Origin of the sequence: Amycolatopsis sp. NPDC051373, assembly GCF_040689465.1 — a bacterium.
Lineage (GTDB): Bacteria > Actinomycetota > Actinomycetes > Mycobacteriales > Pseudonocardiaceae > Amycolatopsis.
The window spans coordinates 176,399-232,357 of the sequence record NZ_JBFBAE010000002.1 but is presented as its reverse complement, the minus strand read 5'-3'; the positions used below and the strand labels follow the sequence as shown (position 1 = coordinate 232,357).

Here is a 55,959-nt window from a genome sequence, read left to right as displayed (position 1 = left end):
GCTTCGCTGCCCGCCGCACCGCGGTGCCCTGGCGCAGGCGAGCTCGTGGCCCGTGTCGCGGACGTCGCGGTCCCGACCCTGGAGCGTCCACTGTGGAAACGACCGATCCGCCGGCGATGCGCGACGCCATGCTCCGGGCGGTGCGCAATCGTGCGTCCGACGACGCGTTCGACCCGCACGCCGAGCTGTGCGAAGTGCTGGCGCCACTGGGTTTCACGTCCGAGGACAGCGGCGGCGCCGTCACCTTCCTCAAACGCGACCCGCTGCTGCCCAGCTCGATCCGCATCGGCGGGGCGGCGGCTGTCGCGCTGACCCAGCAGTCGGTGCTCGCCGCGAAGCTGTGGCGCATGCGCACGGGGCTGGGTCAGGACATCACCGTCGACCTGGGCCAGGCCATTCGCCGGCTCGCCCCCGCGTCGGAGCTGCGGTGGGAGACGCTCAACGGCTACCCCGCCGACATGGCCGACCGGCTCGTCGGCTCCTACCTCGCTTCTACCCGACGCCCGTCGAACGGCCCGATCCGCCCCCACCGTCAGAACCAGTGCAGGCAGTGCGGCTCTCGCTCCGCGCGGAACAGCGCGTCGGCGACACCGGCGGCTTCGGCGTGGTGCGCGTGGACGTGGCCGGCGCGCACGAGCGTGCTCGGGGTGGTGCCGCCGAGGTAGAGGGAGCCGAGGTCGCGCACGTCGAGGGACAGGTCGGGCGCGCGGTCCGTGGGGACGCACTCGGCCTTGCCGTCGCGGACGGTGAGGAGGTGGCGGCCGCGCTCGTCGAGAAAGGGGTCGGTGACGTCGAGGACCAGCTCGCCGTCGGTGAACCAGCCGCGGGCGGTCAACGCGCGCGGGACGTCCAGCAGCCGCACCCACAGCCAGTCGTCGTCGCTCGCCTCGCCGGCGCGGAAGTCCTCGAGCTGCCAGCGCAGCGGGTGCCACGGCGGGACGTGCTTGAACACCACGCGCGTCACCAGGTCGTGGCCGAGCACGAACCGGGCCAGGGCGGTGAAAACGGCGTCGTCGGTGGCGATGGTTTCGTCGACGGTCAGCGTGCCGGGCTCACCGAGCGAGTAACTGGCGTACCCGTCCGGGGTCCCGTCGGCGTCGCGGTGCACGGCGATGTACCGCGGCGCCGCGGTGATCGGCGGCTGGCCCGCGCGTAACGCCCACCACCGGTACGGCCGCGACAACGCGCCGGGCTGCGCGCGGCGGTAGCGGTCGTAGACGTCTTCCATCAGCTCGACGCACTCGTCTCGCTTCAGCACCTCGACCGAGCCGGTGTCGGCCGGCGCGTGAGCCCGCGGCGCGGCGAGCGCGCCCTGGCGCCGCGGAACCGTCAGCTGCCCGGTGTAGGTCGCCGGCCCGTAGCCGAAGCGGCCGTAGATCGTGGCCTCCGAAGCCAGCAGCACGGACAGGAACTCCCCGCGCGACCGCAGTTCGGCCAGCTGGTGCCGCATCATCGCGCTCAGCACCCCCTGGCGCCGATGCGGAGGCAGCACCCCGACGGACGTGATGCCGGCCGCCGGCACCACGACCGCTCCGGGCAGCGTGAGCTCGAACGAGTAGGCCGCCGCGGTCCCGATGGGCCGCCCGTCCGCCACGGCCAGCACCCCGCGGTCCATCTCGAGCGCCGACCACCACAACCCGCCGCCGCCCTCGGCCGGCGTCTCGGGGAACCGCGCGAACGCGGCGTGGACGGTGTCGACGAAGACGTCGAAGTCTTGCTCGGTCGTGGCGCGGATTTCCACTGCGGCGGTCTCCCCGGGGTGTCGTGGCTGTCGCGCCACAGTGCAGCGGCGCCGCGGGACCGGGTCAACCGAATTACCACCCGGCCTGCGCGGTCAGCCTTACCCCGCCTCGTGCGATGCGCGAGCAACTCCGGCGAGGGCCACCAGGGCGCCGGGTTCGAAACGGACGAGGTGCTCTGCGGCCGGCGTCCGCGGTTCACCGAGCCTCGGGTCGCGCCGATCGCTTCGGCCGGCCCGTGCAGGCCGCCGCGCAGGACGACCCGGACACGCTCAACTGGACGGCCGGCCGTGGTCACGAGCCGATCGCGCGTCGGGCGGGACGTAGCATGGGCGCGGACGTGTTCTCTCGCGTGGAAGGAACTTCGGGTTGTCGCCGCCTACGAGCCAGCTGTCGAGCGCGGGCGAGGCGACCCCGGCGGACCCGGCGCCGGCCCAGTCCCCGCCGGGCCGGTTCGAGTGGCTGCGCCGGCACCGGCGATGGGCGTTCGCACTCGTCGGGTTCGCGTTGCTCGCGCAGATGGCGTTCGCGATGGTCACCACGGCCGTCGAGCAGACCCCGACGATCGACGAGCCGGTGTACGTCGGCACGGCCGTCGTCTACCTCGACCAGCACAGCCTGCGGTACAACCCGGAGCACCCGCCGCTGGGCAAGCTGATCATCGCGTCCGGCCTGGCCTTCGCCGACGTGCACCTCGACCCCGCCTTCGCCGGTGACGAAACGCAGCTCGGCCGGCGCGTGCTGTACGAGTCGGGCAGCGATCCGGGACACCTGATGTTCTTGGCGCGGCTGCCGATGATCGTGCTGACGCTGCTGTTCGGGCTGGTCGTCTTCGCGTTCGCGCGTGATCTCGCCGGTCCGGTCGGCGGGCTTATGGCGCTCGCGCTCTACGCCTTCTCGCCCGACGTCATCGCGTACGGCTCACTGGCCACGCTCGACGTGCCGATGGCCGGGTTCCTGCTGACGTCGGCCTGGCTGGTGTGGCGGGCCCGGCGCCGGCCCGTGCGGTATCTCCCCCTCGCCGGACTCGCCCTGGGTGCGGCGATCGCGACGAAGATGAGTGCTCTGCCCGCGGTTCCGGTGGTGCTGTTCCTGGCGGCGTTGTCCGTGTGGCACTTCCGCCGTGAGGGTGGCCTGGGTCCGAAACGGACGGCGGTCGAACTAGTCACGACGGTCCTCGGCGTCGGTCTGATCGCCGTTGCCGTCCTCTGGGCCGCCTACCTCGCCGTCGATCCGCGCTTGCGCTGGCAGGCACCGCCTGGCCTGCCGACCCTCCACGGCCTGCGCGCGCTCGCCGACTGGCTGCCGGTGCCCGCGCCGTACCGCGACGGCATGCACCTCCAGTTCGGCTTCGAAGACCAGGTGTGGAGCGGCTTCCTGTTCGGCCGCCTCTACTTCGGCGCCCTCTGGTACTACCTCCCGGCCGCGATCCTCGTGAAGACCCCGCTCGGCACGCTGGCGCTGTGGCTGGCCGGCATCGCCGTGCTGCTCGCGATTCCCCGGCTGCGCCCCGCGGCGCCGTACCTTCTCGTCCCGTCCGCGGTGCTGCTGGCGGGCGCCATGACCGGCAGCCGCGACTTCGGCGTCCGGTACACGGTTTTCCTCCCGATGTTCCTCGCCGTCGCGGCCGCCTGCCTCGTCCTCCTGCACCGCCGCCGAGCCCACCTCGCGGCGGCGGCCCTGGTCGTGTTCACGGCCGTCAGCTCGCTGCTGACGTTCCCGTACTACCTGCCCTACTCCAACGAGGCCTTCGGCGGCCCGTCCGAGACCCACCTGCGCCTGCACGACTCGAACGTCGACTGGGGCCAGGACCTCGGCCGCCTGGCCGACCGGTTGAAAACGCGCTACCCGGGCGAACGCCCGTGGCTCGTCTACAAGGGCAGCGGCGTGCCGGCCTTCTACGGCATCGCCGCCGCCGACCCCCTCCGCGTGCCCCCGGACCAGGTCCACGGCCTGCTCGCGGTCTCCGACTCCTCCATCGCCAAGGCGGACGCCCACCTGAAGGCCTTGCTGGCCACCAGCACCCCGATCGACGAGGTCGGGCACTCGATCACGATCTTCCGCCGGCCCTAGGTCACGGCCCGGGCTGCACCGACAGCGTGAACGTGGTCGGCGCCGCGGCCGGGTTGGGAATCGGCGAGGGCGTGGTGACCGGTTCGTCCGAGGGACCGGTGTCGCCCGTTTTCGTCCCGAGCACGGGCCCGAGGCCGGGCACCTGACCCGAAGGGCGAGCGTTGATGGGCTGTTTGTAGACATCGGCGTCGCTCCGGGAGCTGCCGGATTTGCCGCTGGCGTACTGCGGTGACTGAATTGCCCCGGGCTCGTGTGCCTTGTGGACGGCCACGGCGTCGGCGCGCGCCGGCTCACCGGACACGGTCGCTGCCGGCGAAAGTGGCTGCGGTGCAGGGGAAACGGGTTTCGGTGCGGCCGGAGCCGAGCCCACCGGGGGCGCTGCCGGGGTCACCGGGGCCGGCTCTCCGCCGGTCGCCAGGCCGGCCGTCACGGCGACCGCCGCACCACCGAGCAGGAGCGCGGCCGCCGTCGCCATGACGAGCTTTCTTCGGGGAACGACACGGGATCCAACAGCGCGGCCGTGGGGGTGTCAAGGTTCGAATCGTGATGTGGCAGCCAGGCGCTCGCCCCGCCTGGCTGCCACGGACTCGCCCGTCCGAAGCATGGAGGTCTACAGTAGACGGACGAAAGCCACTAAGCCGTGCCGCGTCGTTTCGTCCAGATGTCGTACGCGACCGCCGCGAGCAGGACCACGCCCTTGACCAGCATCACGCGCTCGCTCGGAGCACCGATCAGGGACATGCCGTTGTTGATCACCGCCATGATCAGCCCGCCGGTGATCGCGCCGACGACCTTCCCCACGCCGCCCTGCACGGCGGCGCCGCCGATGAACGCCGCGGCGATCGCGTCGAGCTCGAAGTTCACGCCGGCGGTCGGGCCGGCCTGGTTGAGCCGGCCGGCGAAGATGATCCCGGCGAGCGCGGCCAGCACGCCCATGTTCACGAAGATCCAGAACGCCACCGACTTGACCTTGACGCCCGACAGCGTCGCGGCCTGGAGATTGCCGCCGACCGCGTAGATGTGGCGGCCGAACACCGAGCGCCCGGCGACGAGCGAGTAGCCGACCACAAGCACGGCCAGCAGGATCAGCACCCACGGCAGGTTCTTGAACCGCGCGAGCTGCACGACCACGGCGAGCACCAGGATCGCGGCGCCGGCGACCTTCGCGACGAACACCGGGTACGGGTCCACGTCCTGCCCGTACCCGAGCCGCGCGGAGCGCTTGCGCTGCTGGGTGATCGCGATGGCGGCGACGGTGAGCACGCCGACGATCAGGCTGACCAGGTCGGCGCCGCCGAGCGGGCCGAGGCCGATGTTGCCGAGGTAGCCGTCGGTGAAGCCGTTGGACAGCGTGCGGATCGCGTCGGGGAACGGGCCGATGCCCTGATTGCCCAGCACGGTCAGCGTCAGCGCGCGGAACGCCAGCATCCCCGCCAGCGTCACGATGAAGGCCGGGATGCCGAAGTAGGCGACCCAGTACCCCTGCCACGCGCCGATCACCGCGCCCGTCACCAGGGTGATGAGCACCGCGAGCGGCCAGGGCACATGCAGGTTCACCATGAGCACCGCGGAGACGGCGCCGGTCATCGCGACCACCGAGCCGGCCGAGAGGTCGATGTGGCCGGAGATGATCACCAGGATCATGCCGATCGCGAGGATCAGCACGTAGGAGTTCTGCACGATGATGTTCGAGATGTTCTGGGGCTCGAGCAGCGCGCCGCCGGTGAGCACCTCGAACAGCACCACGATGAGGGCGAAGGCGACGTAGATCCCGCTCTGGCGCGGGTTGATCGAGATCCGCCTGCCCGGGGTGGCGGCCGGGGGCGCGGCGGGCCGGGCCGTGTCCGTTGTGGTCATGGGCGTTCCTTCGTCATGTACTGCATGAGCAGCTCCTGGGTGGCGTCCTCGCGGGCGACCTCACCGGTCACCCGGCCCGCGGACAGCGCGTAGATCCGGTCGCACAGACCGAGCAGCTCCGGCAGCTCGGAGCTGATGACCAGCACCGCCTTCCCTTGTGCGGCAAGGGAGTTGATGATCGAGTAGATCTCGAACTTCGCGCCGACGTCGATGCCGCGGGTCGGTTCGTCGAGGATCAGCACGTCCGGGTCGGTGAAGATCCACTTGGCCAGCACGACTTTCTGCTGGTTGCCGCCCGAGAGCTTCCCGGTCACGCTGCGCACGGTCGGGGCCTTGATCCGCAGGTCCTGCCGGAACCGCGCGGCGGTGTCGTGTTCGGCGTGCTCGTTGACCCAGCCGCGGCGTGCCAGCTTCCCGAGCCCCGCGGCCGAGACGTTGCGCTGCACGTCTTCGATGAGGTTGAGCCCGTAGCGCTTGCGGTCCTCGGTGGCGTAAGCGATGCCGTGGCGCACGGCGTCGCGGACCGACCGGACGTCGATCGGCACGCCGTCCTTGATCAGCCGCCCGGAGATGCCGGTGCCGTAGGAACGCCCGAACACGCTCATCGCCAGCTCGGTGCGACCCGCGCCCATCAGCCCGGCCAGGCCGACCACCTCCCCGCGTCGCAGCGTGAGGTTGGCGCCCTCGACCACGACCCGGCCCGGCTGGGTGGGGCTGTGCACGGTCCAGTCCTCGATCCGCAGCACCTCCTCGCCGATGTCGGGCTCCCGTGGCGGGAAACGGTGCTCCAGGTCGCGCCCGACCATGCCGGTGATCAGCCGCTCCTCGGTGAGCCCGGCCGCGTCGAGGGTCTCGATCGTCCGGCCGTCGCGCAGGATCGTGACGGTGTCGGCGATCGCGATCACCTCGCCGAGCTTGTGGGAGATGATCACCGACGTCACGCCCTCGTCGCGCAGCCCGCGCAGCAGGTCGAGCAGGTGCGCCGAGTCGTCGTCATTGAGCGCGGCGGTCGGCTCGTCGAGGATGAGCAGCTTCACCTGCTTCGACAGCGCCTTGGCGATCTCCACGAGCTGCTGCTTGCCGACGCCGAGGTCGCGCACCGGCGTGACCGGGTTCTCCGCGAGGCCGACGCGCCGCAGCAACTCGCCGGCCTCGTGGTTGGTGCGGTTCCAGTCGATGAACCCGCGCCGCGCCCGCTCGTTGCCGAGGAAGATGTTCTCCGCGATCGAGAGCTGCCCGCACAACGCCAGCTCCTGGTGGATGATCACGATTCCCCGGCGTTCGCTGTCGCGCACCGAACCGAACTCGCACGCCTCGCCGTCGAACCGGATCTCCCCGGCGTAGCTGCCGTGCGGGTGCACCCCGGAGAGCACCTTCATCAGGGTCGACTTCCCGGCGCCGTTCTCGCCGCAGATCGCGTGGATCTCCCCGCGGCGCACGGAAAGGGTGACGTCGGCGAGCGCGGTGACCCCGGGGAAGGTCTTCGTGATCCCGCGCATGCCGAGCAGTTCCGTCATTTCAGCTGCCCCGCCGTGTAGTAGCCGGAGTCGAGGAGTTCCTTCTGGTAGTTGGTCTTGTCCACGACCACGGGCTGCAGCAGGTAGGAGGGCACGACCTTCTTGCCGTTGTTGTAATCCGTGGTGTTGTTGACCTCCGCCTTGCCGCCCTTGAGGACGGAGTCGGCCATCTTCACGGTGACGTCGGCGAGCTTGCGGGTGTCCTTGAACACCGTCGAGTACTGCTCGCCGGCGATGATGGACTTGACCGACGCGACCTCGGCGTCCTGGCCGGTGACCACCGGGTAGGGCTGGCCGGCGGTGCCGTAGCCGTTGCTCTTGAGCGCCGAGAGGATGCCGATGGACAGGCCGTCGTACGGCGAGAGGACGCCGTCGACCTTCGCGCCGCCGCCGTAGGTCTTGGTGAGCAGGTCCTCCATGCGCCGCTGGGCGGTGGCCGGGTCCCAGCGCAGGATCGCGGTCGGCGCGAACGTCGTCTGGCCGCTCTTCACCACGAGCTTGCCGCTGTCCATGAGCGGCTTGAGCACGGACATGGCGCCGTTGAAGAAGTACGTCGAGTTGTTGTCGTCGGGCGAGCCGCCGAACAGCTCGATGTTGAACGGCCCCGGGCCCGTGCCGAGGCCCTTCAGCAGCGAGTTCGCCTGCTGGACCCCGACCTTGTAGTTGTCGAATGTCGCGTAGTAGTCGACGTTCGGGCTGTTGAGCAGCAGCCGGTCGTAGGCGATCACCGGGATCTTGTGGTCGGCCGCTTCCTGCAGCTGCGTGGTGATCGCGGTGCCGTCGATGGAGGCGATCACGAGCAGCTTCGCGCCCTTGGTGATCTGGTTCTCGATCTGGTTGACCTGCGTGGGGATGTCGTTCTCGGCGTACTGCAGATCGACCTTGTACCCCAGCTTCTCCAGCGCCGACTTGATGTTGTCGCCGTCGTGGATCCAGCGTTCCGACGACTTCGTCGGCATCGTGACCCCGACGAGCGCGCCGGCGGACGAGCCCGCGGCGGGCGCCTGGTCGGCCGTCTTGACGCTCGAACCGCAGGCGGCCAGCGTCAGGGCCAGCGCGGCGACGGTGACCCCTCGGATTCCTCGGCTGAACTTCATTGTTCGTGCTCCTTTCAGAAGCCCTGGGCGAGCCGGTGGTAGGCCTGGTTCCAGCGGATCCGGTCGGCGAACCCGGAGGTGGTGGTGCCGGCGTCGATGGTCAGGAGCTCGACGCCGAGCAGGTCGGCGAAATCGCGGAGGGTCTCGACCGGCACGGCTTGCGTCAGCACGGTGTGGTGCGGCGCGCCGGCGGTGATCCACGACTCGGCCGACGTGGCGAGCGACGGCGCGGGCCGCCAGACCGCGCGCGCGACGGGCAGGCTGGGCAGCGGCTCGTCGGGTGGGACGACCTCGATCTCGTTGGCCACCAAGCGGAACCGGTCGCCGAGGTCGGCCAGGCCGAGCACCACGCCGGGACCGGGGGCGGCGTCGAACACGAGCCGCACCGGGTCCTCGCGGCCGCCGATGCCGAGCGGGTGGATCTCGCACGACGGGCGCGCGGCGGCGATGCTCGGGCAGACTTCGAGCATGTGCGCGCCGAGGATCTTCGGCTCGCCCGGCCCGAAGTGGTAGGTGTAGTCCTCCATGAACGACGTGCCGCGGCCGGTGCCGGCCCCCATCGCCTTCACCGCGGCGAGCAGGGCCGAGGTCTTCCAGTCGCCTTCGCCGCCGAAGCCGTAGCCCTCGGCCATCAGCCGCTGCACGGCCAGCCCCGGCAGCTGCCGCAGGCCGCCGAGGTCCTCGAAGTTCGTGGTGAACGCGCCGAAACCGCCCTCGGTGAGGAACAGCCGCAGCCCCAGCTCGACTTTCGCCGCGTAGCGCAGGGCCTCGTGACGGGCGCCGTCTTCGGCGAGCTCCGGCGCCAGGTCGTAGGCCGACGCGTATTCGGCGACCAGCTCGCCGGTGTCCTTTTCGGACACGTTGTCGACGAGCTCGACGAGGTCGTTCACACCGTACGTGTTGACGGAGACACCGAAGCGCAGCTCGGCCTCGACCTTGTCGCCTTCGGTCACGGCGACGTCGCGCATGTTGTCGCCGAAGCGAGCCAGCCGCAGCTCGCGCAGGTGGTCCGCGCCGATCGCGGCCCGGGCCCACGCGTCGATCCGGTCGACGACCACCGGGTCGCCCGCGTGCCCGGCGACGGTCTTGCGCGGCACGGAAAGGCGCGTCAGCACGTGGCCGAACTCCCGGTCGCCGTGCGCGGCCTGGTTGAGGTTCATGAAGTCCATGTCGATGCTGTGCCACGGCAGGGCTTCGTTGAGCTGGGTGTGCAGGTGCAGCAACGGTTTGCGCAGCGCGTCGAGCCCGCCGATCCACATCTTCGCCGGCGAGAAGGTGTGCATCCACGCGATCACCCCGACGCAGGAGGTGTCGGCGTTGGCCTCGAGCAGCAGCCGGCGGATCGCGGAGGCCTCCGTCAGCACCGGTTTCCCGACGAGCTCGGCCGAAAGCCGTCCCGTCGAGGCGAGCAGCCGCTGGATCTGCAGCGACTGGCCCGCGACCTGCGCCAGCGTGTCCTCGCCGTAGAGCGCCTGGCTCCCGGTGAGGAACCAGACCTGGGGTTTGTTCTGCGAAGCCATTTGTCTCCTCGTCGTGTGCGCCGGCCGGGCTCAGCGCTGGCCGTAGACGTTCTGGTAGCGCGTGTAGAGCCGGTCGACGTCCTCGGCCGGCAACGGTTTGGGCGCGCCGAGCTCGAATGCCTTGTGGACGGTCCGGGCCACGTCCTCCACCAGCACCGCCGCCTTCACCGCGTCGCGGGCGGTGCGCCCGACGGTGAACGGGCCGTGGTTGCGCATGAGAACGGCGGGCGAGCGGCTGGCCCGCAGCGTCTCGACGATGCCGCGGCCGATGGAATCGTCGCCGATCAGCGCGAACGGCCCGACCGGGATCTCCCCGCCGAACTCGTCGGCGATCATCGTGAGCACGCACGGGATGGGCTCGCCGCGCGCGGCCCACGCGGTGGCGTAGGTGGAGTGCGTGTGCACGACGCCGCCGACGTCGGGCAGGTGCCGGTAGACGTAGGCGTGGGCGGCTGTGTCCGACGAGGGCGCGAGGTCGCCGTGGCGCAGCCGCCCGCGCAGGTCGGTGACGACCATGGTGTCGGCGGACAGGTCGTCATAGGAGACCCCGGACGGCTTGATCACCATCAGCTCGCGCCCGGGCACCCGCGCCGAGACGTTACCCGCGGTCCAGGCGACCAGCTCGTTGCGCGTGAGCTCGCCGTGCAGGTCCGCGACGGTGCGGCGCAGTTCGGCGACGGTGCCGAGCAGCTCGTCGGTCAGCGACATGTCAGGACTGTCCTTTCGCCGGCGGTGGCGGTGGCGTGGCGGCGGGCCGCGAGGCGGTGCAGCACGTCGCTGCCGCCGCGGCCGAAGTGGTCGTGCAGCTCGCGGTAGTCGGCGTAGAGCTCGTCGTAGGCACGGGCGTTTTCCGGGATCGGCCGATACCCGTCGCGGTGGAGCGAGCCCATTGCGCGAGAAGCCGCGGTGATGTCCGGGTGAGCGCCGGCCGCCACAGCGGCGTGGAGGGCCGAGCCGAGCGCCGGCCCCTGCGCGGACCCGATCACCGACAGGGGCACGTTCACCACGTCCGCGTAAAGCTGCATCAGGAAGGCGTTGCGGACGAGCCCGCCGGCCACGACCAGCTCGGTGACCGGTACGCCCGAGTCCCGGAAGGCTTCGATGATCGTGCGGGTGCCGAACGCCGTGGCCTCCAGCAGCGCCCGGTAGGTGTCCTCGGCGCGGGTGGCCAGCGTCTGGCCGACGACGACGCCGGACAGGTCGTGGTCCACCAGCACCGAGCGGTTGCCGCTGTGCCAGTCGAGCGCGACCAGCCCGTGCGCGCCGATTTCCTGCGCCGACGCCAACGCCGTGAGGTGCTCGTGGAGCGAGACGCCCGCTCGCCGCGCGTCCTCGTGGTAGGCGGCCGGCACGCCGTGCTCGACGAACCAGCCGAAGATGTCGCCGACGCCGCTCTGCCCGGCCTCGTAGCCCCACAGCCCGGGCACGATCCCGCCGTCGACGACGCCGCACATGCCGGGGACCTCACGCAGCTCTTCGGCGTTGAGCACGTGACACGTCGAGGTGCCCATGATCGCGACCATCCGGCCGGGTTCGACGGCCTGCGCGGCGGGCGCGGTCACGTGCGCGTCGACGTTGCCGACCGCGACGGCGATGCCTTCCGGCAGACCGGTCCACGCCGCCGCTTCGGCGGTGAGCGAACCGGCCCGGTCGCCGAGGCGCCCGAGCGGCCGGTCGAGCTTGTCCGCCACGAAGTCCGCGAACCCGGGGTTCAGCTCGCGCAGGAAATCGGCGCCCGGGTACTCGCCGTCCTGCAGGATGCCCTTGTATCCGGCAGTGCAGGCGTTGCGGACATAGTGGCCGGTCAGCCGCCAGACGATCCAGTCGGCCAGCTCGACCCAGTGCGCCGTCGCCGCGTAGACGGCGGGCGCCTCTTCCAGGACCTGCAGCGCCTTGGCGAACTCCCATTCCGACGAGATCCGCCCGCCGTAGCGGGGCAGCCACTTCTCGTCGCGGGCGCGGGCGAGCTCGGTGATCCGGTCGGCCTGCGGCTGGGCGGCGTGGTGGCGCCACAGCTTCACGTAGGCGTGCAGCTCGCGCTCGAACTCCGGCAGCTCGCACAGCGGCGTTCCGTCCACAGTGGTCGGAACCACCGTGCACGCGGTGAAGTCGGTGCCGAGGCCCACGACATCGGCGGGATCGGCGCCGGCTTCGCGGAGCGCGGCGGGGACGGCGGTGCGCAGCACCCCGACGTAGTCCGAGGGGACCTGCAGCGCCCAGTCCGGCGGCAACGGCTCGCCGGTCACGGGCAGCGTCCGGTCGACGACGCCGTGCGGGTACTCGTACACGGCGGTGCCCAGCTCGGCGCCGTCGGAGACCCGCACCACGACGGCGCGGCCCGAGAGCGTGCCGAAGTCGACGCCGACCACGAGGGGCTCGTGAATGTTAGCGTTAACATTCGGAGAGTGCGGGGACACGTGGTTCTCCTTCGGTGGGGACCGCGCTCAGCGTGGTCCGGTGCTCTCCCGGACGATCAGCTCGGGCTCGACCAGATGGCGCACGTGCTGGTCGCCGCCGCCCATCCGTTCGGTCAGCAGCCCGAAGGTGCGCCGGCCGACCTCGATGAAGTCCTGGCGCACCGTGGTCAGCGGCGGCGTGAAGTACGCCGCCTCGGGGACGTCGTCGAAGCCGGCCACGTGCACGTCCGCCGGCACGCCGATGCCGGCTTCGGTGAACGCGCGCAGCAGCCCCAGCGCCATCTGGTCGTTGGCCGCGAACACCGCGTCCAGCCCGCCGTCGGCGGCGGACACTTTCCTGGCCAGCGCCCGGCCGGCGGCGTAGCCCGACGCCGGGCTCCAGTCGCCGCGGATGACGGGCGGCACTTCGGCGCCGTGGCGCTCCAGCGTCTCGCGCCAGCCGCGCTCGCGCTCGAGCGCCTCCAGCCAGTCCTCCGGCCCGGCGACGTGCCACACCGTGCGGTGCCCGAGCGCGAGCAGGTGCTCGGTCGCGCGGCGGGCTCCGTCGTACTGGTCCACGGAGATCACCGGAACCGGCGCGCCCTCTCCGCCGCCGACGGCGACCACCGGGACCGCCGAGGGCACTCCCGCCAGTGCTTGCCCGGCCGTGACGTGCGGGGCGATCACGACGATCCCCTCCACGGCTTGGCGCCGCAGGCTCTCCACCGCGTCCGCGATGGACGAGCGGCCCGGGCGGCTCACGCTCGAGATCGTGATGGCGTAGCCGGCTTCCCGGGCGGCGTTCTCGATGCCGTGCAGGGTGCTCGCGGGTCCGTACAGATTGGACTCCAGTGCGACGACCCCGAGCGTGCCGGAACGGCCCGTGACGAGCGCGCGGGCCGCGGAGTTGGGCCGGTAACCCAGCTCCTCCACCGCGGCCATCACCCGCGCGCGGGTCTCGGGGCGGACCGGGCCGGTGCCGTTGATGACCCGCGAGACAGTCATGTGGGACACGCCCGCGAGCCCGGCCACGTCCGTCAGGCTCGCCTGCCGATCTCCCGCCGCTCCTGCTGACACTACGTCACCGCCTTCCTCGTCCGGGTGGTCCGCGTCACTCTTTCCGGCGCATAGTGTTAGCGATAACAGTCACCCGGTCAAGACTCGGCTCGGTTACGACCTGGCCTCCTGATCGGCGAGCCACGCCGCACCCCGGCGGGCCGAAGCGCGCGACAGCCATGCCTCCTGGACCACTTCCGCCAGCTCGGCCCGGCTGATCTCGCCGAGCCGGCAGGCCCGCACGAGCACCGACAGGTGGCCGCGGAAGTGCGGCGTCGTGAAAAACGGTGAGTTCTCGTCCTGGACGAGTGCTGCCTTGTCGCCTTCGGACGGCACCCAGAACACGATCACGTCCGGGTAGCGCTCGCCCGTCTCCGGGTCGACCGCGTCCGGGCGGGGGTTGCGGAAGAAGACGAACGACTTGCCCCCGACCTGGTACACCGGCTTGTGCTCGGTTCCGGGCCAGACGGTGACGTGCGGCATCCCGAGAGCGAGCTCGTGGACGTCTTCGACACACGCGGGGCGGCTGTCGTCCGGCACGGGGTCAGTGTAAAGCGCAATCGCGCCCGCCTGGTGGGTTCAACTGCTCCGCCGGTGCCCCGAGGGTCCACATCGGACACCACTCGCCGGAGATCGCCGGTGCCGCGTGGGACTCGCCGGTCGGCGGGATCGTCCACGCGGCCCGGCCGTGGTTCAGCGGCGCCGCCGGCTGACGCGGCGCGCGGTCCGCCGCGACGTGCGGCGAGCGACCCTGCGGGATCCGAACATGGTGGTCCCTCCTGATTCAGGTACGGCTGGGGGTGGCGGTCTCGAAGGCGTGCAGTTGCTGCGCTTCCTCCGCCGTGACCAGGCCGATGGCGACGAGGTCGAGCGGGCTGATGAAGCCGTCGGAGATGCGGAACCCGCCCGCTTCCGCGATGGCGTCGCGCAGGGGGATGGCCCAGCGGTGTTCCAGCAGCACGAGGGCGGCCGCCGAACCGTCCGGGATTTCCTCCAGGACGTCCCAGGCGTCTTCGTCGGAGAACACCTCGACGCCGTCCGCGGCCGCCTCGGCACCCGCGACCGCGCCGGCCTCCATGCCTTCCTCACCTTCGATTCCGAGCCCGATCAGCGCCCCGACCTTGCTGCCGAGCTCGACGGCCTCTTCGTCGCTGAGGTTGCTCAGGTGGGCGACCTCGATCCCGCCGTCGGAATCCTTGTGCACGGCCAGCGCGTCGACCACGTTGACGGTGCCACTTTCCCTCAGGCGCTCGAGTTCGGTGATGATCGCGCCGTGGAAGTCCGGGTCCGGAAATCCCAGTACGACGAGCTGGATGGGTCCGATCGTCATTATCCTGCCTCCGTTCTGCGTCGCGTCCCTCATGGCGAGCATCTGGGGGCGGGTCGGGAACGGCCTCATCTGCGGGAGGTGAGCTTGCGTCAGACTACGAGCGCTCGCCGGACGAAGAGGATCGTCGGGGTGAAGCCGGCCTTCGCGAAGATCCCGGACGCCCCCGCCGGACTCGGCGCGTCGACTTTCACGCTGGCCTGGTCGAAACCGTGCTCGGCCGCAGCCCGCAGCGCGTGCCCGAGCAGCGCTCCGGCGACACCGCGGTTGCGGTAGGCCGGGATCGTCCCGAGGACCATGAAGTGCGCGTCGCGGATGCCGGTCGCCGCGACGTCGCCCTCCCATTGGTTGGCCACGAGCACCCCCGCGACAGCTTCTTCGGCGCGCAGCAGGAAACTCGCCTCGGGTCGCAGGGTGTGGTTGGCGATCTTGTTCCGCCAGCTGTCGGCGGGAACCGGCGCCGGCACCCAGGAGTCCGCGTACGCCTTGTTACGGGTCAACCGGAACTCCTCGTCGTTGTCCGCCGACCACGGCTCGATCCGCAGCCCTGGCGGGATCGCGGGTTCGGGAAGCGCGGCGCCGAGCGGGTGCTCCAGGTGCTGGAAGTACCGAACGGGCACGAAGCCTCGCGGGCCCACGAGTTCGGCCACACCGGGGATGTGCGCGGCCTTGTGGACGTCGATCGCCAGCTTCAGCGCCGGGTGGCGCAGCGCGTGCAGCGTTTTCGCCGCCGCCACCCCGGCTTCGACGAGCTCGGTGCCGATACCGCGGCGCCGGAAGTCCGGGTGCACGCCACCGTCGAGGTACACGCGGTGGGTTTCTTCCGCGAACCGCTTGTAGCGGATCTTCATGTACCCGACCATCATGTCCCCGTCGAACGCCGCGAGGCTCGCGCGCTCCAGGTCCGCGTAGGGGTCAATGAGCTCCTGGAACGTGTCCTGCGCCGTGTACGTCTCGCCGATCCGGTCGACGGTCTCCATCGCGTTGAGCAGGTCGGCCGCCGCCTGCGCGTCGTCGCGGGTGAGAGGGCGCCAGGTGAGCGACGTGGTGTCCACGCGCCCGAAGGTATTCACCCACGGCCGGGCTGTCGCGTCGTTTTCCGCCAAAACCGATCGCTGACGGCCGTATGCGCTCAGTACGCTCACGCGGCTGAAAAAGCACCAGATGGGGGAGTGAGCCGATGAGTCAATACTTCGAGGTCGGCGACAAGACGTTGTGGAATCCGTCCAACGGCGTCGGTTTGCTGTTCCGCTCCGCCGAGGCCGTGGCCCCGATCGTCGAGCTGCCCACGGGGATCGGCCCTGCGGCCGCCGACGAGTGGGCGGTCGACCTGCCGGTCTTCACCGCCTTCGTCGATGCCCTCGTCGACCGCTATCAGCGCTCGAACCACCTGATCCTGCGGTCGATGGTGGAAGGCTTCCTCGCCACGGCGATGGTTCTGCTCGACTGCGCAGGTGCCGAAATCCCGGCGCTCGGCCGCGAGCCGGGCCCCGACGTCCGCGACATCTCGATGGTCGGAACCCAGCCGCCGGCCGGGAAGCTCGCCGAGCTCCGCGCCGCTCACGCACGCGCGATGCCCACCTGATCACCGGAAACGCCCACGGCGGCACCAAAGCCGTAACCGGTGCCGCCGTGCCCGCGAGGATCAAGCGGACTTCTCCGCCTCGTGCCGGGCTTTCGCCTCCTCCAGGGCCTGGCCCTGCCGGCTGTGCAGCTCGGCCCGCAGCTTCTTCGCCTGAGCCTCGGTCGCGGCGAGGCGGTCGAGCCGCTGCTGGAAGTGCGGGGCGACGGCTTCGGCGAACAGCTCGTAGTGCCGCGCCGTGGCGGCCGGGGTCGCCCACTCGTGCGCCATCATCAGGTACGAGCCGAAGCCGCCCTTCGACTGCGCCTCGAGGTTGCCGATCTGGCGGATCGCGTCCTGCGGGGTGCCGATCACGCCGATGCCGCTGGCGTTGATCCAGTCGACGCGCTCGGTGAAGGTCGCGCCGCCGGGTTCGAAGTGGGGGACGGCGGCGACGTGCTGCAGGTAGTCGCACCAGTCGTCCAGGCCGTGCTCGACTTCGGCGTAGGCCTGTTCCTTCGTCTCGGCCAGGTGCATCGGCCCGACGAGGCGCCAGCCGTCGCGGTTCATCGTGGTGCCGAACTGCGTGGCGCGTTCCTCGGCGACGTCCCAGTGCTGGGCCAGCAGGTCGAGGTCGCCGGTCAGGGTCGCGCCGATCGACAGGAGGCTGAGCCCGTGCTTGCCGGCGATGCGCGGCCCCGACGGCGACGCGATCGCGGCGACGCCGACCTCCAGCCCGCCCTGGGTGAAGGGCCGCAGCTGGCAGAGCGCGTCGCGCAGCTGGTAGCGGTCGGTTTTGGCCGTCACGGGTTCGGCGCCGTTGAGCAGCTGCATCAGCACGTCGGTGTCCTCTTCCAGTGCGCCACGCTGGCTGAGGGGGTCGAGACCGATCATGGACGCGTCGGTCGGCAGCGAGCCCGGGCCAAGGCCGAGCATGAACCGGCCGCGCGTGAGGTGGTCGAGCAGGATCGCGCGGTCGGCCACCCACAACGGGTTGTGGTACGGCAGCGAGAGCACGCCGGTGCCGAGCTTGATCGTCTTCGTCTGAGCCGCGACGTGGGCGATGAAGATCTCCGGGCTCGCGATGAGCTCGACGCCGCAGGAGTGGTGCTCGCCGATCCACGCTTCGTCGTAGCCCAGCCGGTCGAGCAGCTTGATCGTCTCGACGTCGCGAGCCAGGGCCGCGACCGGGCTCTTGATCGGTGAGGCGTGGAACGGGGCCATGAAGACGCCGAAACGCATGAGTCCTCCTTGACTTCGCCGGCCGGGTGATCGACGGTAACGCCGGTGTGGCGCGCCACACCGGGCTCGAGGCGGAAGCGTTCAAAAGATGAACACCCCGCCCGATCGGGGGCTGGCCGCGCGCTTCGCCGATCCTGCACACTCGGGGTTTCCCGGCGACGACGCCAGGAGAGGAGCCGCCCGTGCCCACCTCGGACGTCTGGCAGCAGTTCCTCGAGGCCGATCGCCGCGGGGCGGCGCGGCCGGAGATCGAGGAGTCGTGGGTTCGGTCGCGGCAGTCCGGCGTCGATCCCGAGCGGCTCGACCTCGCGCCCGCCCGGTTCGACCCCGAAACCCTGCTGGTCGCCGTCGGCAGCCGTGTCATCCCCGGCACGGCCGACTTGCTCGTGGGCGACGCCGCGTCGGTCGCCTTGGTCGACCCGTGCGGCACCCTGACCTGGCGCTGGGAGTCCGACCCCGCGTTGCGCCGTGACCTGCAGCAGGTGGAGGTCGAGCCCGGGCACCGCTACGTCGAGGACGGTGTCGGCACCTGCGGGGTCGGGCTCTCGATGGCGGTGCGGTCCGCGTCGATGGTGGTCGGGGCCGAGCACTACAAACAGGCCTGGCACCCCTACACCTGCGCGACCGCGCCGATCGTCGACCCGACCACGCGGCTGCTGCTCGGCTCGGTCAACGTGTGCTGCCGCGCCGAGCACACCAACCGTTTCGTGATGGCCGCCGTCGTCGCCTTCGCCGAGCGCCTGCGTTCGGCGTTGCGAGACGCGGCCACGCCCCGGCAGCGCCGGCTCGTCGACGCGCACATGACGTTCCGCTCCCTGCCCGGCACCACGGTGATCACACTCGACGGCGAGATCATGATCAGCGACGGCGGCCCCACCGCGACCCTGCCCGACCGCGCGACGCTGTGGTCGATGCTGCGGGAAGCCGGCCCCTCGGCCACGCACCTGCCCCTCGCCGACGGCCGCGTCGCCATCGTCCGCCCCGTCACACCCGGCCGGTTCGAGGACGGCTGTGTCCTGATCTTCAGCGCGGTTTCGTTGTCGGAGCACGAAAACCCGCTCCAGAACGCGGAAGCCGAGATCATCCGCGAGGTCCTGATCGCCTGCCGCGGCAACAAGACCGCGGCGGCGCACCGGCTCGGCATGTCGCGCGGCACCCTGTACAAGCGTATCCGCCGCTACGGCCTGGGCGACTGAGCTTCACCGCTGGGCGTGCTTCGGCAGGAACCGGACCAGCAGCAGCACCAGCACGTAGATGCCGGCGCAGAGGCCGAACACCAGCTCGGCAGCGCAAACGTAGTTTGCCGGCGAAGGTTGCCCGACGCGGGCGAAGAACACAGTGCCGAGCGCGGCGACGCCAATGGCGTTGGCGAACTGCTGGGCGGCGTTGAGCACGCCGGCGCCGGTGCCGACCTCTTCGGTGGTGGCATCCCCGAGGATGAAGTCGAACAGCGGCACGAACAGCAGCCCGGAACCGAGCCCGGTCACGAGCAGGGCCGGGGCCAGTTGCCACACGGTGATGGCGGCGCCCCAGTGGGCGATCGACCACCAGAGACCGAGCAGGCCGACGACCGCGACGGCCAGTCCCAAGTCGAGGTTGAAGCGGCCGAGCTTCCCGGCCAGGACGGCACCGGACACGAGCGTGGCGACCGCGGTGCCGACCGCCCACGGGATCAGGGCGAAGCCGGTCTGCAGCGGTGACCAGTTCAGGCCGGACTGCAGCAGCAGGTTGAGCACCAGGACGAACGCGCTGAGCGCGGCGTAGAACCCGCCGACGATCAGCAGGCCCACCACGAAGCTGCGCTTGCGGAACAACGACGGCGCGATGACCGGATGCGCGCTGCGGCGTTCGGACGCGACGAACAGCCCGAAGGCCACCAGGCCGGCGGCGATCATCACGTACGTCCACGCGGGCCAGCCGAGGTCGCGGCCCTGGATGAGCGGCACGATCAGCAGCGCCGAACCGGCGGTGAGCAGGCCGACGCCACGCAGGTCGAGGCGCGCGGTGCGGTCTTCGCCGCTGTGGCGGGGGAGAACCCACCAGGCGAGTGAGTCGGCGAGGACGCCGAACGGGACGTTGATGAGGAAGATCGAGCGCCATTCGCCGCCGAAGAGGTCCAGGTGCAGCAGCCAGCCGGCCAGGACCGGGCCGGCGACCGTGGCCAGGCCCATGATCGGGCCGAAGGGCATGAGCGCCTTGCGCAGGGGCTCCGGCGGAAAGACGATCTTCACCAGCGCGAGACCCTGCGGGATCATCACGGAGCCGAACAGGCCCTGGAACACGCGGGCGGTGATGAGGAACCCGGCGCTGGGCGCCAAGCCGCAGGCCAGCGACGCGACGGTGAAGCCGGCCATGCCCAGCAGGAACAGCCGCCGGCGGCCGAGCAGGTCACCGAGGCGGCCCGAGGTGATGAGGCCGAGCGCGAACGCCGCGGTGTAGGCCGAGAGCACCCACTGCAGCGTCATCGGCCCCCCGCCGAGGTCCGCGCGGATCGAGGGTCCGGCCAGGTTGGCGACGCTCGTGTCGACGAGGTCCATGAGCTCGGCGACGACCACGACGACCAGCACCAGCCAGGCCTGTCGGAGGGAAAGCGATGTCGTTGGTGGCGCGGTTGACGAACTAAGTTCAGTAGTCACGAACTAAGTTCTAAGCGACGAACTAAGTTCGTGTCAAGGTAGGGTGGCGCACATGCCCGCCGCCTCCCAACGTGCTCAGCGCTCCGAGTCCCCCGCTTCCCGCAAGCCGCCTATCACCGCCGAGCGCATCACGGACGCCGCGCTGCAAGTCGTCGCCACCGAGGGCTACGACGCGCTGACCATCCGCCGCGTCACCGCCGTGCTGGGCACCGGCCCGTCGTCGCTCTACGCCCACATCACCACGAAGACCGACCTCGACGACCTGCTCATCGGCCGGCTGTGCTCGGAAATCTCCTTGCCCGAGCCGGACCCCGCCGCGTGGCGGCAGCAGGTCCACGACGTCTACGCCCAGATGCGCGACCAGTACCTCAAGTACCCCGGCGTGTCCCGCGCGGCGCTCGCTTTGGTCCCCACGCACCTGGAAACCCTGCGCGTCAGCGAGGGCATCCTGGGTCTCTTGCTGGCCGGCGGTGTCCCCGCGCAGACCGCGGCGTGGGCGCTGGATTCACTCACGCTGTACGTCACCGTGTATACCTGGGAACGCTCGCTGGTCCACCAGCGCCGGAAGAACGAGGACGACGACTGGGTGCTCAGCCGGGAGGACCTCGTCGAGCGGCTCGGTGCTCTGCCGGCCGAGCGGTTTCCCCACACCCGGCGCCACGCGGCCGAGTTGACGTCCGGGTCCGGTCACGACCGGTTCGACTTCACCCTGTCCTTGATGCTCGACAACCTCGTCGCTTCTTGATCGCTGATCGCGAAGCGGTGAGGTTGTCGAGTCAGACCGGGTTCCCCGCGGCTCAGCCGTGCGGGTCGTCCACTTTCAGCTGTTCTCCCGTCGTCGCCACGAACACGACCAGCAGTTTCGCCGGTTCGGTCGCGCTGACGTTGTCCGTGGCGACGTGGTGCGCGCCCGGCTGTTCGGTCCAGTTTTCGCCCTGGTGGTAGGCGTGGGCGGGCTGGCCTTCGAGCTGGCTGCGGATCGTGCCTTCGAGCACGTAGGCGTAGACGAAAGCGTCGCCGTGGCGGTGGGGGGCCGCGCCGGCGGACGGCGGGAACGAGACGATCGACGAGGTGAACGTCTTGCCCGGGATGTTCGGCAGGGCCTGGGCGAGAAGCGGGGTCAGCGTCTCGGCAGGATGACCGGAAACAGAGGCCGGAGCCGAAGCCGGAGCCGCGGCCTGGGACTCGGCTGCGGACGAGCAGCCGGCGACCGCCACCGCGGTGAGCAGCAGGCCGCCGGCGACACGTGGGTTGATCACTCGGCCACCTGGATGATCGTCTTACCCGGAGTCCGCTGCCGCCGCGCGAACGCTTCGGCCGTCTCGGCGAGCGGGCGCACGTTGCTGACGATCGGCTTGAGCCGTCCGTCGCGGACGCGCTGGGCCAGGTCCGCCAGGCGCACGCGATCCGGTTCCACCACGAAGAAAACGGCGCGCCCGTCGGCCGGCTGCACCTCGGGGGGCGCGGCGATGGTCACGACGGTGCCGCCGGGGCGCACCAGCTTCGTCGAGCGCTCGAGGACCTCGCCGCCGATCACGTCGAGGATCACGTCGGCCGGGCCGGCGGACTCGAAGGAGGCGGTGTCCACAAAGTAGTGCGCGCCGAGGCCGAGCACGAAGTCGCGGTCGGCAGGGCGGCCGGTGCCGATCACTTGGGCGCCCGCCTCGTGGGCGAGCTGCACCGCGATGGACCCGACACCGCCGGCGGCACCGTGGATCAGCAAGGTCTGGCCGGCGGACAGCGAAGCGTGGTCGAACAGGGCCTGCCACGCCGTCAGCCCCGAGATCGGCAGCGCGGCGGCCACGGTGTGGTCGATGTCCGCGGGAAGCGGCGCGAGGTTGCGGGCCTCGACGGCGGTGTACTCGGCCAGGGAACCGTCGCGCAGCCAGTCGGTGAGGCCGAACACGCGCTGCCCGACACTCAGGCCGGTGGTGCCGTAACCCAGCTCGGCGACGACGCCGGACAGCTCGTGCCCGGGCACGCTGGGCGTGCGGTCGCGGCCGGCGCGGTCGGTCCAGGTGCCGGGCCACTCGAGCTCGCCCGGGGTGAAGCCGGCGGCGTGCACGCGCACGATGACGTCGTTCTCGGCGGCGTGCGGGTGGGGCACGTCGGCGAGCTTGAGGCCGCCGACGCCCGCGCTTTGGTCCTGTGCGGTGATGGCTTGCATGTCATGTCCTTTCAGGACAGTCAGTGGTGTCGGGGTGCAACGAGTTCAGCGACGCGCCGGGTCGAAGAGGACTGCACGGCCGCGCTCACGGACAGCACCGCGACGAACGCGAGGTACACGTAGCCCGTCGTCTCCAGCCCCCAGGACGGCTCCACCAGCCCGGCCGCCAGCGACGGGAGGCTCAGCGCCGCGTAGCTGACGACGTAGGCCGCGGAGAACACTTCCGACCGCGTCTTCGTGGTGGTGGCCGCGCTGATGCCGCGCAGCGTCCCGGTGAACGTCAGGCCGACGCCCAGCCCGGCGATCACTGACCCGCCGAGGAAGCCGTCCGCGGAGCCGAAACCCAGGGCGCCTGCCAGCACCGCCGCGCCCACGACCAGCAGGACCGCGCCCATCAGGGTCGCGATCCGGGCGGTGTGCCGCGCCGCCCACAGGCCGCCCGCGCTGTTGGCGAGGAACAGCACCGCGATGGCGAGGCCGCCCGCGGCGCCGAACCGCACGTGCAGGACCTCGGTCACGAGCGACGGGGCGAGCGCGAGGAACAACCCGGTCAGTGACCACCCCGCGACGATGGCGGGCACCGCGCCGAAGAACGCCCGGTGCGTCTCGCGCGGCACGCGGACGCGCGGGCGCAGCGACGTCAGCACGCCAGGCCGTGGGCCGGCCGTCTCGGGGATGGCGAAGACCAGCGCGGCGACGGCCATGAACGCCACGGTGAGCACCGGGAAGACCACCGCGTCGGGTTGTGGGCCGGCCTGCACGAGCAGGCCTGTCACACCGCCACCGGCGGCGAGCCCGAAACTCGTCCCCACGGCGGTCATCGTCGGCCCGCGGTGCGGGCGATCCGCGGGGGAGAACTCGACCAGCCCGGCGGCCAGCGCGCCCGTCGCCATCCCGGTGGCGAGGCCCTGCACGATCCGGGCGGTCACGAGCGCGCCGACCCCGCCGGCCGCCCAGAAGATCGCCGTGCCGGCCGCGGCCACCAGGAGCGCCGCGACCAGCACCGGCCGGCGCCCGACGTGGTCGCTCAGCGAACCGACCGTCAGCAGCGCGACGACCAGCCCGGCGACGTACACGGCGAAAACGACCGTCAGGATCATCACCGAAAAGCCCCACCGCTGCAGGTACACCGGGTAGATCGGCGAGGGGGCGCTCGTCGACGCCATCAGGAGCACGTTGGCGAAGACGAGCAGGGCGAAGGAGGCGCCCCGGCTCAGGTTGTGTCGGTCGTCCATTTCGGTGGCCGGGTCAGCTCGACCAGGGCGAGCCGGTGATGCGCTCGACGGTGGTCGTGCGGGAGAAATCGGGGATGAAGTGCTCCAGGATGTCGGAGTTCACCGTTCCGTTGGTGGTTTCCGGGCGGTGCTTCAACGCGTCGACGAAGGTGCGCAGGAAATCGTTCTTGAAGTCGCCGCGCGGGTGGAAGGCGAGGATTTCCTCGACCTGGGCGAGGTCCAGGCCGTCGAAACCGAAACCGAGCACGTCGGTCAGCACGCCGAGGTGGGTCGTGGCGATTTCCGGGCCCATGCGCCCGGGGATTCCCGGCGTGGTGTGCAGGGCGATGGCCGTCCACACGGTGTCCGCGGCCGCGGCCGAGAAACCCCGGTCCAGCAGGAACTTGCGCCCGTGGTCGGCGCCGTCGACCTCGAACCGCTGCTCCACGTCGGAAAACGGCGTGATGAGCCCGGTGTCGTGGAACATCGCGGCCAGGTAGAGCAGTTCCGGATCCGGTTTCACCCCAAGCCGCTGCGCGTGGAACTGGCTGAAGAAGTAAACCCGGCGGGAGTGGTGGTAGATGAGGGGGTTGGTCGTTTCCTGGATGAGACGCGACGCCTCGGCGACCGCCGCCGTCTCGGGGACCTCCACACCCGCGATGATCTCTGACATGACTGCTGCGCTTCCGTTCTTTTCTCGACGGATTGTGTCCGTCTCCATGGTGCCGATCGCGGCGCCCGTCGTGCCGCCTTTGTCCGGCCAGGAACCACTCAGATCGGGACGCGCGGTTCAGCCGTCGACGGTGTGTGCGTGCAGCAGTGCCTCGACGAAGGCGTCGGGGCGGGTCAGAAACGCCTCGTGGTCACCCGGAACGGTGATCGGCTCGACCCCGAGCCGGGCCGGGAATCGCGGACACCACGCGTAGTCGCCCGGGGGCATCGCCAGGTCGCATTCGCCGGCCAGGTAACTGACCGGCAGGCCGAGGGTCGAAAACGCGGGCGCGTGCAGGGGCTGTTCGAAAAAGCACATCGGCTGCGGCACGAGCAGTTCGTAGATCAGCTTTTGCGTCGGTTCCGGGGTGTCCTGGGCGAAGGCGCTCTGCCACACCGGGTAAGGCAGGACGACGGAATGGTCACCCGATTCCTGCGCGAGCTGCCGGAAGAGCGCGGCGTGCCCCGGCGGGACGTCGTCCACGAGCGCCACGCCGTTTTCCGGCACGAACGCGCTGTGGAACACCACGCGGCGAACCCGGTGCGGAACCCGGTGCGCCGCCCCGAAAACGGGGTACCCGCCCCAGCTGTGGGCGACCAGCGTGACGTCTTTCAGGTCGTGGCCGTCGAGGAAATCGACGAGGAAGTCCACTGTGTCCTCGAGCGTGAAACGGCGGGGGTCGTCGCCGTCCGCGAGGCCCGGCAGCGTCAGCGCGACCACGTCGTGCCCCGCGGCGCGCAGCCGCTGGGCGACCGGCCGCCACGACCACGCGCCGTGCCACGCGCCCGGAACCAGCACGTACGTCTCCACCATGGTTCGACTCACCTTCCTGTGGCTTCGTTGCCAGAGGGCTTGCAGCCCGTGCCGGACCTGCTTCTCGGTCGGGCCTGTGACGAAGGGAACGTAGCGAGTAGTTTAGTTACGGTCAATAGGTGTAACTAAACTTGGTGGGCGCAATTTTGTGGTGACGGTGTGCTACCAATGCCCTGTGCGCCCGTCTTCCGCCTCCACGACCGCCAGGCCGGGTTCCCCCGCGCGCGTCGTGGCGATCCTGGTCTTCGACGGGGTGACCCTGCTGGACGTCGCGGGCCCGGCGGAGGTGTTCAAGGAGGCCACGCGGCTCGGTGCCGACTACCGGATCGTGCTCGTCTCGCCGACGGGCGAGGACGTGGTTTCGAACCTCGGGTTCAAGGTCGCGGTCGAGGGTTCCGTGCGCTCCGAGCCCGCGCCGGACACCTACCTGGTGGCCGGGTCCGACCTCTACCCGCGCACGCCCGTGCCGTGCGACCTGGCGGAAGCCGCCCGCGTGCCGGCCGCCGGCGCCCGCCGCGTCGCCTCGATCTGCACGGGCGCGTTCATCCTCGCCGCCGCCGGCCTGCTCGACGGCAAGCGCGCCACCACGCACTGGAAGGTCACCCAAGAGCTCGCCGCGCGCTGCCCGACGTGCCGCGTCGAGCCCGACGCCATCTACGTTCGCGACGGCACCACCTACACCTCCGCCGGCGTCACCGCCGGCATCGACCTGGCCCTGGCCCTCGTCGAGGAGGACCACGGCCCCGACCTGACGCGCGACGTCGCCCGTTCCCTGGTCGTGTACCTGCAGCGCTCGGGCGGGCAGTCGCAGTTCTCCGCCCCGCTGCAGGGCCCGCCGCCGCGCTCCCCGGCCCTGCGCACGATCACCGACCTGGTCACGGCCAACCCCGGCGCCAGGTACTCGCTCGGCGACCTCGCGAAACACCTGAACGTCAGCACCCGCCAGCTCACGCGCCTCTTCCACGACGAACTGAACACCACCCCGGCCCGCTACGTCGAGAACATCCGCTTCGACCTGGCCCGGGCCCTGCTGGACCAAGGCCACACCGCGACCCAGGCAGCGACCCTCGCCGGTTTCCCCAGCTACGAGGCTTTGCGGCGGGTGTTCGCGCGGAAGCTGTCGATCAGCCCGGCGGCTTACCAGCGCCGGTTCAGCACGGCGCAACGGGCCAACGCTGGGTAGTTTTCGGCGGCCGTCCGGCCGGTCTGCGAGGCCACCATCGGCATGAAGCTCGCGGCCGCCCTTCTCCGCCGGGTCCGACGCGGCGGGGCGCGGCCCGATCCGGCTCACCTCGCACGGGCGATGCTTCGCGGGCCGGCGGCGAGGACCGTGGCGTCGTCCTCCCAAGCCGGTTCGAGCGGCGCGCCGGCGCGGCAGGGCCGACGGTGAGGAGGGCGGAGCATGGCGGAGACGGCTACGCCTGCGTCGGCCGGCGGCACCTCGGATGGGCCGGCCGGGCCGAGCCAGCTGCGCCAGCAGACGAAGCCAGACCAGCCGGGCGAGCAGAAGGAGCCGGACCCCTCAGCACGGCTCCGCTCACGTGCCTACCTGCGCCTTCTCGTGCTCGCCGCGATCATCGGGGTGCCCATCTCCGCGGCGGCGTACTTCTTCCTCCAGCTGGTCGGCGCGCTGCAAGTCTGGGTTTACACCGATCTGCCGCGCGCGCTCGGGTTCGCCGGGCCGCCGTTGTGGTGGCCGGTGCCGCCGCTCCTCCTCTGCGGGCTGCTGGTCGCGGTCGCGGTGCGGTATCTGCCCGGTGGGGGCGGCCATCCGCCCGTCTACGGGTTCACGCCGGGCCACCAGCCCACGCCGCGCCAGCTGCCGGGCGTGCTGCTCGCCGCGGTGGCGACGCTCGGGCTGGGGGCGGTCCTCGGGCCCGAGGCGCCGCTGATCGCGCTCGGTGCCGGGCTCGGGGTGTGCGCGATCCGGCTCGCGCGTCCGCACGAGCCGAAGCAGGTCGGTGCCGTGGTGGCGGCGACGGGGAGCTTCGCCGCCATCAGCGCGCTGCTCGGGTCGCCGATCCTCGGCGCGTTCCTGCTGATGGAGGCGTCGGGGCTGGCCGGCGCGACCATGGGGCTGGTGCTGCTGCCGGGGCTGCTGGCCGCCGGGATCGGCACGTTGCTCTTCATCGGCCTCGACTCGCTGACCGGCCTGGGCCCGGCGTCACTGGCGTTGCCCGAACTACCGCCGTTCACCCACCCCGACATCGGGCAGTTCGGCTGGGCGCTCGGCATCGGCGCGGCCGCGGCGGTGCTGGGCACGGGTATTCGCAGGCTGTCCCTGCTGCTGCACTCGCGCGTCGAAAACCACGTCCTGCTGCTGACTCCCGTGGCGGGCCTCGTGGTCGCCGGGCTCGCGATCGCCTACACCGCCGCAGGCGGAAGCCTGTCGGACGTCCTGTTCTCCGGCGAGACGGCGCTGCCGGCGCTCCTGGAGAACAGCGCGACGTACGCGGTCCCGACGTTGCTGCTCCTGGTGGCCTGCAAGGGACTCGCGTACGGCGTGACGCTGTCGGCGTTCCGCGGCGGGCCCGTCTTCCCGTCGATGTTCCTCGGAGCCGCCGGCGGCGTCGCGCTGTCGCACCTGCCGGGCCTGCCGCTCGTCGCCGGGGTGGCGATGGGGATCGGCGCGATGTGCGTCGTCATGCTGCGGTTGCCGCTGACGTCCGTCCTGCTCGCCACACTCCTGCTCGCGTCCGACGGGCTGGCGGTGATGCCGCTGGTGATCGTCGCGGTGGTCGTAGCCCACGTGCTGGCCGCGTGGCTCGGCCCGCGCGAGGGTTCACTCGCCAAGGGTGATGAGGCGACGGCGCCTGCCACGCCAGTCTCCAAGGGCTCTGAAACGGCTGTCCGGGGAGGAACCAGCATGGCTCAGCGACCGAACATCGTCCTCGTCCACGGCGCGTGGGCCGACGGCTCGTGCTGGAGCGCGGTGATCGAGCGCATGCAGGCCGACGGCTACCGGGTCACCGCACCGCAGTTCCCGGAATCGTCGCTGGCCGCCGACGTCGCACGGCTGCGTCAGGTGCTGGCCCGCCAGGACGGCCCGACGATCGTCGCCGGCCACTCGTACGGCGGGCAGATCGTCACCGCCCTGGGGACGGACGCGCCGAACGTCGTCGGCCTGGTCTACGTCGCGGCGTTCGGCCTGGACGAGGGCGAGACGATCGGCAAGCTGCTGGCGCAAGGCCCCGTGACCCCGGCGCTGGCGCACCTCGACGTCGACAAGCAGGGCTTCGCGTGGCTGCCCGAGGACGACTTCGTGAACCACTTCGCCGCCGACGTCGACCCGGTCAAGGCGCGCGTCATGCACGCGGTGCAGCAGCCGCTGGCCTTCTCGGCTCTCGACGAGGTGATGGGCGTACCGGCGTGGAAGTCGCACCCGGCGTGGTTCCTGGTGGCCGAGGGTGACCAGGCGATCCCGCCCGAGGCCCAGCGCCTGTTCGCCGCGCGGATGAAGGCTACGACCGTCGAGGTCGCGACCAACCACGTCGCGATGGTCTCCCACCCCGACGACGTGCTGCGGCTCATCGCGAGCGCCGTCCAGGCCGTGCGGTGAGATCGACCGAGCCGCGTGCCCCGGCCGACACCGCGGCACCGGTGATGCGGTACGGGCTGACGGCGGGGCGCCCCATTTCTTCCGCGCCCAGCTGTCCGTGCTCGGCGAGGCCCTCCTGAAGGACGGGGTGCTCCTCGGCGCGTCCCTCCTGACCGCCGCCGACTCGCTGAGCGCCGCGGCCGAGCGCTCGTAGGTTCAGGCCCGGTGCACGGCCTCGAGAATGACGCGGGTGACGGTGTCGGGATGCGTGATGAAAGACAGGTGCCCCGAGTTGATCACCGTCGTGCGCGCCTTCATCCGGGCGGCGACGAAACGCTGGAGCTCGGGCGTGGTCGTGCGGTCGGCCGTGGTGATCACGTAGCTGCTCGGCTTGGTTTCCCACGCGGCGGCGGTGGTTTTGGTCGCGAAGAGATCCTGCGCGACGCGGCCCTGGGCGGCGTAGAGGACCCGCGCCCTGGTGGTCGGGACGCCGTTGGCGAAGTCGTTGAGGAACGCGTCTTCGGTGAGGTGGCCGAAACCGTTCTGGTACACGAGACCCGCGCCGGCCGGCGCGGCCGGGAACCGCGCGGTGAGCGCGGGGTAGTCCTCGCCGGCCATCGGTGCCCGCGCGGACAGGTAGACGAGCGAGTCGACGGCCGGGTGGACGCCGGCCTCGCTGATCACCGAACCGCCGTAGGAGTGGCCCACCAGCACGGTCCGCCCACTCTGCAGGTCGAGCTCGCGCCGCGTCGCGGCAACGTCGTCGGCCAGCGAGGTCAACGGGTTCTGCACCGACGTGACCGTGATGCCGGCGGCTTGCAGGCGCGGGATCACGTCGGCCCAGCACGACCCGTCGGCGTAGGCGCCGTGGACGAGCACGACGGACCGCCGCGGCGCGGGCCGCGTGGCGGCGCTCGCCGAACCCGGTACGGCGAGCGCGAGCCCGGTGGCGCTCAATGCGGCGATGCCCGCGAAGGACCGGCGGGTCAGCCGCGCCGGGGATCCCGTGGTGTCCGGATTCTCGCGATGGTGCGGGTCTGTGCGGTTCATGGCTGAGAGCTCCCCTTGTCAGCAGTCGATGCCGTCTGTCCACAGTGGCCGCACGCGGCGGCCGGCCATGATCACGTTACGCCGCCGCCGCGACCTGAGTCGGCGGCCTTAGGGGTAAGAACTGTCACTTGATCGGCGCGACCAGCGGGCTCAATCGGACTCGGCGGCCGAATGCCACACACCGAACCACTGTTCGGCGCCGAACTCCTCGAACTTCTCCACCGCGGTGAATCCCAGCTTCGCCGCGAGCCGCATCGAGCGCTCGTTGGCGGTCTGGGTGCAGAGCGCCACCGGTTCGCCGGGCAGCGCCCCGGCGATCCAGGCGAGCACCGCCGCACACGACTCGGCGGCGTACCCGAACCCCCAGGCCCGCGGCAGGAACAGGTAGCCGATCTCCATTGCCTCGGCGCCCGGCCGGAGCTGACCCGGACGGGCCGCCTCACGCCGGTCGAGCGTGACCATGCCGATCATCGCCGCGTCGAGCTCGACGACGAAGAAACCGAAGCGCCGCCCGGGCACCTCGGGCGAGGTGCGCTCCAGCTCGGCCCGCGATCGCGGGCCACCGAGGAAGGTCGAGACCTCGGGCGAGGCGAACAACTCGATGATCGTCGCGCGGTCCCGGGCCTCGGACTGGCGCAGCACCAGCCGCTCGGTCCTGATCGGGGCGGGCGGCCAGGCGGTCATGGCGGTAACTTATCGCGGCACGACCATGGCGGAAGCTTGCGCCCGTACGGCCTCGGTGATGCCCCACTCAGGGGAAACCACGGCGCCGGCATCGGTTCACCGCTTCGGCGGTACTGCTGCTTGATCCGGGTCCGCCCGGAGGTGCCGGCGATGTCCGGGTGCGCGACGCGGGCATATTTGTTGACTTCGCAGAACAAGTTCTGACAGTCGACCAGGTGCAAGCGACGTCCGCCCAGCGAGGCGAAGCGCAGTCCGAGCCGCGTGAAGTGGGCTTCCTGCGTGTCGGTCATATACGCGATCACCGCGTCCTCGATACCGCGGGCGCCGGGTCCGAAGCATTTCCTGATGCCGTCGCGCGCGCCCGGGCCGGCGACGACGAAGTCGTTCTCGGAGAAGTCCAGCACGGACGTGTAGTTGAGGTCGATGGCGAACTGGAAGGCCAGGAAATCCCCCAGGCCCGGATAGGAGCGCAGCAGCGCGAACACTTGCGCCAGGCCGTGGGCGTCCTGGAGCTTCTCGGCCAGGCCGTCGCGGATCATGGTCTCGGCGAGCAGCAGGTGGTCGTGGTGCTTGCGGGCGCCGCCCAGCCGGGGCGGCGGGATGACGTAGGCGGGGGAGTACAGCGCGCGCCCGGCGCGCCAGGCCGCGTCGAGGACCGCGCGTGCCGCTGCCGGCCGCCACGACGCCCACGTGACGGGTCCGAGCTCGGCCTCCAGCAGGCGCCACGTGTCGATCTTGTTGAAGGACTTGAACAGCACCATCCGGAAGACCACGTCACGCGCCTCTTGCGGGCCGCGGTAGCCCACGTCGTGGATGGCGAACTGGCTCACCCGGTCCGCCGCGCGGTAGCAGTTCGTGAACCGGTGGGCGGTGAGGATCGGATCGCTCGCCACGGGCTCGCAGTTCCGCAACCGCGCGAAGTAGGCGTCTTGGCGGGCGGCGGCAAACCGCCAATACGTGTCGAAAACCGGGCTCGGCTGCAGTCTCCGGCCCAAGACGGTGAGGTCCGGAATGGACTCACTCACGGCGGCCGGGCTCCGGATTTCCCGGCGACGTCAGGTAAGCCAGCGCCATCTCCGCCGTCTCGGTCGCCCACGTGCGCCAAGTCAAGTCGTCCGGCCAGAAGCGGCCGGAGGCGGCGCGGTGGACGCACGAGCCGATGATCGTCCGCGCGGCCATCCTAAGGGCGAGGGCGCCGTCCGGGCGGCGGATCTCGGCGAGGCAGGGCTCGGCCGCGTCGACGAAGGTCCGCTGGATCGCGGCCATCGCCTGCAGGCCCCGGTCGCGGCCCTCGGCGCGCTGGGCATCGAGCAGGTCGGGGAAGACGCGGCCGTGGCGGGTGAACGTATGCGCCAGGGCCTCGGTGAACGCGGTGACGGTCTCGCGAAGCCCGGGCGCCGGCGAGCGAAGCGCGTCGCCGACGGTGGTTTCCAGCCGGCCGAGCAGCTCGTCCTTCACCGCGTAGAGCAGCTGGTCCTTGCCCGAGAACCGGCGGTAGATCGCTCCCACCGACAGCCCCGCCCGGTCGGCGACCGCGCCGACGGTGAACTCCTCGATGCCCCCGTCGGCGAGCACGTGCTCGGCCGCGGCCAGCACCTTCTGCAGGGACTCCCGGCTGCGGGCTTGTTGGGGCGGGCGGAAGCCCTGCTCGACGGATCGCTGACTCACCGGCCGCACGTTACCTCGCACTTCGGGGCGCACGGTCGGCGCCCATATGCGAATGATAACTTCCATTATCATTCGGGATGAGGAGGAGCAGCGGCATGGTGAGCATCGAGGTGACGGGTGCCTCCGTCGACTTCCCGATCTTCGACGCCAAGACGCGCTCGCTGAAGAAGCAGGTGCTCGGCAAGGTCGGCGGCAAGATCGGCACCGGCGCGAAGGTCCCGGTCATCGAGGCGCTGCGCGACATCACTTTGTCCCTGCGCGACGGCGACCGCGTCGGGCTGGTCGGGCACAACGGCGCCGGCAAGTCCACGCTGCTGCGGTTGCTGTCGGGCATCTACGAGCCGACCCGCGGCAGCACACGCGTCGTCGGCCGGATCGCGCCGGTGTTCGACCTCGGCGTGGGCCTGGACCCCGAGGTCTCCGGCCGCGAGAACATCCTGATCCGCGGGCTGTTCCTCGGCATGAGCCGCAGGCAGATGGAGCGCCGGCTCGACGACATCGCGGAGTTCACCGAGCTCGGCGACTACCTCCACCTGCCGCTACGCACCTACTCCGCCGGCATGCGCGTCCGGCTCGCGCTCGGCGTGGTGACCACCATCGACCCCGAGATCCTCATCCTCGACGAGGGCCTCGGCGCGATCGACGCGGCGTTCCTGGCCAAAGCCCGCGGCCGATTGGTGGACCTCGCCCGCCGCTCCGGCGCGCTGGTGTTCGCCTCCCACGCCGACGACCTGCTGCGCGAGCTGTGCACCACGGCCCTCTGGCTGGACGAGGGCCGCGTCCGCGCGCACGGCTCGCTGGACGAAGTCCTCGCCGAGTACAAGACACCCGGTCGGTGAGTCAGGCGGCCTCGAGGACGAAGAACAGGAAGCACAGGAACGCGTGCTTGTCCCCGAACTCCTCGGGGAACCGCTCGCGCGCGCCCGGCGCCGGGTACGGCTCGCTGATCACGGCTGTCCGGAAGCCGGCCGCGGTGAAGGCGTCGGTCATCGCGTGCAGGGGCCGGTGCCAGTACGTGAGCGTGGCCTTCTGGTCGGCGAAGTCGTACTCCTCCGACCACCGGGCGGTCGCGAAGTAGTTCGACTCGAGGTTGAGCAGCTTGAAGACGATCGGGTGGTTGACGGCCAGGATGAGGCGGCCGCCGGGCTTCAGCACGCGCCGCAGTTCGGCCAGGGGAGCGGACCAGTCCTCGAGGTAGTGCAGCACCAGCGACACGATGACGTCGTCGAACTCCGCGTCTGGATACGGCAGCGGCTTGCTCAGGTCGCCGATCCGCAGGTCCGCGTCGGCGCCGAGCCGGTGCCGGGCGAGCTCGATCATCTTGACGCTGGCGTCGAAGCCGGTCACCTCGGCGCCGCGGTCGCGCAGTGCGGCGAACACGGGACCGGCCCCACAGCCGGCGTCGAGGATTCGCCGGCCGGTCACGTCCCCGGCCAGGTCCAGGATCGCGGGCCGCGCGTAGTAGGCGTTGATGAGGCTGGTCTCGGTCTCGGCCGTGTAAGCCTCGGCGAAACTGTCGTAGTCGTTGGTGACGTCGGCTGGCATGCGCCCCATCCAACCCACCTCGCGGTCGTCACCCAACCGGCTCAACGCGACGGATCGGCCAGCCCGTGCAGTGCGCGGTCAGTTCGCGCCGCTCCTGGGCCGAATACCGCGACCTGATCACCCGGCACCGCGCCCCGGACGACGAGCGGAAGGTCCTGATCCGCCTCATCGCCGACGGTTCGCACCGCCTCGTGGCCCTGCGCACCGAGCTGCGGGCCCGGCAGTTCGAGGCGCTTTTCCGTTGCCCGACGTCGACGGGGCCGTCGCCGAAGTCGGGCACGCCGTGGACACCCTGCGTGCCGACGGGGTCGTCCTGATGTCCAATGTGGATGGTCGCTACCTCGGCGGACCCCGATTTTCGCGCCGCTGTGGGCAGAACTGGACCGGCGGCGAGCCGTCGTGTTCGTCCACCCGGCGCAGCCGCCGATGCCGCTGCCGGCCGGCACGCCGGCGCCGTTGGCGGACTACGTCTTCGACACCACGCGAGCCGCGCTCAACCTGGTGCTCACGGGCATGCTCGGCCGATTCCCGAATGTCCGCGTGATCCTCTCGCACGGCCGCGGGTTCCTGCCGTACGCCACCTACTGGTTCTCCGGGCGGACGTCGACCGTCGTGGACACCACACGCGACGCTGACGACGTGATCCGTGAACTCAGGCGCTTCTACTTCGACACGGCCCTCTCGGCCAGCCCCAGCGCGCTGCCGGCGCTGCTGGAGTCCGCCGAACCGGGGCACGTCCTCTACGGCAGCGACTGGCCTCGCTCCTGAACAGGCCGGCGCTTACTACAACCGGTACCTGGAGCAGTACCCACGCTTCGCCGAAGGCCAGGCCGCCGCGATCGACCGCGGCAACGCGGAGGTGCTGTTCCCGCGCCTGGCGGGCTGATCCGGCGGGACGACGGAGGTGGGTCCGCCGGTCAGGTGAAGGGCAACGGTGACCGTCAGGTCACCCCGCCGCGGTAAGGGTGGTCACCTCGAGCCACTTCCGGCGGTCGAGCAGAAGGTCGATGTCGGCCCAGACGGTCCGCTCGACGTCGGGGCGGCTCGACGGGGGAGTGCGCTCGATTTCCTGGTACAGCAAGGTGATGTGCTGGTCGACCGCGGACAGATCCGGGCACAGGTACGAGGTGCCGGTATGTCCGGTCACCGTGGTGAGGTCTTCGGGCTCGGAGTGCCCGGACCGCTCGTTCGATTTCATGAAACCCAGCGTCGCAGCGGGGCCGCCCGCGCACATTGCCGCCAGCGGCCGTTGCGGGCCCGGTGCTGCCGGGAATACGTCGATACCGGCCAGCCGGTAGCGTCCGTACCGGCTGGCCGGTATCGACCCGGTCCGGCTGCCCGCCACCGTCACCGGTGTCGGCCGGCCGCAGGAGTCATTTCGCGGCGGCGGCGGATCGCCGGCCGGTCCGCCTCGTGGCCACCGCGCGGGCGGGTTTCCCGGTTGCCCACTTGAGCTCCACTTCCAGCTCCACCTCGCTGCCGTCGATTTCGATCTCGACCTCGATCTCCACCTCGTCGGGCACGTGGACCTTCACGGTGCTGGCCCCGAGTGCGAGCTCCACCTTGCCCCCTTCCGCCAGCGCGGCGGCGAGCGCGGCGAGCCGCTCGGCGGCGTCCTCGCGCGACAGCTTCTCCTCGCGCTTGACCTCGACGTCGGACATGGCTGACTCCTTCGCTCGCTGCCGTTGCCGCGAACAGCACCAGCCGCCCGGCGCGGGCACATCACCTGCCACGCATGAAGGCGCACCGGGGTCGTCCGCTCACGCTCGGTGGCGAAAGAGGGTCGTGAGTTACGTCTCGCCCCGTTGATTAGTGTGCTAATTATCAGCGTACTATCCATCCGGGCGGTCAGGCGTGCGTAAAGGAGTGGTGATGGACGAGTTCATGCCGGAGCCGAGCCGCGAGGTGGCCGGGCCGCCCGGCGTCGGACCGCGACCGTTGGCGTTGGCGCTGGTGGTGGTGTGCGCGCTGGTCTTCGTGCTGACGGTCGCGTTCACCGTCCTGCCGCGATGAACGCCTGCGAACCCCAGCAGGCCTATGCGATGTGGTCGGTCTTCGCGGCCGGTCGGGTGCCTGGCTGTGACCAGGCGGCCGTCTCGCGGGAGGTGGAGCAGGCGCTGGCCGGCGGTGCCACGGTCCGCGGCGTCTACCTGCTGTCCGGGATGCGCGCGGACGCCGACTGGATGATCTGGTGGCACGCGGCTTCCCCCGAGGCGCTGCAGGAGGCCTACCTCGCGCTGCGCAGGACCACGTGGGGCGCCGCGTCCCGGCCGGTCTGGAGCTCGGCCGGAACCCACCGCGAAGCGGAATTCAACCCGGGCCACCTGCCGGCCTACCTGGAGGCGAAGGCGCCGGCGCGGTTCGCTTGCGTGTACCCGTTCGTGCGCTCGTACGAGTGGTACCTGCTGCCCGCGGCGGAACGGCGCCGGATGCTCGCCGACCACGGGGCCGCGGCCCACGACTACCCCGACGTCCTGTCGAACACCCTCGCCGCCTTCGGCCTCGGCGACTACGAATGGATCCTCGCGCTGGAAGCGGATCGCCTGGACCGGATCGTCGATCTGATGCGCGAGTTCCGCGCGACCGAGGCCCGCATGCACGTCCGCCTCGACACGCCGTTCTTCACGGGACAGCGCGTGTCGGTCCACGATCTGGTCAGGAGCCTGTCATGAGCACTGATTCGCCCGCGCGCGTCGCCCCGGTTCCCGTGGCGGTCCGTGCGCACCCGCGCCGCGACGCGCCCCGCGGTTCGCTGGTCGTCCGGTTGCTGCGCACGACGGACCACAAGCAGCTCGGCGTCATGTACCTCGTCACCTCGATGGGGTTCTTCCTCATCGGCGGCGCGATGGCGATGCTGATGCGCACGGAGCTGGCCCGCCCGGGGCTGCAGTTCCTGTCGCAGGAGCAGTACAACCAGCTCTTCACCATGCACGGCACGGTGATGCTGCTGCTCTACGCCACGCCGGTCGTTTTCGGGTTCGCCAACTTCGTGCTGCCGCTGCAGATCGGTTCTCCCGACGTCGCGTTCCCGCGGCTGAACGCCTTCTCCTACTGGCTTTTCCTCTTCGGGAGCCTGATCGTCCTTTCCGGATTCCTGACTCCCGGTGGTGCGGCCGACTTCGGCTGGTTCGCCTACACGCCGCTGTCGGACGCGATCCACTCGCCAGGTGTCGGCGCCGACCTGTGGATCTCCGGACTGGTGGTGGGTGGCCTGGGCACCATCCTCGGCGCGGTCAACGTGGGTCACCACCGTGGTCTGTCTGCGCGCGCCGGGCATGACGATGTTCCGGATGCCGATCTTCACCTGGAACATCCTCATCACGAGCATCCTGATCCTGGTCGCGTTCCCGATCCTCACCTCCGCGTTGCTCGGTCTGCTGGCGGACCGGCACCTGGGCGCGCACGTGTTCGACCCGGCCAACGGCGGGGTGATCCTGTGGCAGCACCTGTTCTGGTTCTTCGGCCATCCCGAGGTGTACATCGTCGCGCTGCCGTTCTTCGGGATCGTGTCGGAGATTTTCCCGGTCTTCAGCCGGAAACCGATCTTCGGCTACCGCGGCCTGATCTTCGCGACCATCGCCATCTCGGCGCTCTCGGCCGCGGTGTGGGCGCACCACATGTACGCGACCGGTGCGGTGCTGCTGCCGTTCTTCTCGTTCATGACGTTCCTCATCGCCGTGCCCACGGGGGTGAAGTTCTTCAACTGGATCGGCACGATGTGGAAGGGGCAACTGTCTTTTGAGACACCGATGATCTTCTCGATGGGCTTCATCGTCACGTTCCTCTTCGGTGGCCTGACCGGCGTGATGCTGGCCGCGCCGCCGATCGACTTCCACGTATCGGACAGCTACTTCGTGGTGGCGCACTTCCACTACGTGCTCTACGGCACGATCGTGTTCGCGACCTTCGCCGGGATCTACTTCTGGTTCCCGAAGATCACGGGCCGGATGATGGACGAGAAGCTGGGCAAGTGGCACTTCTGGACCACGTTCATCGGCTTCCACGGCACGTTCCTGGTCCAGCACTGGCTCGGCGCCGAGGGCATGCCCCGCCGTTACGCCGACTACCTGTCCACGGACGGCTTCACCGCGCTCAACACCGTGTCGACGATCAGCGCGTACCTCCTCGGCGCCTCGATGCTGCCGTTCCTGTGGAACGTGTTCAAGAGCTACCGCTACGGCGAGATCGTCACCGTCGACGACCCATGGGGCTACGGCAACTCCCTCGAATGGGCCACGTCCTGCCCGCCGCCGCGGCACAACTTCACCGAGCTGCCCCGGATCCGCTCCGAGCGCCCGGCCTTCGAGCTGCACTACCCGCACATGATCGAGCGGATCCGCGCTGAAGGCCACATCACCTTGACCGGTCAGCAGAAGGAGGTCTGACCCGTTCAGCGGGCTTCTGCCGACTGTCGACGAAACCCGTTACGATGTCCCGTGGAGTCCCCGGAGTGTCGACCGCATCACCCTGCCCTCGCTCGTCGACGAGTGTCATCGGCGGATCAAGGAGCAGATCCTCGCCGGCGAGCTGGGCCCGGGAGCGCTGCGGGTGTGGGAAGACCACGGCCCTCACGCGTTGCCGACACGCGCCCCGAGGGTGACCAGTGAACCGTGACGAGCTCATGCGGGCCCTGGACGAAGAAGGCGTGGCGAAGAGTTCTTACTCGATCAACGATGGTCACCCAAACGAGCAGTACGTAGTGGAACGGCGCGGGTCGAGGTGGTGTGTGTCTTATGCCGAACGGGGAAGGCGCATAAACGAGCACTGCTTCGACAAGGAGGAAGCGGCGTACTTGTGCCTCTTCGAAATGGTGGTCGGTGACGCCACTACCCGCGGATAGTTCCACCCACCTCGCCGAATCCGACGGCCCTCCCCGGGGCGGACCAGGCCTGCTGGAGCGATGATGACCGGCGCCGGCCGACGTCGCGCGCGTGGTGCGGGGCGAACGGCCGGTCTACCCGGTGAACGAGATCATGACCACTGTGGACTGACCGCGAGCGTCACGCGGTGACGTCGACCGCCGCGAAGAGTGTCCGGACGCAGATGTCGCGCAGCTCCTCGTGGGTGACCTTCGGCTGGTCGAGCCAGTCGAGGATCAGCGTGGAGACGAAGGCCAGCCAGCCGCGCACGGCCAGCCGCGTGGTGTCGGTGACCGGCCTCAGCAGGGCGAGCGCGGCCAGGATGCGTTCGGTGTTGGCCGCCATCCCGGCTTCGCGGATCTCCCGAATCTCGCGGTCGGCGTCGCCGGCGGAGCGGTGCACGATGCGGTAGCCGTCGGGGTGCGTGCGGGCGAACTCGAGGTAGACGTCCAGCCCGGCGCTCAGCTGCTCGCTGACCGGCAGCGCCGGGTCGGGCTCGCTCATCGCCAGGAGCTGGTCGCGCTGCCGGCGGACGATCTCGGCGAAGAAGTCCTTCTTCGTGGGGAAGTAGTGGTAGAGCAGGCCGCGCGAGACCTGCGCGATCTCGGCGACCTCCTCGATCCACACGTCGTCGTACGGCCGGTTCGCGAACAGCCCGGCGCCGATGCCCAGGAGCTGCTCGCGCCGCTGCTGCGTGCTCAGCCGTGTCCGCATCACGCGAGCTTACTTGACACGGGTTCAGTAGCGGGGGATCGTGACGTTATTGGATCTGGGTTCAATAGGGGAGCGAACGTGGACACCACCGGGATTCCGCACCGGCCGGGACGGCTGCCGGTGATCGGCGACCTGCTCGGGTCGAACCCGCGCACGCCGCTGCAGGACACCCTGCGCGTCGGGCAGCAGGTGGGGCCCATTTTCACGCGCAAGATCTTCGGCTTCGAGATCGTCTTCGCCGGCGGCGTCGACGTGGTCACGCAGCTCAACGACGAGACGAAGTTCGGCAAGCACGTCGGCCTCGGCATCGAGAACCTGCGCGCGCTGGCGGGCGACGGGCTGTTCACCGCCCACACACACGAGCCGAACTGGCGGCTGGCCCACGACATCCTGCAGCCGGCGTTCTCCGCCGAGGCGATGCGCCGCTACCACCCGGTGATGCTGGAGGTCGCGCACGAGCTGACGGACGCCTGGGACCGCGCGAGCGGCCCGGTCGACGTCGCCGCCGACATGACCCGGCTGACCTTGGAGACGATCGGGCGCGCCGGCTTCGGTTACCGGTTCGGCTCTTTCGAGCGGGCCGAGCCGCACCCGTTCGTCACGGCGATGATCCGCGCGCTGCGGTTCGCGCAGCTGCAGAACGTGAAGCTCCCGTTCGTGCGGCGCGCGTTCGCCGGGTCGCCCGCGCAGAACCAGGCCGACATCGCGACCATGAACGACCTCGTCGACGAGGTCATCGAGGCCCGCCGCCGCGAAGGTGGCGAGAGCCGTGATCTGCTCGGCCTCATGCTCACCGAAGGCCATCCGATGACGGGCGAGCGCCTCGACCCGGTGAACATCCGCAACCAGGCCATCACGTTCGTCGTCGCGGGCCACGAGACGACCTCCGGCGCGCTGTCGTTCGCGCTGTACTACCTCACGCGCAACCCCGACGTGCTGGCGAAGGCGCGCGCCGAGGTCGACGCGGTGTGGGGCGATCGAGAGCCGGGGTTCAGCGACGTCGCGAAGCTGCGTTACGTGCGCCGCGTGCTCGACGAGGCCATGCGGCTGTGGCCGACCGCTCCCGGCTACTCGCGCGAGGCCCGCGAAGACGTGCTGCTCGGTGGGAAGTACCGGATGCGCAAGGGCGACTGGGTGATCGTGCCCCTACCGCTGGTCCACCGCGACCCGGCGGTGTGGGGACCGGACCCGGAGAAGTTCGACCCGGACCGCTTCGAGCCGGCCGCGGTGAAGAAACGCCCGGCGCAGGCCTACAAACCCTTCGGCACGGGGGAACGCGCATGCATCGGCCGGCAGTTCGCGCTGCACGAGGCCGTGCTCGCGTTGGGAATGGTGTTGCAGCGCTACGACTTCGAGGCTGATCCGGCGTACGAATTGAAGATCGCCGAGTCCCTGACGCTCAAGCCGAGCGGCTTCACGGTTCGCCCGCGGGCCCGGGCGCGTGCGGCGGTTCAGCCGAGCCGGCCGACCATGTCGGGGAAGTTCTCCGTGTAGCCGAGTAGCAGCAGGCACCGCTCGGGCAGCAGTCCGGCCAGCTCGTCCCACGCGGCCACGCCGGGCGCGCCGGGCGCGCCGTAGAGGTGCGTCAGATCGGCGACGAGCGCCCGCGCCTGCTCGGTCGTCGGGGCGGCGACCCGGTCGAACCCGAGCAGCGAGGCCCCGATTCCGAAATGGCGATAGCCGTGCGTCGCCATCCGCCGGACGATCGCGTGGTTCTGGAACACGGTCCAGTCGCTGGTGAAGTAGCCGTTCGGGATCCCCGCGATGACCAGGTCGTCGCAGGCCCACCGGCACCCGCTGCACGAGCACGACATCGTCCAGGAAGGACCCTGTCGTGCGGCGGAAGGTGGACGACGCGCGGGTGGCGCACGACCTGACAGGAGAACGGATCGGGAGCGGTGGCTCGGATATCGACGGCAGGGGAAACCGGCGAATCCCACCGCTGAACGGGAAAATTGTTTTCCACAATTTCACGTGGGTGAGTCGGCGTAGCCGAATCGACGGCGACCTGCGACGATCGGATGCCTGGGGCAGTGGCCGGCTGTCGGTCGACCCCGAGCACTGACCTTTTCGGCCCTCTCGGAAAGGACTGCCGGTACTATGTCGATACTCATTTTCGTCGCTGGTGCGGCGTTGCTGATCTACAGCGCGGAGAAGCTGATCACCTACGTCGTCGGTGCGGCGGCCGGCCTGCGCGTGTCCGTGTTCTTGCTCGCGATCATCTTCACCGGAATCGAATTCGACGACGTCGCGCTCGGAGTGGCGCTGAACGTCGAAGATCTCGGTGACGTCGCTCTCGGGACCGTATTCGGCACGGCGATCTCGATGATCGGAATAGTGCTCGCCCTCGCCGCGATCGTTTCGCCGACGAAGGTGAACATTCCGCGCCCGTACCTCGCGTTGTTCGCCGCCGCGCCGCTGGTGCTGATTCCCTTCATCGTCTTCGCGCCTCTCACCCCGATCTACGGCGTGGTGCTCGTGCTGCTGTTCGTGCTCTTCATCGGGTACGTGGCGACCCGGGAGCTCAAGCGGAGCACGCCCGTCTTCCGCAATGCGGAGATCCTCGAGAAGCTGGAGGTCGGGGCACGCCCCAGCGGAACCGGAAGCGCAACCGCAAGCCCAGGCGGCACCTCGAGACAGGACCCCGCCGACGTGCCCACCGACAAGCCCCCGTTCGTCGTGACGATGCCCTTCAACAAGGAGCGCCCGATCCCCGGCTGGGCCGCGATCGCGCTGGCCGTGCTCGCGCTGGTGGGCCTCGTCGCCGGCGCCGCCATCACCAGCTACGGCACCAAGGGCATCCTGGAGGACTACCACATCCAGGGTGCCCTCTTCGGTGCGACGATCGCCACCCTCGTGCTCACCCTCGAGGACATCTTCCTGACCGTCGAACCCACCCGCAAAGGCGCGCCCGAGCTCGGTGTCGGGAACGTCATCGGCAGCGTGGTCTTCGGCGTGACCGCGAAGCTCGGCATCGTCCTGCTCGCCGGCGGCAGCATCGACGTCGACGAGAACGTGCTCTCCTGGCACCTCCCAATCCTCGTCGGCATGACCGCGCTCGCGGCGTACTTCCTCTACACCCGCCGGCTCAGGCGCTGGCACGGGTTCGTGCTGCTCGCGCTCTACATCGCCTACTGGGCCGTCAGCTTCGCCGTGTTCGGCGGAGCGCCGATCGAAACGGATTGAGTGTCACACGCTGGAATGTCCGGCGCGGTGCGGACGGGGGATCAACGGAAGATCGGTCCGCGAATCGGCGTTCGCGGTCTCGACCACCCGGGCCACGAGGTGGTGGTCGGGCGAGAGGTGGCAGACCGGGTCGGTGCGTGCCGCGTCGCCCGTGAGCTGGAACGCCTGACAGCGGCACCCGCCGAAGTCGAGCTCCCGCCGATCGCAGCTGCGGCAGGGATCCGGCATCCAGTCCGTCCCCCGGAACGCGGTCATCACCGGGGAGTCGGCCCAGATCCGCTCCAACGGGTCCTCCCGCACGTTCGCCCGCGGCAACGGCAGGGACTGGGCGGCCGGGCACGGCAGGACGTCGCCGTTCGGCGTCACGGTCAGCTGCCGGGACGCCCAGCCGCCCATGCACGGCTTCGGGTAGCGGCTGTAGTAGTCGGGCAGGACATAGATGACGTCCATGCGATCCCGCAACCGCTCGCGGGCGGCCCGCACGACGACCTCGGCCGCGTCGAGCTGGTCCCGGCTCGGCAGCAGTGCGGCCCGGTTGCGCAACGCCCAGCCGTAGTACTGGGTGTTGGCCAGCTCCACCCGATCGGCGCCCACCTGCTCGGCCAGCCCGAGCACGTCGGCGACGCGGTCGATGTTCTGCCGGTGCAGCACCACGTTCACGGTGAGCGGCCACCCCAGTTCCTTGACCACGCCCATGGCCTCGATCTTGCGCCCGAAGGACGGGGTCCCGGCGATGCGGTCGGACACCGCGGGTTCATCGGCCTGGACGCTGATCTGCACGTGGTCCAGGCCGGCTGCCCGCAGCTGCTCCGCTTTCGGCCGCGAGAGCCCGAGGGCGCTGGTCACGAGGTTGGTGTAGAGGCCGAGCTCGTGGGCTTCCGCCACGATCTCCACCAGGTCGCGCCGCAGCAGCGGTTCCCCGCCGGACAGGTGGCACTGCAGAACCCCGAGGTCCCGTGCTTCGAGCAGCACCCGCCGCCACTCGTCGGTGGTCAGCTCGTCGGTGTAGTCGGCCAGATTCAGCGGGTTGGAGCAGTACGAGCAGGCCAGCGGGCAGCGGTAGGTGAGTTCGGCCAGCAGTCCGAAGGGGTTATCCATCGGCCGGCTCCACACAGCGCCGGGCGACGAGCCGGGTCAGGAACCGCCGCACCTCGTCGTCGGGGACGCTCTCGTACCGCTCACCCAGCTCGGCCACGATCTCGGCCACGGTGCGCCGCCCGTCGCACAGCTCGAGGATGGCCGCGCCGCTGCGGTTCAGCACCACCACTGTCTCGGGGAGCTGCAGGACGTGCTGCTGCCGGGCTGTGTTGAACGCCAGCCGGACGTGGCGCGCCAGTCGCGGTCGGTCCGATGTGGACACTTCGCTGCGGGTCGTCGAGTCCATGGCGCTCACTCCGGGTAGGTTCGATCGATCGCGTCCATCAGGCTCCACAGGACATCGCACTTGAACGACAGCGCGTCGACGGCGCGGGCCTGGGACTCGGCGGACCGGCAGTGTGCGGTGACCACCTCGAGGGCGTGCTCGCAGTCGCGCGGAGCCTGCTCGAGGCGGGCGCGGAAGTAGGCGAGGCCCTCGGGTTCGATCCACGGGTACCACCGCTCGAACGCGGCCAGCCGCTCCGCCATCAGGTCGGGCGCGAACAGCTCGGTGAGCGACGACGCGACCGCCTCCACCCACGGGCGGGTCCGGGTGAAGTTCACGTAGGCGTCGACCGCGAACCGCACCCCCGGGACCAGGTGCCGGTGGTCGAGGACTTCCTCGCGGGTGAGCCCGGCGGCCTCGCCGAGGCGCAGCCACGCCTCGATGCCGCCCTCCCCGGCGTGGCGGCCGTCGTGGTCGATGATCCGGCGGATCCAGCGGCGGCGGACTTCCAGGTCGGGACAGCCGGAGAGGATCGCCGCGTCTTTGCGGGGGATGTTCTCCTGATAGTAGAACCGGTTGGCCACCCAGCCCCGGATCTGTCCGCGGCTCAGCCGGCCGGCGTTCATGCGGACGTGGAACGGGTGCTGGTCGTGGTACCGGCGCGAGTGGGCCCGCAACGTCTCGACGAACTCGTCGGTCGTCGCGGCGGTGGTCCCGGTTGTCGTTGTCATGCCTTACACCTCGACCTCGAGTCCGTCCACGGCCACCTCCATGCCGGCGGCCTCCACGAGGTGCCGCTCGGCCGTGTCTTCCAGCAGGATGGGGTTGGTGTTGTTCATGTGCACGAAGATCACCCGCCCGACGTTCAGCGACGGGAGCCGGGCGAGCGTGCCGTCCGGGCCGTCGACGGGCAGGTGGCCCATCTCGCGCGACGTCTTGCCGGCCAGGCCGAGCCGTACCAGTTCGTCGTCACGCCAGCAGGTCCCGTCGATCAGCAGGCATTCGCAGCCCGCGATCTCCGCACACAGCTCCGGCGTCAGCGCCTGCATCCCCGGCAGGTAGACCAGACGTCCTTCGCTGCGGTCGTCGGTCAGCCGGTAGCCCACCACACGACCGTGGTCCGCCCCCGGTCCGAACCGGTCCCGCTTGGTGGTGGGCACGTCGAACGCGCGGCAGGACAGCCCGTCGGCCAGTGGCACGTCGGCGCCGGGGACCACCGCCCGCCATTCGACCGGGCAGTAGAGCTCGAGGGTGCGGAGCAGCCCCGAGCCGTGGCGCAACGTCTTGTGCACCGCCGGCGTGGCGTGCAGCCGCAGACCGCGGGCCTCGCGCAGCAGCAGCAAGCCGAGTGTGTGGTCCAGTTCGGCATCGGTGAGCAGCACCGCTTGCAGCGGCGACGTGCGGTCACCGTCGTGCGGCCGCAGCCCCGGGAACGCCTCGATCTGGGTGCGGACGTCGGGGGAGGCGTTGATCAGGAACCAGGACCGGCCCTCGGCGCTCACCGCGACCGAGGACTGGGTGCGCGCGAACCCGGTCCCGGACCGGACGGCGGTGCAGACCGGGCAGCCGCAGTTCCACTGCGGGGAGCCGCCTCCCGCAGCCGAGCCCAGCACCCGCAGCCACATCCCGGCACTCCGTCCGTGGTCGTCCGAGCGGGCGGAGGGCGCCGGGCCGAAGCCCGGCGCCACCCGCGTCCTCTAGTCGTCCAGCTGAGCGATGTACATGGTCACCTCGGGCGCGACTCCGATCTCGTCGAACTCGGGCGTCTCCCACACATCGAGTCGAGACTCCATGGACTCACCTCCTCTGCCCCGATCACGGCTGGTTCTCCTCGAGCGTCACGCGGATTCCGGGAGGGCGAAGACGAACAGGGCGCTTCCGTGCCCCGCACCCAGCATGCCGGGGAGGAACCCCTCGGCCCACCCGCCCCAGCCGACCGGCACGGCGATGTACTGCCGCCCGTCGACCGTGTACGTGGTCGGGCTGCTGTGGTGGCCGCTTCCGCACTGGAACTGCCAGAGCAGCTCGCCGGAGCGCGCGTCGAGCGCGTTGAACTCGCCGGTGGCTTCGCCGGCGAACACCAGGTCGCCGCCGGTGGCCAGCGTCGAGGCGCACATCGGGAGTTCGTTGCGCCAGCGCCACTTCTCCTCGCCGTTGCCGTCGAACGCGCTGATCGATCCGGTCATGTCCTCGGCGTCCACCTGAACCCCGGCGCCCCAATAGGGGATGCTCTCCTTGAACTCCCGGCGGCGCCGGGTGGCCGTGGCCCCCGTGTCCTGGACCGGGACGTAGAACAGCTCGGTCTTCGGGCTGTAGGACGCGTGCGTCCACTCCTTGGCGCCGGCCGGACCCGGGTAGAAGTGGACCGGTTCGCCCTCCTTCTCCGGGTACAGCTTGGCTGTGACCCGGCCGTCCCGCGTGACCGCGCCCCACGTGATGCGGTCCACGAACGGCGTGGCCGACACCAGCTGACCATCCGTGCGATCGACGACGTAGAAGTAGCCGTTCTTGTCGAAGTGCCCGAGGAGCTTGCGACCGTCCTTCTCGAACAGGATGCACTCGGCGATGCTGTCGTAGTCCCACAGGTCGTGCGGTGTGCACTGGTGGTGCCAGCGGATCTGCCCGCTGTCCGCGTCGACGGCGACGATGCTGTCGGTGTAGAGGTTGTCGCCTTCCCGGACCTCGCCGTCGAAGTCGGGCGCCGGGTTGCCGGTGCCCACGTAGAGCAGGTTCGTCTCCGGGTCGAACGTGCTGGTGACCCAGCAGTTCGCGCCGCCGCGCGCCCAGGCCTCGCCGTCGGAAGGCCAGGTCTCGGAGCCGGGTTCGCCGGGCTTGGGCACCATGTAGCAGCGCCACTGGTGCTCGCCGGACTCGAGGTCGAACGCGTCCAGGTGACCGCGCACGCCGAACTCGCCGCCGGAACTGCCCACGATGACCATGTTCTTCACGATCAGCGGGGCGACGGTGGCGCTCTCACCGGCCCGCACGTCGCCGTAGGTCTTGGCCCAGACCATTTTCCCGTTGGTCGCGTCGAGCGCGATGAGGCGGGCGTTCGCCGCGACGAAGAAGACCTTGCCCTGCGCCACTGCGCACCCGCGGTTGACGTTCCCGCAGCACAGCGACACGTCGAACGGCACGGCGTGCTTGTACCGCCAGATCTCCACGCCCGTTTTCGCGTCCAGGGCCCAGATCCAGCCGTCCCAGCCGGTCAGGAACATGATCCCGTCGACGACGATCGGAGCGGCCTCGAACGAGTAGGTCGACGCACCCGCGATCAGGCCGGTCGTGCCGGCCTGGAACACCCAGGCGGGGGCGAGGCGCTTGACGTTCTCCGTGTTGATCTGGTCCAGCGGGCTGTAGCGCTGCCCGTCGTAGGCACCGTAGTAGGTCAGCCAGTTGTGCGGTTCGTTGCGGGCGTTGAGGATGCGCTCGTAGTTCACGCTGGCGGTGACCGGCGGAGCGAGTTCCCCGCCCGGCATCTTGTAGCTCAGGTTTCCCTGGTCGACGGCCTCACCGGCGTCGACGTAGTCTTCCGAAGTCGTCATGCCCTCCTCCTTCCTACGGTTGCGGCTGGTCGGGTCGGTCCAGGCGAGCCTCCGGCGGCGCGTCGCCCAAGACGACGATGGCTCCGGTCAGGCCCCGGCCCTCGTCGTTTCCGGTGGGCGAGCAGAACCAGTAGTAGCCCGGGCCGTCGAGGTTGAGCGTCGCCCGGCCACGCGAATGATTCACCAGCCAAATGAATTTCCGGTCGCCGTTGCTCGGCAGGAGCGCGCAGTGGGTGTTCTTGTCGTCGTTGACGAGCTCGAGGTCGATATCCCCTCCGTGGGGCATCACGAGAATGGAGGGATCCCACATCAGCTCGTCTTCGTTGATGCGAATGGTGGCCTGCATGCGGCCATCCGATCCTTCGCTGGCCCGCCCGATCTTTCCGGTGCCCAGAACGCGACCCAGCGTTGCGTGGTTCTGCACATCCAGCCCGATCTCTTTGAGCAAGTCGGTCCGCTCCGGCGCTGTCGTCATCGGCCTTCACCTTCCTCATCCCGGTCGTCGTGCCGACTCCGCATCGGTCGCATCGGAGGTGCTCGGGCGCGGCGATTCGCATTCCCGCACGGAAATTCTTCGAGATCCGATCAATTTTCCCGAGTTGTCCGGCGTCCGACTCAGAATCGGTACTCAATAGGCACGCTACGCCGGAGAAAACACGCCGACAAGCGCGCGGGGCGGCTCACTCGGCGCGCGCCGTTCACCTCGAATCGACTACCGTTCGCACGCTGTTCGGCTCCGTTGGGCAGGGGCCAGGTCACCCCAAACCCGCCCGTCCCGGGTACGGCCGGCGGCGCGCGGTGAAAAACTCGGCCGGCCGGCTCACGCCCGGAGGTCGTACCGGTCGAGGTTCATGACTTTGTCCCACGCCGCAACGAAGTCACGCACGAAGTGAGCTTCCGCGTCGTCGCTCGCGTAGACCTCCGCGAGCGCCCGCAGTTCGGAGTTCGAACCGAAGACGAGGTCGACGCGGCTGCCGGTCCACTTGATCTCGCCGGTGGTGCGGTCGCGGCCCTCGAAGGTCTCCGCGAGCGAACCGGATCCCGGCCTCGGCTGCCATTCCACTTGCGTGTCGAGGAGGTTCACGAAGAAGTCGTTGGTCAGCGACCCGGGCCGGGACGTGAAAACGCCCAGCGGCGACTGCCGGTGGTTCGCCCCGAGGACCCGCAGACCGCCCACGAGAACCGTCATCTCCGGCGCGCTCAGGTTCAGCAGGTTCGCCCGGTCGACGAGCTGGTGCTCCGGCGTGAGCCGGCCCCTCTTTCCCCGGTGGTTGCGGAACCCGTCCGCGGCCGGTTCGAGCGCGGCGAAGGACTCCACGTCGGTCCACTCCTGCGTCGCGTCCATGCGGCCCGGGGTGAACGGGACTTCGACGTCGTGGCCCGCGTTCTCGGCGGCCCGCTCGACGGCGGCGGCTCCGCCGAGCACGATGAGGTCGGCGAGCGAGATCTTCTTGGCTCCGTTTCGGGATTCGGCGAAGGACTGCCGGATCGCCTCCAGGGAGCGCAGCACCCGCGCCAGCCGGTCGGGCTCGTTGACCGGCCAGCTCCGCTGCGGTTCGAGGCGGATGCGCGCCCCGTTCGCTCCGCCTCGCTTGTCGCTGATGCGGAACGTCGAGGCCGACGCCCAGGCCGTGGAGACGAGCTCGGAGACCGACAGCCCGGAGGTGAGGATCTCGCGCTTGAGCGCGGCGACGTCCGCCGCGGAGACAAGTTCGTGGTCCGCCGCGGGGATCGGGTCTTGCCAGAGCAGGGTCTCGCGCGGGACCAGCGGCCCGAGGTAGCGCTGGATCGGGCCCAGGTCGAGGTGCGTCAGCTTGAACCACGCCCGGGCGAACGCGTCCGCGAGCAGGTCCGGGTTTTCCAGGAAACGCCGGGCGATCGGCTCGTAGGCCGGATCCGTCCGCAGCGCCAGGTCCGTCGTCAGGATCGTCGGGGCGTGCGTTTTCGCCGGGTCGTGGGCGTCGGGCACGGTGCCGGTTCCGCCGCCGCCTCGCGGGATCCACTGCCACAGACCGGCGGGGCTCAGCTCCAGGTCCCACTCGTAGCCGAACAAGGTCTCGAAGAAGCTGTTGTCCCACCTCGTCGGGGTAGGGGTCCACGTGCCCTCGAGCCCGCTGGAAATGGTGTCGGCGCCCTTGCCGGTGCCGTAACCGCTCCGCCAGCCCAGGCCCTGCTCCTCCACGCCGGCGGCTTCGGGTTCGGGGCCGAGGTAGGTGTCCGGCTCGGCGGCACCGTGGGTCTTGCCGAATGTGTGCCCGCCCGCGATCAGCGCGACGGTCTCCTCGTCGTTCATCGCCATGCGGCGGAACGTCTCGCGGATGTCGCGCGCCGCGGTGAGCGGGTCCGGGACGGTGTGGGGCCCCTCGGGGTTGACGTAGATCAAGCCCATCTGGGCGGCCGCGAGCGGGTTCTCCAGCTCCCGGACGCCGCCGTGCCGCTCGTCGCCCAGCCAGACGTGCTCAGGACCCCAGTACACGTCGTCGTCGGACTCCCAGACGTCCTCCCGGCCGCCGGCGAAGCCGAAGGTGGTGAAGCCCATCGTCTCCAGGGCGCGGTTGCCGGCGAAGACCATCAGGTCGGCCCAGGAGATCTTGCGCCCGTACTTCTTCTTCACCGGCCAGAGCAGCCGGCGCGCCTTGTCGAGGTTGCGGTTGTCCGGCCAGCTGTTCTGCGGGGCGAAGCGCTGCATGCCCGTCGCCGCGCCGCCCCGGCCGTCGTCGACGCGGTACGTCCCGGCACAGTGCCAGACCATCCGGATCACGAGCGGGCCGTAGTGGCCGAAGTCGGCGGGCCACCACTCCTGCGAGGTCGTCAGCACCTCGTCGACGTCGTTCGCCAAAGCGCCGAGGTCGAGGGTCCGGAACTCGGCAGCGTAGTCGAAGTCCCGCCCGAAGGGGGCGGCCGCGGCGGGGTGTTTCCTGAGGATGCCGAGGCCGAGCCGGTTCGGCCACCAGTCGCGGTTGCTCACGGCCGCGGCCGGGCGGCTGCCGCGGTTGGCCGAGCCGGGGAGGCCGAGGCCGCCCGCGCTCCGGTCGTTCGTCTCGCCGACTACGACGTCGGGGTTGTCAGACACCGGTGAATCCTTCCGGGTGGTGCGGTGGTGAAATATGCGGTGGTGCGGTGGTGCCGGGGGTCAGAGGTCCAGCGCGCGGCGCACCGCCGGAGCGTTGCGGCGGGAGACCGGCACCATCTCGTTCGCCCCGTCGTCCATGACGAGCCGCAGCTCGCCCTTGTGCCCGCGCTCGATCTCCCGGATGCGGCTGAGGTTGACCACGTACCTGCGGTGCACCCGCAGGAAGCCGGCCTCCGCCAGTTCGGTGTCGAGCTTGTCCAGGCTCTGCGAAGCGGCCCGCAAGCGTCCCTGCGCGGTGGACAGCCACACGTCGTTGCCCTCCGATTCCGCGAAGGAGACTTCCGGCAGGTGCAGCAGCACCATCCGGCTGTCCCGCATCCCGACCACCCGGCGCGGCCGCACGCGAGGGCTCGCGGACGCCTCCGCCTGGGGCAACTGCACACCGACGGAAATTCCGAACGAAACCAGGTGCCCGATCAGCTGAGCGGAGGAGAAGACGGGCCGGATGCTGATCGCCGTCGGCTCGTCGGCCAGGTGGGTGAAGATCTGCGTGGAGCCGATCCAGTCGGGGTTGTGGGCGGCCTGCTTGCTGGCGTGCCGAGCGGCTGCGATCAGCTCCGGGAGCCCGGGGTTCCAGCGCAGCGTCGAGTCGATCGCCGGAGTCGATGCCGGGACACCCATGAGCACACTCGCAGTGTCGTCCGCGATCACCGCCTTGCCCGCGGTGTCGACCGCGGCAAGCGGGCTACGGGAGCGGGCACTTGCCTGGGTGAAGGCCGCGACCAGCTCGGCTCCGCTGTCGCGGGCACGCCGCTTCAACGCGCTCTGGGTCTTGGCGACCGCGTTCGCCAGCCACCCGCCCGCCGACGGGGGAAGCTGGCTGCGCCAGCACGAGAGGTTCAGACCCCCGATGGGCTCCCCGGTCACCACGTCGCGCACCGCGATGCCCGCGCCGACCCAGTTGTGGAACGCCTGGCACCAATGCTCCGCGCCGCTGATCAGCACCGGGCCGTGCGCCTCGAGCGCCGTGCCCATGCCGTTCGTGCCCGCCGCGCATTCCGACCAGCAGAACCAGGGCGCCAGATTGAGGTCGGCAGCCCGGGCGAGCGTGACCGGGTCGCCCCAGTCGCCCAGGATCCGGCCGGCCGCGTCGGTGACGGTGACGACGCCGGGCAGACTCCCCATTTCATGGGCCACGGAGGCGGCGCGGAAACCCAGCTCGGCGAAGACGACATCGTGTTCGGGGTTGTGGCCGCGCTCGGCGACGGCGACCGGAGCCTCGGTCAGGTGCGGATCCACTCGGTACTGCTCCCGGCACCGGTGCCAGGAGATCGCCACCACCGGCCGGACGCCGGGGACTTGGTCCTCGCCCTGGACGAACCGTTCCCACGCCGCGAAAACGGCGCCACCGGCGGGGCTCGCCGCCTTCCCGTCGAACCGATGCGCATCGCCCATGGTGGGGACCCCCTCTGGTCCATCACCGACGCTCGACGGCAAGCCCACGGCCCGTACCGGTTTCCGTTCGTCCGGGCCTGGTCTGGCTTGCAGCGGACTGGCCACTGCCTCACGCTTGCGCGGCGTCGTCACTCGTTCCAGGTTGTGTCACCGACCGGTACCGCTCAGTCTAGGTATCGTTGCCAGGCTGCGCACGTCTCGTGACCAGGGGAATCGTCTGGCCGATCGCCGCGGGTCGGCAGGCGATTGTCGTTGCGGCGCCCCAATATTTTCTTACCGCTGCCCGGTGAAGTCCGTGATGAGTTCACTGGTGGGGCCGAGGTATGTCCACAGTGGATGGCCGCTGCGATGGTTCCCTCGAGACCCGGGCGCCGGTCACCCGGCCGGCGTGAACCGGCCGAGTTTGTCCGGGTTGGACATCCACTGGATTCCCGTGGCGAGGCCGTCGGCGGTCTCGAAGGAGCAGACATGCCACGTCGAGCCGAGCCGGACGACCAGCGCGGCATCGCTGTTGACGTCGGCGGTGCGGAGCTCGACCTCGGAGTACTTGCCGATCGTGCCGATAACGAACCGGCAGACCTTCGCGGCCCCGGCGGCCGGCCGCAGGGCCGCGCGGACCTTGCCGCCGCCGTCGCCCCAGAGGGTGACGTCCTGGGCGAGGAGGCCTTGCAGGGCGGCCCGGTCGCCGGTGCGGGCGGCGGTGAGGAACCGGTCCACGAGTTCGCGGTGCACGTCCGGGTCGGGGGTGAAGCGGTCGCGGCCGGTCGCCAGGTGCGCCGCGCCGCGCCGGTGCAGCTGCCGGGCGTGGGCCTCGCCCAGGCCGAGGACCTGCCAGATCTCCTCGTACGGCAGCTCGAAGGCTTCCCGGAGCACGAAAACCGCGCGTTCCGGCGCGGAGAGGCGGTGCATGAGCCGGAGGGTGGCCAGCGAGGGGGTGTCGCGTTGCGCGGCCGTGTCGGCCGGTCCCAGCGGCTCGCCCTCGTGGGTGTTCACCGGCTCCGGCAGCCACGGGCCGACGTAGGTCTCGCGCCACCGCCGGGCCAGGCGCAGGCGGTCGATCGCCGGCCGGGACACCACCTTGACCAGGAAACGGCGCGGTGCCTCGACCCTCGTGTGGTCGACCTCGGACCACCGCAGCCAGGCCTCCTGGACGACGTCCTCGGCGTCGTCGACGCTGCCGAGGATCCGGTAGGCGGCGCCGAGCAGCACCGGCCGGTGCTCTTCGAAAGCCGCGTCGGCACTGCCGGTGTCCGTCTCGGCGGGGCCGGCGTAGGAAGCAGCGCTCCGGGCGGGCCCGCGTTCGGCGGGCTGCCCGGAGTGTCGTGGTCGCCGGGCTCACGCGTCCAGCACCGGGGCCTGGCGGGTGCTGATCGCGATGCGGTTGAAGGCGTTGATCATGATGATCGCCATCACCAGGTCGGCCACCTCCTTCTCCGACCAGATCTCCCGCGCCTCGTCTCAGACCTCGTCGGGCACACCGTCTTCGCCGATCTTCGTGACCGCGTCGGTCAGCGCCAGGGCGGCGCGTTCTTCCCGTGGGAAGAACGGCGACTCGGGCCAGACTGAGACCGCGAACAGCCGCTGCGCGGACTCGCCGGCCTTGAGCGCGTCCTTGCTGTGCATGTCGACGCAGAACGCACAGCCGTTGACAATCGAAGCCCGGAGCTTGATCAGTTCCAGCAAGGGAGCGTCGACCGTGCCCTGGGCGTAGGTGTACTGCTCGAACAGCCGGTTCCCGGCGGGACAGAACCGCCGCGCGAGTGACCCGATTACCTACGCACCGTGTCCGTAGAGCCAGTCCACGTAGCGGTAGTCGTCCGCGGCCCGGTCGCGCAGCAGGGCATTGCGGGTGGCGCGGAACAGGCCGTCGCAGTGCCAAAGCTCGCCCCAGTCGCGCGCGGTGCGCTGGACGCGCGCGGTGCGCACGGCCCGGGCCGCGGCGTAGTCCCGCAAGGCCGGGTCCCAGTCCGTGCCGGAACCGGTGTCGTGCTTGTCGGCTTGCTCGACGAGACCGGCGGCGTCCTCGAGCGCCTGGCAGGCACCCTGGGCGAGGTACTGGAGCATCGGGTGGGCGGCGTCGCCGGTGAGGGCGAGGCGGCCGTCGACCCAGGTGCCGATCGGCCGGCGGTCGTACATGCGCCACCAGCGGTCCCGCCACAGGTGCGGCAGACCGGCGCGGACCGGCTCACAGGTGGCCGCGAACGCCGTGTCGAGCTCGTCGGGCGTGCCCCAGTCCTCCTCGCCGGCGAGGGCCTTGGGGGAGCGGAACACGGCGACGGTGTTGAGCATTTCGCCGCGGCGCAAGGGGTATTGGACGAGGTGACAGCCCGGTCCGACGTGGACGGTGACGTCCTCGAGGGCGAGGCCGCCGGTGTCCGGGAGGCCGGCGAGCGGGACGGCGCCGCGGTAGGCGACGTAGGCGGAGCTGACGGGTTCGTCGGAGCTTAGCCGGCGGCGCAGGCCGGATCGGAGGCCGTCGGCCGCGATCACGATGCGGCCCGTGTCGCGGCGGTGGTCGCCGACCGCTGTCGCGGAATCCGGGCCGTTCTCCACGCCGGTGACGGTCGCGCCGGTGACCAGGTCGACGCCGGCGTCGCGGCAGGCCCGCACGAGGATGGCGTGCAGGTCGCTGCGGTGGATCACGACGTAGGGCGCGCCGTAGCGGCGTTCGGCGTCGGCGAGGTCGAGGTGGGTGAGCTCGCTGCCGTCGAGCGCGTCGCGCATGACGAGCCGCCGCGGGCGGACGCCGTGTTCGACGAGTTCGTCGAGCAGATCCCAGTCCCGCAGGACGCGCGTCGCGTTCGGGGCCATCTGCAGGCCGGCCCCGACCTCGCCGAACTCCGCCGCCTGCTCCAGGACGCGCACCGCGCGCCCCGAGCGGGCCAGCGCCAGCGCGGTGCCGAGCCCGCCGATGCCGCCCCCGACGACGACGGCGTCGACGTCGGGAACGGTGGTCACGATCGAATCGGTCATCGTCGTCTCCTCACAGCCAGTTCGGCAGGGTGGGCAAACCGGCCTCGCGGTGGCGCCCGGCCGGCCAGGCGGCGGCCGTCGCGAGCGGGAGGCCGACGGGCACGGGCGTGCCGTCGCCGGTGATCTCGTGGTCGGTGTAGGGGGTGGTGAGCCGGATCGCGGGTCCCGGCCGGGCCGAGCGCCAGGCGGCGATGTCGTCGACCAGCACCGCGAGAAACCCCTCGGGCAGGTCGTCGAACGTCGTGCCGGCCCTGAGGTCGACTGCGTGGACGCAGGTCTCGCGCGCCCGCATCCACGACGTCTCGCCGGCGGCGACGGTCCGGCCCTGGGCCGTGACGACCTCGGCGGCCCACGCGGTGGCGGGCATCGCGTCGGCCGCCTCCGCGAGTCCGGCGGCGGTGGCGGCGACCCAGCGGCGGAGGTCGGGGCGGGCGGCGCCGGACTCGATCGCGGCGGCGCGCAGGGTCACCGGCGACACCGGTCGGTGTTCCGCCTTCGCTGTCATGCGGGCAACGCTAGACAAGTTCTGCTGTGCGGTGCTTATAGTTCTGATGTGAAGAACAAGCCGACCTACGGGATCGACTCCGTCGACCACGCGCTGCACCTCGCGACGATCCTTCAGCAGGAGGGCCCCCTGCGGCTGACCGAGGCGGCCGAACGGCTCGGCGTCGCCCGCTCGACCGCGCACCGGCTGCTGGCCATGCTCGTCTACCGCGATTTCGCCGAGCAGGACGAGGATCGGCGTTACGTCGCGGGCTCGGTGCTGCGGCGCCCGACGGTGATCGAACCCGTCGACCACCTCCGCCAGATCGCGTTGCCGCACCTGCAGAACCTGACCGAGCGGACCCGGGAGAGCAGCAACCTGATCGTCGTGGTCGGCGATCAGGCGCGGTTCGTGGCGACGGCCGAATGCGACCAGGTGCTGCGCGTCGGGGACCGGGCGGGGCGCATGCTCCCCGCTCACCTCGCGTCGGGTGGGCGGGTGGTGCTGGCGGCCCTCGACTCCGACGACGTGCGCGCCCGGTACGCCGGGACGGACGTCGACGTCGAAACGCTGGTGCGGGACCTGAAGAAGGTGCGGCGCCAGGGCTTCGCGCTCAACGACCAGCTCACCGAGGTCGGGCTGACGGCCGTCGGCTGCCCGATCGCCGGTCCCCCGGGCTCGATGCCGGCAGCGATCTCGATCGCCATGCCCACCGCCCGGTACCGGCGCGACCGCCTTCGCGAGTGGGTCGCCCACCTCACCGCCACCGCCGAGGACATCGCGCGAGAGCTCGCCGAGGCCTGAGTACACAGCCGGGGGGCGCGCCCGGGGGGGGGGGGGGCGGGGGGGGGGGGGGGGCGGCCCCGCCGGGGGCGGGGGGGGGGGCGCGGGTGGG

The 55,959-nt window shown here is 70.6% G+C and carries 55 protein-coding genes and 2 pseudogenes; 16 read left to right on the top strand and 41 right to left on the bottom strand.

Annotated features, from left to right (window positions below):
* Positions 1-532: 532 nt before the first annotated feature.
* Positions 533-1,741, bottom strand: a complete 1,209-nt coding sequence (locus tag AB0383_RS04640; protein ID WP_364185873.1) for a GNAT family N-acetyltransferase — start codon at positions 1,739-1,741, stop codon at positions 533-535.
* 367 nt (positions 1,742-2,108) lie between these two features.
* Between AB0383_RS04640 and AB0383_RS04635 the strand changes: the two genes are divergently transcribed.
* Positions 2,109-3,812, top strand: a complete 1,704-nt coding sequence (locus AB0383_RS04635; protein ID WP_366185173.1) for a phospholipid carrier-dependent glycosyltransferase — start codon at positions 2,109-2,111, stop codon at positions 3,810-3,812.
* A gap of 1 nt (position 3,813) precedes the next feature.
* Here the strand turns inward: AB0383_RS04635 and AB0383_RS04630 are convergent, their stop codons facing one another.
* The 11 genes from AB0383_RS04630 to AB0383_RS04580 form a co-directional block, all read right to left on the bottom strand.
* Positions 3,814-4,287 (bottom strand): hypothetical protein, encoded by a 474-nt coding sequence (locus AB0383_RS04630; protein ID WP_366185171.1) that lies wholly within the window; start codon positions 4,285-4,287, stop codon positions 3,814-3,816.
* Positions 4,288-4,445: 158 nt separating this feature from the next.
* Entirely contained in the window at positions 4,446-5,669 is a 1,224-nt protein-coding gene (mmsB, locus tag AB0383_RS04625) for a multiple monosaccharide ABC transporter permease (protein WP_220239590.1), read from the bottom strand.
* Entirely contained in the window at positions 5,666-7,186 is a 1,521-nt protein-coding gene (mmsA, locus tag AB0383_RS04620; RefSeq protein ID WP_364185868.1) for a multiple monosaccharide ABC transporter ATP-binding protein, read from the bottom strand. The genes mmsB and mmsA overlap by 4 nt, the downstream gene beginning before the upstream one ends.
* Positions 7,183-8,283: a multiple monosaccharide ABC transporter substrate-binding protein gene (chvE, locus tag AB0383_RS04615; protein WP_364185866.1), complete on the bottom strand. Its 1,101-nt coding sequence runs from the start codon at positions 8,281-8,283 to the stop codon at positions 7,183-7,185. Before chvE ends, mmsA begins: the two co-directional genes overlap by 4 nt.
* A gap of 14 nt (positions 8,284-8,297) precedes the next feature.
* On the bottom strand, positions 8,298-9,803 hold the full coding sequence (araA, locus tag AB0383_RS04610; protein WP_364185864.1) for an L-arabinose isomerase: 1,506 nt from the start codon (positions 9,801-9,803) through the stop codon (positions 8,298-8,300).
* Between the two features lie 30 nt (positions 9,804-9,833).
* Complete coding sequence (locus AB0383_RS04605) at positions 9,834-10,511, bottom strand: L-ribulose-5-phosphate 4-epimerase (RefSeq protein ID WP_364185862.1); 678 nt, start codon at positions 10,509-10,511, stop codon at positions 9,834-9,836.
* The gene (araB, locus tag AB0383_RS04600; RefSeq protein ID WP_364185992.1) at positions 10,502-12,187 is read right to left on the bottom strand and encodes a ribulokinase; all 1,686 of its coding nucleotides are present in this window, start codon (positions 12,185-12,187) and stop codon (positions 10,502-10,504) included. The genes AB0383_RS04605 and araB overlap by 10 nt, the downstream gene beginning before the upstream one ends.
* A 60-nt stretch (positions 12,188-12,247) precedes the next feature.
* The gene (locus tag AB0383_RS04595; RefSeq protein WP_364185860.1) at positions 12,248-13,276 is read right to left on the bottom strand and encodes a LacI family DNA-binding transcriptional regulator; all 1,029 of its coding nucleotides are present in this window, start codon (positions 13,274-13,276) and stop codon (positions 12,248-12,250) included.
* A 93-nt stretch (positions 13,277-13,369) separates the two neighbouring features.
* A complete protein-coding gene (locus AB0383_RS04590) occupies positions 13,370-13,795 on the bottom strand; it encodes an MmcQ/YjbR family DNA-binding protein (protein ID WP_364185858.1) in 426 nt (141 codons plus the stop codon).
* Positions 13,796-14,039: 244 nt separating this feature from the next.
* Complete coding sequence (locus AB0383_RS04585) at positions 14,040-14,585, bottom strand: hypothetical protein (RefSeq protein WP_364185856.1); 546 nt, start codon at positions 14,583-14,585, stop codon at positions 14,040-14,042.
* An 89-nt stretch (positions 14,586-14,674) separates the two neighbouring features.
* Positions 14,675-15,637 carry a GNAT family N-acetyltransferase gene (locus AB0383_RS04580; protein ID WP_364185854.1) on the bottom strand — a complete coding sequence of 321 codons (963 nt, stop codon included), beginning with the start codon at positions 15,635-15,637 and terminating at the stop codon, positions 14,675-14,677.
* A 125-nt stretch (positions 15,638-15,762) separates the two neighbouring features.
* Here AB0383_RS04580 and AB0383_RS04575 point away from each other — a divergent pair, with 125 nt between their 5' ends.
* Entirely contained in the window at positions 15,763-16,167 is a 405-nt protein-coding gene (locus AB0383_RS04575) for a DUF6086 family protein (RefSeq protein ID WP_364185852.1), read from the top strand.
* Positions 16,168-16,227: 60 nt separating this feature from the next.
* Here the strand turns inward: AB0383_RS04575 and AB0383_RS04570 are convergent, their stop codons facing one another.
* Positions 16,228-17,385 (bottom strand): LLM class flavin-dependent oxidoreductase, encoded by a 1,158-nt coding sequence (locus AB0383_RS04570; protein WP_354866702.1) that lies wholly within the window; start codon positions 17,383-17,385, stop codon positions 16,228-16,230.
* Positions 17,386-17,567: 182 nt separating this feature from the next.
* Between AB0383_RS04570 and AB0383_RS04565 the strand changes: the two genes are divergently transcribed.
* Complete coding sequence (locus AB0383_RS04565) at positions 17,568-18,581, top strand: helix-turn-helix domain-containing protein (RefSeq protein WP_364185850.1); 1,014 nt, start codon at positions 17,568-17,570, stop codon at positions 18,579-18,581.
* Between the two features lie 3 nt (positions 18,582-18,584).
* Here the strand turns inward: AB0383_RS04565 and AB0383_RS04560 are convergent, their stop codons facing one another.
* Positions 18,585-19,952 (bottom strand): MFS transporter, encoded by a 1,368-nt coding sequence (locus tag AB0383_RS04560; RefSeq protein ID WP_364185848.1) that lies wholly within the window; start codon positions 19,950-19,952, stop codon positions 18,585-18,587.
* A gap of 121 nt (positions 19,953-20,073) precedes the next feature.
* On the opposite strand from AB0383_RS04560, the gene AB0383_RS04555 reads away from it, so the two are divergent.
* Entirely contained in the window at positions 20,074-20,766 is a 693-nt protein-coding gene (locus tag AB0383_RS04555; RefSeq protein WP_364185846.1) for a TetR/AcrR family transcriptional regulator, read from the top strand.
* 52 nt (positions 20,767-20,818) lie between these two features.
* Here the strand turns inward: AB0383_RS04555 and AB0383_RS04550 are convergent, their stop codons facing one another.
* The 5 genes from AB0383_RS04550 to AB0383_RS04530 all read right to left on the bottom strand — a co-directional run bounded on the left by AB0383_RS04550 (position 20,819) and on the right by AB0383_RS04530 (position 24,927).
* Complete coding sequence (locus tag AB0383_RS04550; protein ID WP_364185844.1) at positions 20,819-21,280, bottom strand: cupin domain-containing protein; 462 nt, start codon at positions 21,278-21,280, stop codon at positions 20,819-20,821.
* Positions 21,277-22,188: an NADP-dependent oxidoreductase gene (locus AB0383_RS04545; protein ID WP_364185842.1), complete on the bottom strand. Its 912-nt coding sequence runs from the start codon at positions 22,186-22,188 to the stop codon at positions 21,277-21,279. Before AB0383_RS04545 ends, AB0383_RS04550 begins: the two co-directional genes overlap by 4 nt.
* 20 nt (positions 22,189-22,208) lie before the next feature.
* Positions 22,209-23,423, bottom strand: a complete 1,215-nt coding sequence (locus AB0383_RS04540) for an MFS transporter (RefSeq protein WP_364185840.1) — start codon at positions 23,421-23,423, stop codon at positions 22,209-22,211.
* Between the two features lie 13 nt (positions 23,424-23,436).
* Positions 23,437-24,075, bottom strand: coding sequence for an HD domain-containing protein (locus tag AB0383_RS04535; RefSeq protein WP_364185838.1), 639 nt, complete (start codon positions 24,073-24,075; stop codon positions 23,437-23,439).
* 117 nt (positions 24,076-24,192) lie between these two features.
* Complete coding sequence (locus AB0383_RS04530; protein WP_364185836.1) at positions 24,193-24,927, bottom strand: alpha/beta hydrolase; 735 nt, start codon at positions 24,925-24,927, stop codon at positions 24,193-24,195.
* Positions 24,928-25,102: 175 nt separating this feature from the next.
* Between AB0383_RS04530 and AB0383_RS04525 the strand changes: the two genes are divergently transcribed.
* Both AB0383_RS04525 and AB0383_RS04520 read left to right on the top strand, forming a co-directional pair.
* Positions 25,103-26,110, top strand: a complete 1,008-nt coding sequence (locus tag AB0383_RS04525; RefSeq protein ID WP_364185834.1) for a GlxA family transcriptional regulator — start codon at positions 25,103-25,105, stop codon at positions 26,108-26,110.
* 219 nt (positions 26,111-26,329) lie between these two features.
* On the top strand, positions 26,330-28,486 hold the full coding sequence (locus AB0383_RS04520) for an alpha/beta fold hydrolase (RefSeq protein ID WP_364185832.1): 2,157 nt from the start codon (positions 26,330-26,332) through the stop codon (positions 28,484-28,486).
* Positions 28,487-28,681: 195 nt separating this feature from the next.
* Here AB0383_RS04520 and AB0383_RS04515 read toward each other — a convergent pair whose 3' ends face one another.
* The 4 genes from AB0383_RS04515 to AB0383_RS04500 form a co-directional block, all read right to left on the bottom strand.
* On the bottom strand, positions 28,682-29,515 hold the full coding sequence (locus AB0383_RS04515) for an alpha/beta hydrolase (protein ID WP_364185830.1): 834 nt from the start codon (positions 29,513-29,515) through the stop codon (positions 28,682-28,684).
* A 150-nt stretch (positions 29,516-29,665) separates the two neighbouring features.
* Positions 29,666-30,199, bottom strand: a complete 534-nt coding sequence (locus AB0383_RS04510; protein ID WP_364185828.1) for a GNAT family N-acetyltransferase — start codon at positions 30,197-30,199, stop codon at positions 29,666-29,668.
* A complete protein-coding gene (locus AB0383_RS04505) occupies positions 30,196-31,224 on the bottom strand; it encodes a nucleotide kinase domain-containing protein (protein ID WP_366185159.1) in 1,029 nt (342 codons plus the stop codon). The genes AB0383_RS04510 and AB0383_RS04505 overlap by 4 nt, the downstream gene beginning before the upstream one ends.
* Positions 31,217-31,867, bottom strand: a complete 651-nt coding sequence (locus AB0383_RS04500; protein ID WP_364185824.1) for a TetR/AcrR family transcriptional regulator — start codon at positions 31,865-31,867, stop codon at positions 31,217-31,219. Before AB0383_RS04500 ends, AB0383_RS04505 begins: the two co-directional genes overlap by 8 nt.
* A gap of 95 nt (positions 31,868-31,962) precedes the next feature.
* On the opposite strand from AB0383_RS04500, the gene AB0383_RS04495 reads away from it, so the two are divergent.
* Entirely contained in the window at positions 31,963-32,706 is a 744-nt protein-coding gene (locus AB0383_RS04495; protein ID WP_364185822.1) for an ABC transporter ATP-binding protein, read from the top strand.
* Between the two features lies 1 nt (position 32,707).
* Here AB0383_RS04495 and AB0383_RS04490 read toward each other — a convergent pair whose 3' ends face one another.
* Entirely contained in the window at positions 32,708-33,421 is a 714-nt protein-coding gene (locus AB0383_RS04490) for a class I SAM-dependent methyltransferase (RefSeq protein ID WP_364185820.1), read from the bottom strand.
* 56 nt (positions 33,422-33,477) lie between these two features.
* On the opposite strand from AB0383_RS04490, the gene AB0383_RS04485 reads away from it, so the two are divergent.
* Positions 33,478-33,729, top strand: coding sequence for a MarR family winged helix-turn-helix transcriptional regulator (locus AB0383_RS04485; RefSeq protein WP_364185818.1), 252 nt, complete (start codon positions 33,478-33,480; stop codon positions 33,727-33,729).
* A gap of 37 nt (positions 33,730-33,766) precedes the next feature.
* The gene (locus AB0383_RS04480) at positions 33,767-34,180 is read left to right on the top strand and encodes an amidohydrolase family protein (protein WP_364185991.1); all 414 of its coding nucleotides are present in this window, start codon (positions 33,767-33,769) and stop codon (positions 34,178-34,180) included.
* Between the two features lie 178 nt (positions 34,181-34,358).
* On the opposite strand, the gene AB0383_RS04475 is transcribed toward AB0383_RS04480, so the two are convergent.
* Both AB0383_RS04475 and AB0383_RS04470 read right to left on the bottom strand, forming a co-directional pair.
* The gene (locus AB0383_RS04475; RefSeq protein WP_364185816.1) at positions 34,359-34,610 is read right to left on the bottom strand and encodes a hypothetical protein; all 252 of its coding nucleotides are present in this window, start codon (positions 34,608-34,610) and stop codon (positions 34,359-34,361) included.
* A gap of 175 nt (positions 34,611-34,785) precedes the next feature.
* Complete coding sequence (locus AB0383_RS04470; protein WP_364185814.1) at positions 34,786-35,073, bottom strand: amphi-Trp domain-containing protein; 288 nt, start codon at positions 35,071-35,073, stop codon at positions 34,786-34,788.
* Between the two features lie 211 nt (positions 35,074-35,284).
* Here AB0383_RS04470 and AB0383_RS04465 point away from each other — a divergent pair, with 211 nt between their 5' ends.
* From AB0383_RS04465 to ctaD, 3 genes and pseudogenes are all read left to right on the top strand, one after another.
* Positions 35,285-35,425, top strand: coding sequence for a hypothetical protein (locus tag AB0383_RS04465; RefSeq protein ID WP_364185812.1), 141 nt, complete (start codon positions 35,285-35,287; stop codon positions 35,423-35,425).
* Complete coding sequence (gene hemQ, locus AB0383_RS04460; RefSeq protein WP_364185810.1) at positions 35,422-36,084, top strand: hydrogen peroxide-dependent heme synthase; 663 nt, start codon at positions 35,422-35,424, stop codon at positions 36,082-36,084. The genes AB0383_RS04465 and hemQ overlap by 4 nt, the downstream gene beginning before the upstream one ends.
* Positions 36,081-37,797 (top strand): annotated as a pseudogene (ctaD, locus tag AB0383_RS04455) (cytochrome c oxidase subunit I). Before hemQ ends, ctaD begins: the two are co-directional and overlap by 4 nt.
* A 615-nt stretch (positions 37,798-38,412) precedes the next feature.
* On the opposite strand, the gene AB0383_RS04450 reads toward ctaD, so the two are convergent.
* Positions 38,413-38,985 carry a TetR/AcrR family transcriptional regulator gene (locus AB0383_RS04450; protein ID WP_364185806.1) on the bottom strand — a complete coding sequence of 191 codons (573 nt, stop codon included), beginning with the start codon at positions 38,983-38,985 and terminating at the stop codon, positions 38,413-38,415.
* Between the two features lie 78 nt (positions 38,986-39,063).
* Between AB0383_RS04450 and AB0383_RS04445 the strand changes: the two genes are divergently transcribed.
* Positions 39,064-40,479 carry a cytochrome P450 gene (locus tag AB0383_RS04445; RefSeq protein ID WP_364185804.1) on the top strand — a complete coding sequence of 472 codons (1,416 nt, stop codon included), beginning with the start codon at positions 39,064-39,066 and terminating at the stop codon, positions 40,477-40,479.
* Here the strand turns inward: AB0383_RS04445 and AB0383_RS04440 are convergent.
* Entirely contained in the window at positions 40,437-40,799 is a 363-nt protein-coding gene (locus AB0383_RS04440) for a hypothetical protein (RefSeq protein ID WP_364185802.1), read from the bottom strand. The two genes, AB0383_RS04445 and AB0383_RS04440, sit on opposite strands and share 43 nt — an antisense overlap.
* Before the next feature lie 20 nt (positions 40,800-40,819).
* On the opposite strand from AB0383_RS04440, the gene AB0383_RS04435 reads away from it, so the two are divergent.
* Both AB0383_RS04435 and AB0383_RS04430 read left to right on the top strand, forming a co-directional pair.
* On the top strand, positions 40,820-41,050 hold the full coding sequence (locus AB0383_RS04435) for a hypothetical protein (protein ID WP_364185800.1): 231 nt from the start codon (positions 40,820-40,822) through the stop codon (positions 41,048-41,050).
* Positions 41,051-41,085: 35 nt separating this feature from the next.
* On the top strand, positions 41,086-42,171 hold the full coding sequence (locus AB0383_RS04430; protein WP_364185798.1) for a sodium:proton exchanger: 1,086 nt from the start codon (positions 41,086-41,088) through the stop codon (positions 42,169-42,171).
* Positions 42,172-42,174: 3 nt separating this feature from the next.
* Here AB0383_RS04430 and pqqE read toward each other — a convergent pair whose 3' ends face one another.
* The 13 genes and pseudogenes from pqqE to AB0383_RS04365 all read right to left on the bottom strand — a co-directional run bounded on the left by pqqE (position 42,175) and on the right by AB0383_RS04365 (position 55,085).
* The gene (pqqE, locus tag AB0383_RS04425; RefSeq protein WP_364185796.1) at positions 42,175-43,269 is read right to left on the bottom strand and encodes a pyrroloquinoline quinone biosynthesis protein PqqE; all 1,095 of its coding nucleotides are present in this window, start codon (positions 43,267-43,269) and stop codon (positions 42,175-42,177) included.
* On the bottom strand, positions 43,262-43,555 hold the full coding sequence (gene pqqD, locus AB0383_RS04420) for a pyrroloquinoline quinone biosynthesis peptide chaperone PqqD (protein WP_364185794.1): 294 nt from the start codon (positions 43,553-43,555) through the stop codon (positions 43,262-43,264). Before pqqD ends, pqqE begins: the two co-directional genes overlap by 8 nt.
* Positions 43,556-43,560: 5 nt before the next feature.
* On the bottom strand, positions 43,561-44,265 hold the full coding sequence (pqqC, locus tag AB0383_RS04415) for a pyrroloquinoline-quinone synthase PqqC (protein ID WP_364185792.1): 705 nt from the start codon (positions 44,263-44,265) through the stop codon (positions 43,561-43,563).
* A gap of 3 nt (positions 44,266-44,268) precedes the next feature.
* Positions 44,269-45,159 (bottom strand): pyrroloquinoline quinone biosynthesis protein PqqB, encoded by an 891-nt coding sequence (gene pqqB / locus AB0383_RS04410; RefSeq protein WP_364185790.1) that lies wholly within the window; start codon positions 45,157-45,159, stop codon positions 44,269-44,271.
* Positions 45,160-45,231: 72 nt separating this feature from the next.
* On the bottom strand, positions 45,232-45,327 hold the full coding sequence (gene pqqA, locus AB0383_RS04405) for a pyrroloquinoline quinone precursor peptide PqqA (RefSeq protein WP_220239625.1): 96 nt from the start codon (positions 45,325-45,327) through the stop codon (positions 45,232-45,234).
* A 45-nt stretch (positions 45,328-45,372) separates the two neighbouring features.
* On the bottom strand, positions 45,373-47,079 hold the full coding sequence (locus AB0383_RS04400; RefSeq protein WP_364185786.1) for a PQQ-dependent dehydrogenase, methanol/ethanol family: 1,707 nt from the start codon (positions 47,077-47,079) through the stop codon (positions 45,373-45,375).
* A 13-nt stretch (positions 47,080-47,092) separates the two neighbouring features.
* Positions 47,093-47,554: an MSMEG_3727 family PQQ-associated protein gene (locus tag AB0383_RS04395; RefSeq protein WP_366185150.1), complete on the bottom strand. Its 462-nt coding sequence runs from the start codon at positions 47,552-47,554 to the stop codon at positions 47,093-47,095.
* A gap of 345 nt (positions 47,555-47,899) precedes the next feature.
* Positions 47,900-50,152 (bottom strand): catalase/peroxidase HPI, encoded by a 2,253-nt coding sequence (gene katG / locus AB0383_RS04390; RefSeq protein ID WP_366185148.1) that lies wholly within the window; start codon positions 50,150-50,152, stop codon positions 47,900-47,902.
* 60 nt (positions 50,153-50,212) lie between these two features.
* Positions 50,213-51,607, bottom strand: coding sequence for a LytTR family transcriptional regulator DNA-binding domain-containing protein (locus AB0383_RS04385; RefSeq protein ID WP_364185781.1), 1,395 nt, complete (start codon positions 51,605-51,607; stop codon positions 50,213-50,215).
* A gap of 375 nt (positions 51,608-51,982) precedes the next feature.
* Positions 51,983-52,837, bottom strand: a pseudogene (sigJ, locus tag AB0383_RS04380) (RNA polymerase sigma factor SigJ); the annotation flags it as partial.
* 228 nt (positions 52,838-53,065) lie between these two features.
* A complete protein-coding gene (locus AB0383_RS04375; protein ID WP_366185524.1) occupies positions 53,066-53,335 on the bottom strand; it encodes a carboxymuconolactone decarboxylase family protein in 270 nt (89 codons plus the stop codon).
* Positions 53,336-53,380: 45 nt separating this feature from the next.
* The gene (locus AB0383_RS04370) at positions 53,381-54,580 is read right to left on the bottom strand and encodes an FAD-dependent monooxygenase (protein ID WP_366185146.1); all 1,200 of its coding nucleotides are present in this window, start codon (positions 54,578-54,580) and stop codon (positions 53,381-53,383) included.
* A gap of 10 nt (positions 54,581-54,590) precedes the next feature.
* On the bottom strand, positions 54,591-55,085 hold the full coding sequence (locus AB0383_RS04365; RefSeq protein ID WP_364185777.1) for a maleylpyruvate isomerase N-terminal domain-containing protein: 495 nt from the start codon (positions 55,083-55,085) through the stop codon (positions 54,591-54,593).
* A gap of 48 nt (positions 55,086-55,133) precedes the next feature.
* Between AB0383_RS04365 and AB0383_RS04360 the strand changes: the two genes are divergently transcribed.
* Positions 55,134-55,868 (top strand): IclR family transcriptional regulator, encoded by a 735-nt coding sequence (locus AB0383_RS04360; protein WP_364185775.1) that lies wholly within the window; start codon positions 55,134-55,136, stop codon positions 55,866-55,868.
* The last annotated feature ends 91 nt before the right edge of the window (positions 55,869-55,959 follow it).

Bases quoted from the DNA above. Each gene is read 5' to 3' on its own strand.
- AB0383_RS04630 (WP_366185171.1), bottom strand. From the start codon at position 4,287: ATGGCGACGGCGGCCGCGCTCCTGCTCGGTGGTGCGGCGGTCGCCGTG.
- mmsB (WP_220239590.1), bottom strand. From the start codon at position 5,669: ATGACCACAACGGACACGGCCCGGCCCGCCGCGCCCCCGGCCGCCACC.
- mmsA (WP_364185868.1), bottom strand. From the start codon at position 7,186: ATGACGGAACTGCTCGGCATGCGCGGGATCACGAAGACCTTCCCCGGG.
- chvE (WP_364185866.1), bottom strand. From the start codon at position 8,283: ATGAAGTTCAGCCGAGGAATCCGAGGGGTCACCGTCGCCGCGCTGGCC.
- araA (WP_364185864.1), bottom strand. From the start codon at position 9,803: ATGGCTTCGCAGAACAAACCCCAGGTCTGGTTCCTCACCGGGAGCCAG.
- AB0383_RS04605 (WP_364185862.1), bottom strand. From the start codon at position 10,511: ATGTCGCTGACCGACGAGCTGCTCGGCACCGTCGCCGAACTGCGCCGC.
- AB0383_RS04585 (WP_364185856.1), bottom strand. From the start codon at position 14,585: ATGACGATCGGACCCATCCAGCTCGTCGTACTGGGATTTCCGGACCCG.
- AB0383_RS04575 (WP_364185852.1), top strand. From the start codon at position 15,763: ATGAGTCAATACTTCGAGGTCGGCGACAAGACGTTGTGGAATCCGTCC.
- AB0383_RS04570 (WP_354866702.1), bottom strand. From the start codon at position 17,385: ATGCGTTTCGGCGTCTTCATGGCCCCGTTCCACGCCTCACCGATCAAG.
- AB0383_RS04555 (WP_364185846.1), top strand. From the start codon at position 20,074: ATGCCCGCCGCCTCCCAACGTGCTCAGCGCTCCGAGTCCCCCGCTTCC.
- AB0383_RS04545 (WP_364185842.1), bottom strand. From the start codon at position 22,188: ATGCAAGCCATCACCGCACAGGACCAAAGCGCGGGCGTCGGCGGCCTC.
- AB0383_RS04540 (WP_364185840.1), bottom strand. From the start codon at position 23,423: ATGGACGACCGACACAACCTGAGCCGGGGCGCCTCCTTCGCCCTGCTC.
- AB0383_RS04535 (WP_364185838.1), bottom strand. From the start codon at position 24,075: ATGTCAGAGATCATCGCGGGTGTGGAGGTCCCCGAGACGGCGGCGGTC.
- AB0383_RS04530 (WP_364185836.1), bottom strand. From the start codon at position 24,927: ATGGTGGAGACGTACGTGCTGGTTCCGGGCGCGTGGCACGGCGCGTGG.
- AB0383_RS04520 (WP_364185832.1), top strand. From the start codon at position 26,330: ATGGCGGAGACGGCTACGCCTGCGTCGGCCGGCGGCACCTCGGATGGG.
- AB0383_RS04515 (WP_364185830.1), bottom strand. From the start codon at position 29,515: ATGAACCGCACAGACCCGCACCATCGCGAGAATCCGGACACCACGGGA.
- AB0383_RS04510 (WP_364185828.1), bottom strand. From the start codon at position 30,199: ATGACCGCCTGGCCGCCCGCCCCGATCAGGACCGAGCGGCTGGTGCTG.
- AB0383_RS04495 (WP_364185822.1), top strand. From the start codon at position 31,963: ATGGTGAGCATCGAGGTGACGGGTGCCTCCGTCGACTTCCCGATCTTC.
- AB0383_RS04490 (WP_364185820.1), bottom strand. From the start codon at position 33,421: ATGGGGCGCATGCCAGCCGACGTCACCAACGACTACGACAGTTTCGCC.
- AB0383_RS04475 (WP_364185816.1), bottom strand. From the start codon at position 34,610: ATGAAATCGAACGAGCGGTCCGGGCACTCCGAGCCCGAAGACCTCACC.
- AB0383_RS04470 (WP_364185814.1), bottom strand. From the start codon at position 35,073: ATGTCCGACGTCGAGGTCAAGCGCGAGGAGAAGCTGTCGCGCGAGGAC.
- AB0383_RS04465 (WP_364185812.1), top strand. From the start codon at position 35,285: ATGGACGAGTTCATGCCGGAGCCGAGCCGCGAGGTGGCCGGGCCGCCC.
- hemQ (WP_364185810.1), top strand. From the start codon at position 35,422: ATGAACGCCTGCGAACCCCAGCAGGCCTATGCGATGTGGTCGGTCTTC.
- AB0383_RS04450 (WP_364185806.1), bottom strand. From the start codon at position 38,985: ATGCGGACACGGCTGAGCACGCAGCAGCGGCGCGAGCAGCTCCTGGGC.
- AB0383_RS04440 (WP_364185802.1), bottom strand. From the start codon at position 40,799: ATGTCGTGCTCGTGCAGCGGGTGCCGGTGGGCCTGCGACGACCTGGTC.
- AB0383_RS04430 (WP_364185798.1), top strand. From the start codon at position 41,086: ATGTCGATACTCATTTTCGTCGCTGGTGCGGCGTTGCTGATCTACAGC.
- pqqE (WP_364185796.1), bottom strand. From the start codon at position 43,269: ATGGATAACCCCTTCGGACTGCTGGCCGAACTCACCTACCGCTGCCCG.
- pqqD (WP_364185794.1), bottom strand. From the start codon at position 43,555: ATGGACTCGACGACCCGCAGCGAAGTGTCCACATCGGACCGACCGCGA.
- pqqC (WP_364185792.1), bottom strand. From the start codon at position 44,265: ATGACAACGACAACCGGGACCACCGCCGCGACGACCGACGAGTTCGTC.
- pqqB (WP_364185790.1), bottom strand. From the start codon at position 45,159: ATGTGGCTGCGGGTGCTGGGCTCGGCTGCGGGAGGCGGCTCCCCGCAG.
- pqqA (WP_220239625.1), bottom strand. From the start codon at position 45,327: ATGGAGTCTCGACTCGATGTGTGGGAGACGCCCGAGTTCGACGAGATC.
- AB0383_RS04400 (WP_364185786.1), bottom strand. From the start codon at position 47,079: ATGACGACTTCGGAAGACTACGTCGACGCCGGTGAGGCCGTCGACCAG.
- AB0383_RS04395 (WP_366185150.1), bottom strand. From the start codon at position 47,554: ATGACGACAGCGCCGGAGCGGACCGACTTGCTCAAAGAGATCGGGCTG.
- AB0383_RS04385 (WP_364185781.1), bottom strand. From the start codon at position 51,607: ATGGGCGATGCGCATCGGTTCGACGGGAAGGCGGCGAGCCCCGCCGGT.
- AB0383_RS04370 (WP_366185146.1), bottom strand. From the start codon at position 54,580: ATGACCGATTCGATCGTGACCACCGTTCCCGACGTCGACGCCGTCGTC.
- AB0383_RS04365 (WP_364185777.1), bottom strand. From the start codon at position 55,085: ATGACAGCGAAGGCGGAACACCGACCGGTGTCGCCGGTGACCCTGCGC.